The organism is Kitasatospora sp. NPDC097605, from assembly GCF_040302725.1.
Lineage (GTDB): Bacteria > Actinomycetota > Actinomycetes > Streptomycetales > Streptomycetaceae > Kitasatospora.
The window spans coordinates 1-55,903 of sequence record NZ_JBEOSF010000040.1 but is presented as its reverse complement, the minus strand read 5'-3'; the positions used below and the strand labels follow the sequence as shown (position 1 = coordinate 55,903).

General features: G+C 72.2%; 53 protein-coding genes and 1 tRNA gene (1 of these 54 cut by a window edge). 10 read left to right on the top strand and 44 right to left on the bottom strand.

Translation table 11 applies throughout. The annotated features are described in order from the left end of the window. Positions 1 to 679 carry the 5' portion of a sensor histidine kinase gene (locus ABTX81_RS32245; protein ID WP_350553063.1) on the bottom strand. Its footprint begins 533 nt before the window's first position, so the window shows 679 of its 1,212 coding nt (coding positions 1-679); it begins with the start codon at positions 677 to 679; its stop codon lies beyond the left edge, outside the window. Positions 680 to 833: 154 nt separating this feature from the next. Between ABTX81_RS32245 and ABTX81_RS32240 the strand changes: the two genes are divergently transcribed. Then, positions 834 to 1,424, top strand: a complete 591-nt coding sequence (locus ABTX81_RS32240; protein ID WP_350553061.1) for a hypothetical protein — start codon at positions 834 to 836, stop codon at positions 1,422 to 1,424. On the opposite strand, the gene ABTX81_RS32235 is transcribed toward ABTX81_RS32240, so the two are convergent. The 26 genes from ABTX81_RS32235 to ABTX81_RS32110 form a co-directional block, all read right to left on the bottom strand. Then, positions 1,421 to 1,993 carry a cob(I)yrinic acid a,c-diamide adenosyltransferase gene (locus ABTX81_RS32235; protein ID WP_350553057.1) on the bottom strand — a complete coding sequence of 191 codons (573 nt, stop codon included), beginning with the start codon at positions 1,991 to 1,993 and terminating at the stop codon, positions 1,421 to 1,423. The two genes, ABTX81_RS32240 and ABTX81_RS32235, sit on opposite strands and share 4 nt — an antisense overlap. Before the next feature lie 22 nt (positions 1,994 to 2,015). Then, complete coding sequence (locus tag ABTX81_RS32230) at positions 2,016 to 2,516, bottom strand: DUF2550 domain-containing protein (RefSeq protein WP_344324216.1); 501 nt, start codon at positions 2,514 to 2,516, stop codon at positions 2,016 to 2,018. A gap of 148 nt (positions 2,517 to 2,664) precedes the next feature. After that, positions 2,665 to 3,048 (bottom strand): F0F1 ATP synthase subunit epsilon, encoded by a 384-nt coding sequence (locus ABTX81_RS32225; RefSeq protein WP_350553055.1) that lies wholly within the window; start codon positions 3,046 to 3,048, stop codon positions 2,665 to 2,667. A 186-nt stretch (positions 3,049 to 3,234) separates the two neighbouring features. Next, the gene (gene atpD / locus ABTX81_RS32220) at positions 3,235 to 4,680 is read right to left on the bottom strand and encodes a F0F1 ATP synthase subunit beta (RefSeq protein WP_350553053.1); all 1,446 of its coding nucleotides are present in this window, start codon (positions 4,678 to 4,680) and stop codon (positions 3,235 to 3,237) included. A 2-nt stretch (positions 4,681 to 4,682) separates the two neighbouring features. Next, entirely contained in the window at positions 4,683 to 5,597 is a 915-nt protein-coding gene (locus ABTX81_RS32215) for a F0F1 ATP synthase subunit gamma (RefSeq protein ID WP_350553051.1), read from the bottom strand. 32 nt (positions 5,598 to 5,629) lie between these two features. After that, positions 5,630 to 7,204, bottom strand: a complete 1,575-nt coding sequence (atpA, locus tag ABTX81_RS32210) for a F0F1 ATP synthase subunit alpha (protein ID WP_350553049.1) — start codon at positions 7,202 to 7,204, stop codon at positions 5,630 to 5,632. 155 nt (positions 7,205 to 7,359) lie between these two features. Beyond that, positions 7,360 to 8,175, bottom strand: a complete 816-nt coding sequence (locus tag ABTX81_RS32205) for a F0F1 ATP synthase subunit delta (protein WP_350553047.1) — start codon at positions 8,173 to 8,175, stop codon at positions 7,360 to 7,362. Beyond that, the gene (locus ABTX81_RS32200; protein ID WP_350553045.1) at positions 8,172 to 8,732 is read right to left on the bottom strand and encodes a F0F1 ATP synthase subunit B; all 561 of its coding nucleotides are present in this window, start codon (positions 8,730 to 8,732) and stop codon (positions 8,172 to 8,174) included. The genes ABTX81_RS32205 and ABTX81_RS32200 overlap by 4 nt, the downstream gene beginning before the upstream one ends. Before the next feature lie 33 nt (positions 8,733 to 8,765). After that, positions 8,766 to 9,008, bottom strand: coding sequence for an ATP synthase F0 subunit C (atpE, locus tag ABTX81_RS32195; RefSeq protein WP_350553043.1), 243 nt, complete (start codon positions 9,006 to 9,008; stop codon positions 8,766 to 8,768). A gap of 92 nt (positions 9,009 to 9,100) precedes the next feature. Further along, complete coding sequence (gene atpB, locus ABTX81_RS32190; RefSeq protein WP_350553041.1) at positions 9,101 to 9,913, bottom strand: F0F1 ATP synthase subunit A; 813 nt, start codon at positions 9,911 to 9,913, stop codon at positions 9,101 to 9,103. 285 nt (positions 9,914 to 10,198) lie between these two features. After that, positions 10,199 to 10,642: a Cg1360 family ATP-synthase-associated protein gene (locus ABTX81_RS32185; protein WP_350553039.1), complete on the bottom strand. Its 444-nt coding sequence runs from the start codon at positions 10,640 to 10,642 to the stop codon at positions 10,199 to 10,201. Positions 10,643 to 10,936: 294 nt separating this feature from the next. Then, a complete protein-coding gene (locus tag ABTX81_RS32180) occupies positions 10,937 to 12,289 on the bottom strand; it encodes an MraY family glycosyltransferase (RefSeq protein ID WP_350553037.1) in 1,353 nt (450 codons plus the stop codon). Positions 12,290 to 12,449: 160 nt separating this feature from the next. Continuing rightward, a complete protein-coding gene (glyA, locus tag ABTX81_RS32175; RefSeq protein WP_350553035.1) occupies positions 12,450 to 13,724 on the bottom strand; it encodes a serine hydroxymethyltransferase in 1,275 nt (424 codons plus the stop codon). A 216-nt stretch (positions 13,725 to 13,940) separates the two neighbouring features. Continuing rightward, the gene (locus ABTX81_RS32170) at positions 13,941 to 14,579 is read right to left on the bottom strand and encodes an arsenate reductase/protein-tyrosine-phosphatase family protein (protein ID WP_350553114.1); all 639 of its coding nucleotides are present in this window, start codon (positions 14,577 to 14,579) and stop codon (positions 13,941 to 13,943) included. Positions 14,580 to 14,608: 29 nt separating this feature from the next. After that, positions 14,609 to 15,256, bottom strand: a complete 648-nt coding sequence (locus ABTX81_RS32165) for an L-threonylcarbamoyladenylate synthase (protein WP_350553033.1) — start codon at positions 15,254 to 15,256, stop codon at positions 14,609 to 14,611. A 37-nt stretch (positions 15,257 to 15,293) separates the two neighbouring features. Continuing rightward, the gene (gene prmC, locus ABTX81_RS32160; RefSeq protein WP_350553031.1) at positions 15,294 to 16,160 is read right to left on the bottom strand and encodes a peptide chain release factor N(5)-glutamine methyltransferase; all 867 of its coding nucleotides are present in this window, start codon (positions 16,158 to 16,160) and stop codon (positions 15,294 to 15,296) included. Between the two features lie 58 nt (positions 16,161 to 16,218). Continuing rightward, positions 16,219 to 17,295, bottom strand: coding sequence for a peptide chain release factor 1 (gene prfA, locus ABTX81_RS32155; protein WP_350553029.1), 1,077 nt, complete (start codon positions 17,293 to 17,295; stop codon positions 16,219 to 16,221). A 131-nt stretch (positions 17,296 to 17,426) separates the two neighbouring features. Next, positions 17,427 to 17,648, bottom strand: a complete 222-nt coding sequence (rpmE, locus tag ABTX81_RS32150) for a 50S ribosomal protein L31 (RefSeq protein WP_030057539.1) — start codon at positions 17,646 to 17,648, stop codon at positions 17,427 to 17,429. A 180-nt stretch (positions 17,649 to 17,828) separates the two neighbouring features. Continuing rightward, the gene (locus tag ABTX81_RS32145; protein WP_350553027.1) at positions 17,829 to 18,932 is read right to left on the bottom strand and encodes an LCP family protein; all 1,104 of its coding nucleotides are present in this window, start codon (positions 18,930 to 18,932) and stop codon (positions 17,829 to 17,831) included. A gap of 140 nt (positions 18,933 to 19,072) precedes the next feature. After that, complete coding sequence (gene rho / locus ABTX81_RS32140) at positions 19,073 to 21,175, bottom strand: transcription termination factor Rho (RefSeq protein WP_350553025.1); 2,103 nt, start codon at positions 21,173 to 21,175, stop codon at positions 19,073 to 19,075. A 581-nt stretch (positions 21,176 to 21,756) separates the two neighbouring features. After that, positions 21,757 to 22,692, bottom strand: coding sequence for a homoserine kinase (gene thrB / locus ABTX81_RS32135; RefSeq protein ID WP_350553023.1), 936 nt, complete (start codon positions 22,690 to 22,692; stop codon positions 21,757 to 21,759). A 357-nt stretch (positions 22,693 to 23,049) separates the two neighbouring features. Beyond that, positions 23,050 to 24,153 (bottom strand): threonine synthase, encoded by a 1,104-nt coding sequence (gene thrC, locus ABTX81_RS32130; RefSeq protein ID WP_350553021.1) that lies wholly within the window; start codon positions 24,151 to 24,153, stop codon positions 23,050 to 23,052. A gap of 9 nt (positions 24,154 to 24,162) precedes the next feature. Continuing rightward, positions 24,163 to 25,455, bottom strand: coding sequence for a homoserine dehydrogenase (locus tag ABTX81_RS32125; RefSeq protein ID WP_350553019.1), 1,293 nt, complete (start codon positions 25,453 to 25,455; stop codon positions 24,163 to 24,165). 136 nt (positions 25,456 to 25,591) lie between these two features. Further along, positions 25,592 to 26,986: a diaminopimelate decarboxylase gene (gene lysA, locus ABTX81_RS32120; RefSeq protein WP_350553017.1), complete on the bottom strand. Its 1,395-nt coding sequence runs from the start codon at positions 26,984 to 26,986 to the stop codon at positions 25,592 to 25,594. Positions 26,987 to 27,073: 87 nt separating this feature from the next. Continuing rightward, positions 27,074 to 28,729 (bottom strand): arginine--tRNA ligase, encoded by a 1,656-nt coding sequence (gene argS / locus ABTX81_RS32115; protein ID WP_350553015.1) that lies wholly within the window; start codon positions 28,727 to 28,729, stop codon positions 27,074 to 27,076. Positions 28,730 to 28,802: 73 nt separating this feature from the next. Then, the gene (locus tag ABTX81_RS32110) at positions 28,803 to 29,231 is read right to left on the bottom strand and encodes a response regulator (RefSeq protein WP_502892901.1); all 429 of its coding nucleotides are present in this window, start codon (positions 29,229 to 29,231) and stop codon (positions 28,803 to 28,805) included. Positions 29,232 to 29,397: 166 nt separating this feature from the next. On the opposite strand from ABTX81_RS32110, the gene ABTX81_RS32105 reads away from it, so the two are divergent. After that, positions 29,398 to 29,469, top strand: a tRNA-Arg gene (locus tag ABTX81_RS32105). A 126-nt stretch (positions 29,470 to 29,595) separates the two neighbouring features. Here ABTX81_RS32105 and ABTX81_RS32100 read toward each other — a convergent pair. The 5 genes from ABTX81_RS32100 to ABTX81_RS32080 form a co-directional block, all read right to left on the bottom strand. Beyond that, on the bottom strand, positions 29,596 to 30,513 hold the full coding sequence (locus tag ABTX81_RS32100) for a trypsin-like serine peptidase (protein WP_350553011.1): 918 nt from the start codon (positions 30,511 to 30,513) through the stop codon (positions 29,596 to 29,598). Between the two features lie 119 nt (positions 30,514 to 30,632). Next, positions 30,633 to 31,532, bottom strand: a complete 900-nt coding sequence (locus tag ABTX81_RS32095) for a carbohydrate kinase family protein (RefSeq protein ID WP_350553009.1) — start codon at positions 31,530 to 31,532, stop codon at positions 30,633 to 30,635. Between the two features lie 80 nt (positions 31,533 to 31,612). Beyond that, complete coding sequence (locus ABTX81_RS32090) at positions 31,613 to 33,184, bottom strand: MFS transporter (protein ID WP_350553007.1); 1,572 nt, start codon at positions 33,182 to 33,184, stop codon at positions 31,613 to 31,615. A 212-nt stretch (positions 33,185 to 33,396) separates the two neighbouring features. After that, a complete protein-coding gene (locus tag ABTX81_RS32085) occupies positions 33,397 to 35,121 on the bottom strand; it encodes a DUF885 domain-containing protein (RefSeq protein ID WP_350553005.1) in 1,725 nt (574 codons plus the stop codon). An 84-nt stretch (positions 35,122 to 35,205) separates the two neighbouring features. Then, the gene (locus tag ABTX81_RS32080) at positions 35,206 to 35,922 is read right to left on the bottom strand and encodes a rhomboid-like protein (protein WP_350553003.1); all 717 of its coding nucleotides are present in this window, start codon (positions 35,920 to 35,922) and stop codon (positions 35,206 to 35,208) included. A gap of 232 nt (positions 35,923 to 36,154) precedes the next feature. Here ABTX81_RS32080 and ABTX81_RS32075 point away from each other — a divergent pair, with 232 nt between their 5' ends. Then, on the top strand, positions 36,155 to 36,904 hold the full coding sequence (locus ABTX81_RS32075; protein ID WP_350553001.1) for a TetR/AcrR family transcriptional regulator: 750 nt from the start codon (positions 36,155 to 36,157) through the stop codon (positions 36,902 to 36,904). A gap of 7 nt (positions 36,905 to 36,911) precedes the next feature. Here the strand turns inward: ABTX81_RS32075 and ABTX81_RS32070 are convergent, their stop codons facing one another. The 7 genes from ABTX81_RS32070 to ABTX81_RS32040 all read right to left on the bottom strand — a co-directional run bounded on the left by ABTX81_RS32070 (position 36,912) and on the right by ABTX81_RS32040 (position 43,769). Beyond that, positions 36,912 to 38,108: a serine/threonine-protein kinase gene (locus tag ABTX81_RS32070; protein WP_350552999.1), complete on the bottom strand. Its 1,197-nt coding sequence runs from the start codon at positions 38,106 to 38,108 to the stop codon at positions 36,912 to 36,914. Positions 38,109 to 38,237: 129 nt separating this feature from the next. After that, a complete protein-coding gene (locus ABTX81_RS32065; protein ID WP_350552997.1) occupies positions 38,238 to 39,218 on the bottom strand; it encodes an ABC transporter substrate-binding protein in 981 nt (326 codons plus the stop codon). A gap of 36 nt (positions 39,219 to 39,254) precedes the next feature. Then, complete coding sequence (locus ABTX81_RS32060) at positions 39,255 to 40,007, bottom strand: amino acid ABC transporter ATP-binding protein (protein ID WP_350553112.1); 753 nt, start codon at positions 40,005 to 40,007, stop codon at positions 39,255 to 39,257. A 56-nt stretch (positions 40,008 to 40,063) separates the two neighbouring features. Continuing rightward, entirely contained in the window at positions 40,064 to 41,065 is a 1,002-nt protein-coding gene (locus ABTX81_RS32055) for an amino acid ABC transporter permease (protein ID WP_350552995.1), read from the bottom strand. 52 nt (positions 41,066 to 41,117) lie between these two features. Then, complete coding sequence (locus ABTX81_RS32050; RefSeq protein ID WP_350552993.1) at positions 41,118 to 42,068, bottom strand: ABC transporter substrate-binding protein; 951 nt, start codon at positions 42,066 to 42,068, stop codon at positions 41,118 to 41,120. Between the two features lie 34 nt (positions 42,069 to 42,102). Then, a complete protein-coding gene (locus ABTX81_RS32045) occupies positions 42,103 to 42,606 on the bottom strand; it encodes a GNAT family N-acetyltransferase (RefSeq protein ID WP_502892900.1) in 504 nt (167 codons plus the stop codon). Further along, positions 42,603 to 43,769 carry an LLM class flavin-dependent oxidoreductase gene (locus tag ABTX81_RS32040; RefSeq protein WP_350552991.1) on the bottom strand — a complete coding sequence of 389 codons (1,167 nt, stop codon included), beginning with the start codon at positions 43,767 to 43,769 and terminating at the stop codon, positions 42,603 to 42,605. Before ABTX81_RS32040 ends, ABTX81_RS32045 begins: the two co-directional genes overlap by 4 nt. 645 nt (positions 43,770 to 44,414) lie before the next feature. Between ABTX81_RS32040 and ABTX81_RS32035 the strand changes: the two genes are divergently transcribed. Then, entirely contained in the window at positions 44,415 to 45,425 is a 1,011-nt protein-coding gene (locus tag ABTX81_RS32035; protein ID WP_350552989.1) for an amino acid ABC transporter permease, read from the top strand. Further along, the gene (locus ABTX81_RS32030; protein ID WP_350552987.1) at positions 45,422 to 47,347 is read left to right on the top strand and encodes an FAD/NAD(P)-binding protein; all 1,926 of its coding nucleotides are present in this window, start codon (positions 45,422 to 45,424) and stop codon (positions 47,345 to 47,347) included. The genes ABTX81_RS32035 and ABTX81_RS32030 overlap by 4 nt, the downstream gene beginning before the upstream one ends. Before the next feature lie 152 nt (positions 47,348 to 47,499). Here the strand turns inward: ABTX81_RS32030 and ABTX81_RS32025 are convergent, their stop codons facing one another. Further along, positions 47,500 to 49,221, bottom strand: coding sequence for a serine/threonine-protein kinase (locus ABTX81_RS32025; protein ID WP_350552985.1), 1,722 nt, complete (start codon positions 49,219 to 49,221; stop codon positions 47,500 to 47,502). 178 nt (positions 49,222 to 49,399) lie between these two features. Between ABTX81_RS32025 and ABTX81_RS32020 the strand changes: the two genes are divergently transcribed. Both ABTX81_RS32020 and ABTX81_RS32015 read left to right on the top strand, forming a co-directional pair. After that, complete coding sequence (locus ABTX81_RS32020; RefSeq protein WP_350552983.1) at positions 49,400 to 51,679, top strand: FdhF/YdeP family oxidoreductase; 2,280 nt, start codon at positions 49,400 to 49,402, stop codon at positions 51,677 to 51,679. A 25-nt stretch (positions 51,680 to 51,704) separates the two neighbouring features. Then, positions 51,705 to 52,313, top strand: a complete 609-nt coding sequence (locus ABTX81_RS32015; RefSeq protein WP_350552981.1) for a CatB-related O-acetyltransferase — start codon at positions 51,705 to 51,707, stop codon at positions 52,311 to 52,313. A 351-nt stretch (positions 52,314 to 52,664) separates the two neighbouring features. Here the strand turns inward: ABTX81_RS32015 and ABTX81_RS32010 are convergent, their stop codons facing one another. The 4 genes from ABTX81_RS32010 to ABTX81_RS31995 all read right to left on the bottom strand — a co-directional run bounded on the left by ABTX81_RS32010 (position 52,665) and on the right by ABTX81_RS31995 (position 54,582). Further along, positions 52,665 to 53,213, bottom strand: a complete 549-nt coding sequence (locus tag ABTX81_RS32010; protein ID WP_350552979.1) for a DUF6879 family protein — start codon at positions 53,211 to 53,213, stop codon at positions 52,665 to 52,667. After that, positions 53,197 to 53,388, bottom strand: coding sequence for a hypothetical protein (locus ABTX81_RS32005; RefSeq protein WP_350552977.1), 192 nt, complete (start codon positions 53,386 to 53,388; stop codon positions 53,197 to 53,199). Before ABTX81_RS32005 ends, ABTX81_RS32010 begins: the two co-directional genes overlap by 17 nt. 146 nt (positions 53,389 to 53,534) lie before the next feature. Then, complete coding sequence (locus tag ABTX81_RS32000) at positions 53,535 to 53,726, bottom strand: DUF397 domain-containing protein (RefSeq protein ID WP_350552975.1); 192 nt, start codon at positions 53,724 to 53,726, stop codon at positions 53,535 to 53,537. Then, the gene (locus tag ABTX81_RS31995) at positions 53,719 to 54,582 is read right to left on the bottom strand and encodes a helix-turn-helix domain-containing protein (RefSeq protein WP_350552973.1); all 864 of its coding nucleotides are present in this window, start codon (positions 54,580 to 54,582) and stop codon (positions 53,719 to 53,721) included. Before ABTX81_RS31995 ends, ABTX81_RS32000 begins: the two co-directional genes overlap by 8 nt. 295 nt (positions 54,583 to 54,877) lie before the next feature. On the opposite strand from ABTX81_RS31995, the gene ABTX81_RS31990 reads away from it, so the two are divergent. The 3 genes from ABTX81_RS31990 to ABTX81_RS31980 are packed head-to-tail and all read left to right on the top strand — an operon-like array spanning position 54,878 to position 55,694. Then, positions 54,878 to 55,243 carry an ATP-binding protein gene (locus ABTX81_RS31990; RefSeq protein WP_350552971.1) on the top strand — a complete coding sequence of 122 codons (366 nt, stop codon included), beginning with the start codon at positions 54,878 to 54,880 and terminating at the stop codon, positions 55,241 to 55,243. After that, positions 55,240 to 55,455 (top strand): hypothetical protein, encoded by a 216-nt coding sequence (locus ABTX81_RS31985; RefSeq protein ID WP_350552969.1) that lies wholly within the window; start codon positions 55,240 to 55,242, stop codon positions 55,453 to 55,455. The genes ABTX81_RS31990 and ABTX81_RS31985 overlap by 4 nt, the downstream gene beginning before the upstream one ends. Continuing rightward, entirely contained in the window at positions 55,452 to 55,694 is a 243-nt protein-coding gene (locus ABTX81_RS31980; RefSeq protein WP_350552967.1) for a hypothetical protein, read from the top strand. Before ABTX81_RS31985 ends, ABTX81_RS31980 begins: the two co-directional genes overlap by 4 nt. Positions 55,695 to 55,903 lie beyond the last annotated feature (209 nt).

Here is a 55,903-nt window from a genome sequence, read left to right as displayed (position 1 = left end):
CCAGCACCGGATCGTCCGCCGCCCGGTGCTGACGGCGCGCCACCGACTGCGCGCCGGTGGCGTGGATCGCGATCGCCGACAGGTGGTTGGCCACCACGTCGTGCAACTCGCGGGCCATCCGGGAGCGTTCGGCGACGATCGCCTCGCGCCGGTCCATCTCCGAGAGCAGCGCGGTCTGCTCCGCCCGCAGCCGCTGGGCCTCCGCCTCCTGCCGGTGCTTGCGCACGATGTCGGCGGTCCACAGCGGGCCCAGGAAGATCAGCGTGGTGATCACCACCACCGCGACCGCCGTCGCCGAGTCGCTGTAGACGAAGGTCAGGGTGGTCAGCACCAGCACCGAGGCGGTGCCGGTCACGTGCAGCACCGGCGACATCCGGCGCGGGCCGTACACCACCGCCGCGTAGAGCAGGTCGGTGTACATCATGGTGGTCGCCAGCAGCGCGCCGGTGAAGATGCTCCCGGCGAAGACCAGCCCGCCGAGCGTCGCGATCAGGATCGGCCTGGTCCGCCGGAACAGCTCCAGGGCCGCCATCGCCAGCAGCGCCGGCAGCACCTGCCAGCGCGGCACGGCCGAGGAGTGGTCGTACACCTTGAAGGCGATCAGCAGCAGTCCGCCGAGCACTCCGAAGAGCGCGATGGACCCGTCGATCTGCCGCGGGCTGAAGGTGGGTCTGCGCACGCCCCCATCAGATCATCCCCGGCGGGGCGACGGCTCCGGTGCCGGGAGGAGCGGCCGTACATCGAAAGGTGCAGCCCGGGGCCGTCCCCGGCGACGACGCGCGCGCGGGAGCGCTCCGGGAGCCTGGAAACGTCACCGAGTCCCGGAGGAGACCATGATCGTCACCCTCGTCCTCGCCGCCGAGGTCGCCTTCTGGGTGGTCCTCGCCCTGGGCCTCGCCAGTCGCTACCTGCTGCGGTGGCGCACGGTGAGCACCGTCCTGCTGGTCGGGCTGCCCGTGATCGACCTGGCGCTCTTCCTGCTCACCTTCCTCGACCTGCGTGGCGGCGCCACCGCCTCCTGGACGCACGCGCTGGCCGCGAGCTACCTCGGTTTCTCGGTCGGCTACGGTCCGTCGGTGGTCCGCTGGGCCGACGCCCGGTTCCTGCACCGCTTCGCGGGCGGGCCGAAGCCGCTGACCGCGCCCAAGTACGGCAGCGCGCGCAGCCGCTACGAGTGGGTGGTCTGCCGGCGCACGCTGATCTCGGTGGCGATCACCGTCACCCTGATCTCCGCGCTGAAGCTGTTCACCGACGCCCCCGGCGCCGAGGTCTTCGACCAGTGGTACTGGAAGCTCGGCATCGCCGCGGCGGTGAACACCGCGATCGCCGCGAGCTACACGCTCTGGCCGAAGGAACCGCCGGCCGGCGCGATCGTCGAGGACGGCCGGATCGTCGGCTGGCAGCTCCCCCAGCAGCAGCGCTAGCGGTTCTCGCCCGGCACCCAGAGCACGTCGCCGCGCTCCTTGTTGGCCGACCGGGCCAGGATGAACAGCAGGTCCGAGAGCCGGTTGAGGTACTTGGCGGTCAGCGGGTTGACGGTGTCCCCGTGCGTGTCGATCGCCGCCCAGGTGGCCCGCTCGGCCCGGCGCACCACGGTGCAGGCCAGGTGGAGGTGGGCGGCGCCCGGGGTGCCTCCCGGCAGGATGAAGCTGCGGAGCTTCTCCAGCGACTCCAGGTAGTGGTCGCAGTCCGCTTCCAGCTTGTCGATGTAGGACTGCTGGACCCGCAGCGGCGGGTACTTGGGGTCCTCCACCACCGGGGTGGCCAGGTCGGCGCCGACGTCGAAGAGGTCGTTCTGCACCCGGGTCAGCACCGCGGCCACGTCCTCGGGCAGCGCGCCGACGGCGATCGCCACGCCGATCGCGGCGTTGGCCTCGTTGGTGTCCGCGTACGCGACCAGCCGCGGATCGGTCTTGGTCGTGCGGCTCATGTCGCCCAGCGCGGTGGTGCCGTCGTCGCCGGTGCGGGTGTAGATGCGCGTCAGATTGACCATGCGGCCAGCCTAGCCGGGCACATCAGGCGACGTTGACCCGCTGGCCGGGCGGGGCCGCCTCCAGCCAGGCCAGGAAGCCGGTGAGCGCGTCCTCGCTCATCGCCAGCTCCAGCGGGGCCCCGTTGTGCAGACAGCGCAGCACCACCGAGCCGGAGAGCAGGGCCAGCTCCTCCTGCCCCTCCGGGTAGCGCCGGCCGAGCACCTCGATCTCCCGGCGCGGCAGCACCTTGCGCGGGCGCGGGGCGTAGGAGAAGACCCGGAACCACTCAATCGAATCGCCGCTGTACCGGCCGATACCAAAAACCCACCCCTTGCCGTCGGTCTGCGGGACCGGGGCCGGGGTGGGTTGGCCGTTCTCGTCGAGGTCGGGCTGCGTCGAGGCGTCGGCCGGCATTTTGAGCCGGTAGCTGCAGTCGAACGTGCCACCGACCCGCTGGATCACACGGCGGCGTACCGCGAACGCGACCAGCCCGATCACACCGAGCGCCACGACCGCCGCACACACCACAAGGGCGAGGACCATGCTCACCTACCTCCTCGCTACCCGCGTTCCCCGTGTCGGTCGTACCAGGCGACCGCGTTGACCTACCAACTGAGACGACAGTCCCGGGGTCACGCTCACGCGTCCCCGGGACCGTCGGTCGACCCCGCTCAGGCGGGGTCCGGCGCACTCAGGCGCGGGCCTTGAGGCCACGCGCCGCGAACAGCCGGACCTCGGCGCGCCGCTCGGCGTGCTCGTCCAGGTCGGACTTGGCCTTCTCCAGTGCGCGCTCGGCGCGCGCGACGTCGATCTCGTCCGCCAGTTCGGCGATCTCCGCGAGCAGAGACAGCTTGTTGTCGGCGAAGGAGATGAAGCCGCCGTGCACCGCGGCGATCACGGTGCCGCCGTCCGTGGTGCGGATGGTGACCGGACCGGTCTCCAGCACGCTCAGCACCGGGGTGTGACCCGGCATGATGCCGGTGTCACCGGAGGCCGTACGGGCGACGACGATGGTGGCCGCACCGGACCACACCTTGCGGTCGGCTGCGACCAGCTCGACGTGCAGCTCAGCCAACGTGGGCTCCTAGGCTCATGCAACGCCCGATTACTCGGGAGTTTCGGTAAGAATAACGGGCCCGCGCCCCCGGCATGAAACCGGCGGCACGGATTTGACCGGAATCACAGCCGATGCGACGCGAGGGGTGGGTCCCAGGGTTGGGGCCCACCCCTCGCGATCACGCTCGGCTGCTACCGGCCGCGATTACTTCTTCGCCAGCTCGGCGGCGTTCTTCTCGAGGTCCTCGATGCCACCGCACATGAAGAAGGCCTGCTCCGGGACGGAGTCGTACTTGCCGTCCGCGATCGCGTTGAAGGCCTCGATGGTCTCCGACAGCGGGACGGTCGAGCCCTCGACGCCGGTGAACTGCTTCGCCACGTAGGTGTTCTGCGAGAGGAAGCGCTCGATGCGGCGGGCACGGTGGACCGTGACCTTGTCCTCCTCGGACAGCTCGTCGATACCGAGGATCGCGATGATGTCCTGGAGGTCCTTGTACTTCTGCAGGATCCCCTTGATACGGACGGCCGTGTCGTAGTGGGTCTGCGCGATGTACCGCGGGTCGAGGATGCGGGACGTGGAGTCCAGCGGGTCGACGGCCGGGTAGATGCCCTTCTCCGAGATCGGACGCGACAGAACGGTGGTCGCGTCCAGGTGGGCGAAGGTGGTGGCCGGCGCCGGGTCGGTCAGGTCGTCCGCGGGGACGTAGATCGCCTGCATCGAGGTGATCGAGTGACCGCGGGTCGAGGTGATGCGCTCCTGCAGGAGGCCCATCTCGTCGGCCAGGTTCGGCTGGTAGCCCACCGCGGAGGGCATGCGGCCGAGCAGGGTCGACACCTCGGAACCGGCCTGGGTGAACCGGAAGATGTTGTCGATGAAGAGGAGCACGTCCTGCTTCTCGACGTCACGGAAGTACTCCGCCATGGTCAGCGCGGAGAGCGCGACGCGCAGACGGGTGCCCGGCGGCTCGTCCATCTGGCCGAAGACCAGCGCGGTCTTGTCCAGAACGCCCGAGTCGACCATCTCGTCGATGAGGTCGTTGCCCTCACGGGTGCGCTCGCCGACGCCGGCGAACACCGACACACCACCGAAGTTCTCGGCGACGCGGTAGATCATCTCCTGGATCAGAACGGTCTTGCCGACACCGGCACCACCGAACAGACCGATCTTGCCACCCTGCACGTACGGGGTGAGGAGGTCGATGACCTTGATGCCGGTCTCGAACATCTCGGTCTTGGACTCGAGGTCCTTGAACTCCGGGGCCTTGCGGTGGATCGGCCAGCGGACCTCGACCTGCTTGTCGAACTCCGCCTGGTCGACGTTCAGCACGTCACCGAGGGCGTTGAAGACCTTGCCCTTGGTGATCTGGCCGACCGGCACCGAGATGGCGGCACCGGTGTCGGTGACCTGCGAGCCACGGACCAGGCCGTCGGTCGGCTGCATCGAGATGCCGCGGACCATGCCGTCGCCGAGGTGCTGGGCGACCTCGAGGGTCAGGGTCTTCTTGCCCGTGCCGTCGGGGTTGTCCACCTCGACGTGCAGGGCGTTGAACATGTCCGGGATCGCGTCGACGGGGAACTCCACGTCGACGACCGGGCCGATGACCCGCGCGACGCGGCCCGTCGCCGTGGTCGGCTCAACAGTGGTGGTCATACTCATTCGCTCCCCGCGCTAGCGTCGGCCAGGGCGTTCGCGCCACCGACGATCTCGCTGATTTCCTGGGTGATCTCGGCCTGACGGGCCGAGTTGGCAAGCCGCGTGAGCGACTTGATGAGCTCGCCGGCGTTGTCCGTCGCGCTCTTCATGGCGCGGCGGCGGGCGGCGTGCTCGGAAGCGGCCGACTGCAGCAGCGCGTTGTAGATCCGGCTCTCGACGTACCGCGGCAGCAGCGCGTCCAGGACGCCCTCCGCCGACGGCTCGAAGTCGTACAGCGGGAAGATCTCCGCCTTGGCCGGCTTCTGGTCGCTGAGCTGGACCTCGTCCAGCTTCAGCGGCAGCAGCCGGGCCTCGACCGCGTTCTGCGTCAGCATGGACACGAACTCGGTCGAGATCAGGTGCAGCTCGTCCACGCCGCCGGTCTCCGCCGTGAAGGCCTCGATCAGCTCGGACGCCACCGTCTTCGCGTCGCCGTAGGTCGGCTTGTCGGAGAAGCCCGTCCACGAGCCCGCGACCTGGAGGTTGCGGAAGCCGTAGTACGAGACGCCCTTGCGGCCGACGATGTACGTCACCACGTCCTTGCCCTCGGCGCGCAGGCGCTCGGAGAGCGTCAGCGCGGCCTTGATGGCGTTGGTCGAGTAGCCGCCCGCCAGACCGCGGTCCGCCGTGATCAGCAGCACCGCGGCGCGCGAGGCGCTCGGGTTCTCGGTGGTGAGCGGGTGCTTGGCGTTGGACCGGGTGGCCACCGCCGTCACCGCCCGGGTGAGCTCATCGGCGTACGGAGTGGAGGCGGCCACCGCGCGCTGCGCCTTGACGATGCGCGACGCGGAGATCATCTCCATCGCCTTGGTGATCTTCTTCGTCGCGGTGACAGAGCGGATCCGGCGCTTGTAGACCCGAAGCTGTGCTCCCATGGGTCGTTACGTCCTTTCCCTCGCTACCGGACTCAGGCCTGCTCGGAGAGCAGCTTGCCGTCGGCGGTCTGGTAGCCCGCCTTGAAGGACTCGATGGCCTTCGTCAGCGCGTCGACGGTGCCGTCGGCCAGCAGACCGGTCTCGACGATGCCGGCCAGCAGGTCCTTGTGCTGCAGGCGGACGTAGTCCAGGAACTCGCGCTCGAAGCGGCGGATCTCGGCGACCGGGACGTCGTCCAGCTTGCCGTTGGTGCCGGCCCAGATGGAGACGACCTGCTCCTCGACCGGGAACGGCTGGTACTGGCCCTGCTTCAGCAGCTCGACCATGCGCGCACCGCGCTCCAGCTGGGCCTTGGAGGCCGCGTCCAGGTCGGAACCGAAGGCGGCGAACGCCTCCAGCTCACGGTACTGGGCGAGGTCCAGGCGCAGACGGCCGGCGACCGAGCGCATGGCCTTGATCTGGGCGGAGCCACCGACGCGGGAGACCGAGATACCGACGTTCACGGCCGGGCGGATGCCGGCGTTGAACAGGTCGGACTCCAGGAAGCACTGGCCGTCGGTGATGGAGATGACGTTGGTCGGGATGTACGCCGAGACGTCGTTGGCCTTGGTCTCGATGATCGGCAGACCGGTCATCGAGCCGCCGCCCAGGGCGTCGTTCAGCTTGGCGCAGCGCTCCAGCAGGCGGGAGTGCAGGTAGAAGACGTCACCCGGGTAGGCCTCGCGGCCCGGCGGGCGGCGCAGCAGCAGGGAGACGGAGCGGTAAGCCTCGGCCTGCTTCGACAGGTCGTCGAAGATGATCAGGACGTGCTTGCCGTCGTACATCCACTCCTGGCCGATGGCCGAGCCGGTGTACGGGGCGAGGTACTTGAAGCCGGCCGGGTCGGAGGCGGGAGCGGCCACGATGGTGGTGTACTCCAGCGCGCCGGCCTCCTCCAGGGCGCCGCGGACGGACGCGATGGTGGAGCCCTTCTGGCCCACGGCGACGTAGATGCAGCGGACCTGCTTCTCCGGGTCGCCCGAGCGCCAGTTGTCGCGCTGGTTGATGATCGTGTCGACGGCCACCGCGGTCTTGCCGGTCTGGCGGTCACCGATGATCAGCTGGCGCTGGCCGCGGCCGATCGGGGTCATCGCGTCGATGGCCTTGATGCCGGTCTGCAGCGGCTGCTTGACCGACTTGCGGGCCATGACGCCCGGAGCCTGCAGCTCCAGGGCGCGGCGACCGGTCGAGGCGATGTCGCCCAGGCCGTCGATCGGGTTGCCCAGCGGGTCCACGACGCGGCCGAGGTAGCCGTCGCCGACCGGGACGGAGAGGACCTCTCCGGTGCGGCGCACCGTCTGGCCCTCCTCGATGCCGCCGAACTCACCGAGGACGACGACACCGATCTCGCGGGTGTCGAGGTTCAGCGCGAGGCCGAGCGTGCCGTCCTCGAACTTCAGCAGCTCGTTCGCCATGACCGAGGGCAGACCCTCGACATGCGCGATGCCGTCCGCCGCGTCAGTGACCGTGCCGACCTCTTCCACAGAGGCGGCGTCCGGCTGGTACGACTGGACAAAGTCGGCCAGCGCGTCCCGGATCTCCTCCGGACGGATCGTAAGCTCCGCCATCAGGCTTCCCTGCTCTCCTAGTTTGCGATCCTCGGCCCGCCATTGAGGGCCGCAAGTACTCGACTCTCGGCCGGGTCGTATGAACCGGCCGTACGTTTTCCCGACTCCGGTGGAGCCGGTTTCCCGACCGAGGGTCGGATGTGCTGCTTCGGTGCTCAGCCTTCGAGCGACTGGCGAGCGCCATCGAGGCGGCTCGACACCGTGCCGTCGATGATCTCGTCACCGATCTGCACCCGGACACCGCCGACGACCTCGGGGTCGATGTCGATGTTCAGGTGGACCTGGCGGCCGTACAGCCGGCCGAGAGCACCCGACAGGCGCTCCTTCTGGCCGTCCGACAGCGGGGCCGCGGTGGTGACCTGGGCCACCACACGGTCGCGCCGGGCGGCGGCGAGCTTGGAGTAGGACTCCAGCCCCTGCTCCAGGCTACGGCCACGCGGGTTGTTGACCAGGGTGGTGACCAGCCGCACGGTGCCCGCGTTGGCGCGGCCGCCGAGCAGCTTCTTGATCAGGGCCGCCTTGGCGACGGCACCGGCCTTGGGCTCGGTCAGCGCGGCGCGCAGCTCGTGCGAGCCGCTCACCACCCGGCCGAACCGGAAGAGCTCGTCCTCGACGTCGTCCAGAGCACCGGCCTTGTCGGCGGCGATGACCTCGGCGTACGCGGCCAGCTGCTCCGTGGCGTCGACCAGGTCGCGGGCGCCCGACCAGCGGGACCGGACCAGGCCGGACAGCAGGTCGGCCGTCTCGCCGGACACCTGGCCGTTCAGCAGCGAGGAGACCAGCTGCGCCTTGTCCTGGCCCGACCGGGACGGGTCGGTCAGGACACGGCGGAGCGACACCTCACGGTCCAGCAGGGTCGTGACGGCGGTGAGCTCCTCGGCGAGCTTGGCCGCGTCCACCGAGGTGGAGTCGGTCAGGCTCTCCAGGTTCTGCCGCCCGGCGGCCAGAGCCTCACGGCTGGCGCCGATCACTTGGCCGCACCCTGAGCAACGGCGGCCTTGGCCTCCAGCTCGGCCAGGAAGCGGTCGACGACACCGCTCTGCCGCGTGTGGTCCTCAAGGGACTCACCCACGATGCGGGACGCCAGCTGGGTGGCCAGCGAGCCCACGTCCTGGCGCAGGGCGGCGGTCGCCTGCTTCTTGTCGGCCTCGATCTGGGCGTGGCCGGCGGCGACGATGGCCTCGCGCTGGCGCTGGCCCTCCTCGCGCATCTCGGCGAGCTGGGCGGCACCCTGCTCGCGAGCCTGCTCGATGATGCGAGCAGCCTCGTGACGCGCCTCGGCGAGCTCGGCACGGTACTGCTCAAGCGTGGCCTGGGCCTCGGCCTGAGCGGCCTCGGCGCGCTCCATGCCGCCCTCGATCGCGTCCCGGCGCTCCGACAGCACCTTCTCGATGCTGGGGAGGAGCTTCTTGCCGAGGATCCCGAAGACGATGAAGAAGCAGAGCAGGCCGATGATGATCTCGGGCCATGCGGGCAGAAGGGGGTTCATGATCTCCCCCTCCTCCGCGAGGTGAGCCGCGATGCTCATATCTGGACCTTCCTCGAAGGGTCTACGCCGGGATTACTTGGGGCCCTGGCCGAAGACGAACGGCATGACGATGCCGATGAGGGCGAGCGCCTCAGTCAGCGCGAAGCCGATGAACATGTTGGCGCGGATCAGGCCCGCGGCCTCGGGCTGACGGGCCATGGCCTGGACACCGTTACCGAAGATGAGACCGACACCGATGCCGGGGCCGATCGCGGCGAGGCCGTAGCCGATGGAAGCGACGGAACCGTAGACGCCGACCTCAGCGAGCATGCTCATTGCAATGTGTCCTTTGCGGGGATGGTGAACCGGTGGTGATTGGCCACCGGGCGTTCCGGGGGTGGTTCAGGAGGGCCGAGGCGGCCCCTGGCTCAGTGCGCCTCTTCCAGGGCACCGGCGATGTAGCTGCTGGCCAGCATCACGAAGATGTAGGCCTGCAGGAACTGGACCAGCAGCTCGAAGGCGGTCAGGCCGACGGCGACGATGAACGAGGCCGAGCCGTACAGCGCGCCCAGGGTCGGGCTGAGCAGGTACCAGGAAGCGATGGAGAACATCACGATCAGCAGGTGGCCGGCGAACATGTTCGCGAAGGCTCGGACCGCGAGCGTGAAGGGGCGCACGAAGATGTTCGAGAAGAACTCGATCGGCACCAGGATGAACATGACCCAGCCGGGGATGCCCGAGGGCCAGCAGAGGTTCTTCAGACCGCCGACGAACCCGTGCTGCTTGAAGGTCAGCGTCATGTAGGTGATCCACACGATCGCGGCCAGGCCGGCCGGGAACGCGATCGCCGCCGTCACCGGGAACTGGGCGAAGGGGATGACCGACATGATGTTCAGCAGCCACACGAAGAAGAACATCGAGACCAGCATCGGGACGTACTTCTCGCCCTTTTTGCCGATCGTCTCCAGCACGATGGAGCGCTTGACGAAGTCGTAGCCGATCTCACCGACCAGCTGCAGCTTGCCCGGGACCAGCTTCGGCTTGGCGAAAGCGGCCCAGAAGAACACGACGACCAGTGCGGCCACGATGATCGAGAGCAGCATCGGCTTGTTGAACTCGAAGCTGCCGATCGAGAAAATCGGCTCGAACTGGAACTCGTTCAGACCCGGGGCCGGGAAGCCGCAGCCAGCGTCCCCGAAGTGGCAACTGCCTGAGGCGAGGGACGTGAGTTCAGCACTCACCACGGACTCCTTCGTCGTGACGCATGGTTACGGCAACCTCGGTGTGTCGGCGTGGCCTGCGACCACGGAGCGGCACTGGAACTTGATGGATTTCTCGCCGACCCCGCGCGCCAGTGCGCTGCACCGAAGCGGGATCATCGAAGACTGCGCGGATCCGGGGGGCGATCGGTCCGCCGTGCGGACAGACCAGGCCTCTTCCCGTACTCCGTTGTTGCGACGGACGATAGCAGCCCGTCAGCGCGGCATAAACACCGCCCCCCTCGTTGGGGGGACAGTGGGGCGTCCTCACTGTTGACGCCCCTTGTCGGACGGCTTGTCGGCCTTCTTTTCAGAGGCTTCGGGGTCGACGTAGAAGGTCTTGGCCTTCAGTGCGCCGCGCACCTGGAACCCGGTCCAGATCAGCGCGCAGCCCAGCAGCGTGAAGGCGAAGGCCTGCCGGCTGAAGAGATCGGTGTCCTTGAAGACCGCCAGCACGATGCCGACCAGCAGGATCTGGGTGGTGTACACCAGAAGCGCGGCGGCCATCATGATCTGGGGGTTCGACCTGGTCAGCCGGTCGAGGGCGACCTGTCCGGAGGTGAAGAAGGCCATCACCAGCAGGGCGCCGAAGAGCGCTCCGAGCAGGCCCTTGCCCCCGGCGACGGCGAAGGAGATCGCCATCGCGATGACTCCGGCGGCCGCAGTGGGGATCGCGGCGCCTCGGAGGATCCGGGCGTCGTTGGACGGCATGTCGGCAACTCCGGCGGCATGTCGATGTGGCGGGGGGACGGGCAGAGAAAAGCGGTGGGTGACACCGGACCGGGACCGCCGCGGGCCGGCCGCTCGGCGGCGAGCCCGTCGAGGGAGGCCCGCCAGGGACGGAAGTCATCCACCTGTCAGGTCTTTCGGCGTGTTCTCGGTACTCGTGAACGGTATCACAAACTATTTGATGAGAGCTTTACCATGAATGTGTGGTACCTGTCACACCGGCGGCTCAACAGTGCCGCCGTACGGGTGACGGGGATTGACGGTTCATCACCTCCGTCACCGGTTCCGGCCATCGCCGTGGCCACGCCCGGTGGCCGCCGACGAGCCCTTCGGCACCCCGCCGAGCAGCCGCTTGTCCTCCGCCGACAGTTCGGCCATCGGTTCGGAGGCCGCGCTCCCGGCCGATTCGGCGGTGAGCTCCTCACCCTCCGTGACCGGAGCAACGGCGGTCCGGGCCACCGGGCGGCGGCGGTAGCGCGGCGGCACGAAGGCCTGCACCGCGCGCGGGGCCCGCGGCCGGAACTGCGGCGTGAGCAGCACCACCAGGCCGACCAGGCAGAGCCCGGCCAGTGTGAGGACGACGGTACGGCCGGTGTTGGTGACCGAGAAGGCGACGGTCCCGAAGGCGATCAGCGCGGCCCAGAAGTACATGATCAGTACGGCACGGCTGTGCGAGTGGCCGACCTGGAGCAGTCGGTGGTGCAGGTGCCGCTTGTCGGCGGCGAACGGGGACTGGCCCGCCCAGGTGCGGCGGACCACCGCGAGCAGCAGGTCCGCCAGCGGCAGCGCGATGACCGTCAGCGGCAGCAGCAGCGGGATGTAGATCGGCACCAGGGCGTGCACGGTGGCGGTCTGCGAACCCAGCTCGCTGGTGATGAGGTCGGGGTCGACCCGGCCGGTGATGGAGATCGCGGCGACGGCCAGCATCAGGCCGAGCATCATCGACCCGGAGTCGCCCATGAAGATCCGGGCCGGGTGCATGTTGTGCGCCAGGAAGCCCAGGCACATGCCGATCAGCAGCACGCTGAACAGCACGGCGGGGGCGGCGTCGGTGATCGTGTAGCCGTACCAGAGCCGGTAGGAGTACAGGAAGAAGGCCATCGCGGCGATGCAGACCATGCCGCCGGCCAGGCCGTCCAGGCCGTCGATGAAGTTCACCGCGTTGACCATGACGACGACCATGACCACCGAGATGACCATGCCCTGGGTGGGGCTGACCGCGACCGGTCCGACGCCCGGCACCGGCAGGGTGATCACCGTGACGCCCTGCCAGACCATCACACCGGCGGCGATCATCTGGCCGCCGAGCTTCACCAGGGCGTCCACGCCCCACTTGTCGTCCAGCACGCCGAGCAGCCACATGATGCCGGCGCCGGAGAGCAGCGCCCGGATGTCGGTGCCCTGGGAGAACACCTTGCTCAGGTTGTCCAGCTGGGAGGCGACCAGGATGCCCGCGCAGAGGCCGCCGAACATGGCGATGCCGCCGAGCCGCGGCGTGGGCTCGCGGTGCACGTCACGGGCGCGGAGCGGGGGCATCGCCCCCGCCGCGATGGCGAACTTCCGGACCGGGCCGGTCAGCAGGTAGGTGACGGCCGCGGTGCAGAACAGCACCAGCAGATACTCACGCACCACTGGCCTCCTGCAGCACTGTCCGACGGGTGGGTACCGAAGGTACTCCCGTGCCTGTCCGGGGTTCGAGGTGCGTCGCCACGGCACACACCTTATTGACTCCGACGCCGGGGGCGCGCATCGCGGTTCGCCCCGCCGGGTAGGAGATTCGGATAACCGTTCAACGGCGCCCGGCGAACGCCCGCGCCAGTTCCCGGACCCGCTCCGCGACCCGGACGTCCGTCCCGCCGGCGAGCAGCCGTCCGATCAGCCCGGCGATCTCCGCCAGCTCCGGCTCGCCCATGCCCTGCGAGGTCACCGTGCCGGTGCCGAGCCGGATTCCGGAGGCCTCCGACGGCGGCGCCTCGTCGTAGGGCAGCGCGCACTTGCCGAGCAGCAGTCCGGCGGCCGCGCAGCGGCGCTCCGCCTCGGCGCCGGTGACCCCGAGGGCGCCGACGTCGGCGGTCACCAGGTGGGTGTCGGTCCCGCCGGTCAGCGGGCGCGCCCCGGCCTGCGCGAGCCCCTCCGCGAGCACCCGCGCGCCGGCCACCGCGCGCTGCGCGTAGCCGCGGTAGGCGGGCGTCGCGGCCTCGGCCAGCGCGACGGCCTTGCCGGCCACCTCGTTCATCGCGGCGCCGCCCTGGCTGAACGGGAAGACCGCCCGGTCGACCCGCTCCGCCAGCTCCGCGGTGCACAGCAGCAGGCCCCCGCGCGGGCCGCGCAGCAGCTTGTGGGTGGCCGCCACGGTGACGTCCGCGTACGGCACCGGGGACGGCGCCACCCCGGCCGCGATCAGGCCGGTGGTCTGCGCGGCGGCGGCCACCAGGTAGGCGTCCGTCTCGTCGGCGATCTCCCGGAAGGCGGCCCAGTCCGGGTGACGCGGGTAGGAGATGGAACCGGCCACGATCGCCTTCGGGCGGTACCGCAGGGCCAGCTCGCGCACCTGGTCGAGGTCGATCAGCCCGTCCTCGCGGCGCACGCCGTAGCCGACGAAGTCGAACCAGCGGCCGGAGAAGTTGGCCCGCGAGCCGCAGCTGAGGTGGCCGCCGTGCTCCAGCGACATCGCGAGCACCACGTCCCCGGGGCGCAGCAGCGCGGCGTAGGCGGCCAGCATCGCCGAGGTGCCGGAGCGCGGCTGCACATTGGCGTGCGGGGCGGCGAACAGGGCCCGGGCCCGGTCGACCGCCAGCAGCTCGGCGGCGTCGGCGAGCGCGCACCCGGTGTGGTGGCGGCGGCCGGGGTAGCCCTCGGCGTACTTGTCGATCAGCGGGCCGGTGAGGGCCGCCAGCACGGCCGGGCTGGTGAGGTTCTCCCCCGCCAGCAGCTGGACCGTCTCGGCCCGCCGCTCGGCCTCGGCGGCCAGCAGGTCGGCCAGCTGCGGATCGGCCCGGTACAGGGCCGCGGAGCGCGCTTCGGAGGTGTCGACGGGGCCGGTCGCGGCATCGGTGACGGTCATGGCGGGGCTCCCGGGCGCGTCGGGTCGGATTTCTCCAGCGTAGGACCGCCCCCGCGCCCCGGCACGGCGGCGCGTGCCAGTACGCCCGGGTGGGCGCGCCGTTGCCGAAAGGGAGAAGCGAGGGAGCGACGCAGGAGCGAGGGAGCGCCGACCGTCGGCGACGGGTCAGGAGCGCCTACCCGGGCCGGGTCAGCAGCGCCCGGGTGGGCGCGGGGCTCAGTGCCCGGGCATGCCGGTGAGGGCGGTGACGACCGGGTCGACGGCGTGGAATATCTCCTCGCCGCAGTTGCGGAACATGCCGATCGGCGCGCCGTAGGGGTCGTGCAGTTCGTCCGCCTCGGGGTCGGCGGCCAGCAGCCAGCCGCGCAGCGCGGCGGCGGCGCGGACCAGCGCGCGGGCGCGCTCGGTGACGTCCGCGCCGCGCCGGGGGTCGGGCAGGGTGCCCGGGTCGATCGTGCGGACCAGCCGGGTGAACTCCTTCAGCGTGAAGGTGCGCAGCCCCGCCTCGTGGCCCATCGAGATGACCTGGGCCCGGTGGTCCAGGGTCGCGGTGAGCACCAGGTCGGCCTCGACCACGTGCTCGTCCAGCAGTTCGCGGCCGGTGAAGCCGCCGCTGTCGGCGCCGTACTCGTCCAGCACCGTGGCGGCGTGCTCCTCCATCGGCGCGCCCACATGGCCCCAGGTGCCGGCCGACTCCACCAGGATGCGCCCGGCCACCCGGGGGTTGAGCCGGGTGTCCAGCTCACGCCGGGTGAGCCGCTCGGCGATCGGCGAGCGGCAGATGTTGCCGGTGCAGACGTACAGGATCCGGAAGTGGTCCAGCGGCCTGGGGCCCACGCTCAGGTACGGCGATATGCCGGGCCCGGCATGGAGGGAGGCGGCCGTCAACTGCCGGCCTCCAGGTCGGGGACGACCTCCCTCAGCTGCTCGGCGGAGATCGCGCCGGCCCGCAGCAGCACCGGCACCTTGCCCGTGACGTCGACGATCGACGAGGCCTGGGCGTGGTCGGCGACGCCGCCGTCCAGGTAGACCGAGATGGCGTCGCCGAGCTGCTGCTGGGCCTCGTCGCAGGTGGCCGGGGACGGGCCGCCGGTGCGGTTGGCACTGGAGACGGCCATCGGCCCGGTGGTGTTCAGCAGCTCGATGGCGACCGGGTGCAGCGGCATCCGGACGGCGACGGTGCCCCGGGTGTCGCCGAGGTCCCAGCGCAGCGAGGGCTGGTGCTTGGCGACCAGGGTGAGCCCGCCCGGCCAGAAGGCGTCGACGAGCTCCCAGGCCTGCTCGGAGAAGTCGGTGACCAGGCCGTGCAGGGTGGTCGGCGAGCCGACCAGGACCGGCGAGGGCATGTTGCGGCCGCGGCCCTTGGCGGCGAGCAGGGCGCCCACGGCCTCCGGCGAGAAGGCGTCCGCGCCGACCCCGTACAGGGTGTCGGTGGGCAGCACGACGAGTTCGCCCCGGCGGATGGCCGAGGCGGCCTCGCGCAGACCGGTGGCGCGGTCTCCGGCGTCGGCACAGTCGTAGCGGCGGCTCATCGGTGCGGTCCCCTTCCGGACGGGCTCATGGCGTGGTTCACAGCGACGCCTTGCGCGCCGTGGTGAAGCGGGGGCGGTTGTTCAGGTCGCGGTGGTCGGCGGCGTCGGTCCAGCCGCCTTCCTCGTTGAAGATCCACGGGACCTGCCCGCCCTGGGTGTCGGCGTGCTCGATCACCACGGCGCCGCCCGGGCGCAGCAGGCGGGCGGCGACCCGCTCGATGCCGCGGATGGTGTCGAGGCCGTCCTCACCGGAGAACAGCGACATCTGCGGGTCGTGGTCGCGGGCCTCGGGCGCGACGTACTCCCACTCGGTGAGCGGGATGTACGGCGGGTTGGAGATGACCAGGTCGAAGCGGCCGTCCCAGGCGCGGTCGTCCTCGAAGGCCCGGGTGGCGTCGCCCTCGTGCAGGGTGACCCGGGCGCGGTCGGGCGAGGCCTCGATGTTGCGCCGGGTGTACGGCAGCGCGCCCTCGTCGAGCTCGAAGGCGTGCACGGTGGAGCGCGGCAGCTCCTGGGCGAGGGCGAGCGCGATGGCGCCGGAGCCGGAGCACAGGTCGACCACCAGCGGCTCCGCGACGTCCATCTCGCGGACCGCGTCTATGGCCCACTCGACGACCGTCTCGGTCTCCGGACGGGGCACGAAGACGCCCGGCCCGACCGCCAGTTCGAGGTAGCGGAAGAAGGCCCGGCCGGTGATGTGCTGGAGCGGCTCGCGGGCCTCGCGGCGGGCGACGGCCTCCCAGTACCGGGCGTCGAAGTCACCGTCCTGGACGGTGTGCAGCTGGCTGCGCTTGACGTTGTGGACGTGGGCGGCGAGCTCCTCCGCGTCGAAGCGCGGCGACGGCACGCCGGCCGCGGCCAACCGCTGGGTGGCCTGGGCCACCTCCGCGAGTAGCAGGTTCATCCGTACGACCTCTTGCTTCCGCTCTCCGGCCTCGACGTCGGTCTCGCTGCCGCCGGTGTCAGTTCTGTTGGGCCGCGGCGAGCTTGGCCGCGGCGTCCGCGTCGACGCAGGACTGGATGACCGCGGTCAGCTCGCCGTCCAGCACCTGGTCCAGGTTGTACGACTTGAAGCCCGTGCGGTGGTCCGAGATCCGGTTCTCCGGGTAGTTGTACGTCCGGATCCGCTCGGAACGGTCCACCGTGCGGACCTGGCTGCGGCGCGCGTCCGAGGCCTCCCGCTCGGCCTCCTCCTGCGCGGCGGCCAGCAGCCGCGAACGCAGGATGCGCATCGCCTGCTCCTTGTTCTGCAGCTGGCTCTTCTCGTTCTGGCAGGACGCCACGATACCGGTCGGCAGGTGGGTGATCCGGACCGCGGAGTCGGTGGTGTTGACCGACTGGCCGCCGGGGCCGGAGGAGCGGTACACGTCGATCCGCAGGTCGTTGGCGAGGATCTCGACCTCGACCTCCTCGGCCTCGGGGGTGACCAGCACGCCCGCCGCGGAGGTGTGGATGCGGCCCTGCGACTCGGTGGCCGGGACGCGCTGCACCCGGTGCACGCCGCCCTCGTACTTCAGCCGGGCCCAGACGCCCTGGCCGGGCTCGGCGTTGCCCTTGGTCTTCACGGCGACCGAGACGTCCTTGTAGCCGCCGAGGTCGGACTCGTTGGAGTCGATGATCTCGGTCTTCCAGCCGGTCCGCTCGGCGAAGCGCAGGTACATCCGGAGCAGGTCGCCGGCGAACAGCGCGGACTCCTCGCCGCCCTCGCCCGCCTTGATCTCCAGGATGACGTCCTTGTCGTCGCTCGGGTCGCGCGGGACGAGCAGCAGCCGCAGCTCCTCGGTCAGCTCCTCGCGGCGCGCCTCGCCGTCCTTCACCTCGGAGAGGAACTCCGGGTCCTCGGCGGCGAGTTCGCGGGCGGCGTCGATGTCGTCGCCGGCCTGCTTCCACTGCCGGTAGACCCGGGTGATCGGGGTGAGCTCGGCGTACCGCTTGGCCAGCTTGCGGGCGTTGGCCTGGTCGGCGTGGACGGACGGGTCGGCCAGCCTCGTCTCGAGGTCGGCGTGCTCGACGAGGAGCTCTTCGACTGCCTCGAACATGGGGTGGCCTTCTTCCCGGGGATCGTCGTGCGGGGTGGGTTCGCGGAGGTGCGGGGGGACGCGAACGGCGCCGGTCCCCAGCGCCCCCGGAAACGAGTTCGGGGGCACCGGAAACCGGCGCCGAGGGAGCGCTAGGCCTTCGCGCTGTGCTGCTTGCCGAAGCGGGCCTCGAAGCGGGCCACGCGGCCACCGGTGTCGAGGATCTTCTGCTTGCCGGTGTAGAACGGGTGGCACTGCGAGCAGACCTCGGCGCGGATCTCGCCACTGGTCTCGGTCGAGCGGGTGGTGAACTCGGCACCGCAGGTGCAGGTCACGCGGGTGACCACGTACTCGGGGTGAACGTTGGGCTTCAAGGGGTTCTCCTAGTGTTCGGGAGGGCACCGGGTCGGCGGCTGGAATGCCGCTCGTGAACCGGGACCGACGGTCCAGTCTGCCAGGACCGGCCGCCTCTTCCCAAACCGGGGGGCGCCACCGGATATTCCGGGCCCCTCCCCGGCCCCTTCCGGACCCCTCGCGAGCCGCGCGCGGAGCCCTCAGGGGCGCTTGGCGGGCGCCTTCGCCGGGGCCGTGGCGGGCGCGGTGGGGGTGGCCTGGGCGGGGTTGTCCGGCTGGGCGGCGACCACCTCCGCCGGCACCGGCCGGTCGGCCTTGAGGGCCGCCCAGAGCTGGTCCGCCTGCGGCTGCCGCTGGACCACCCGGTCCGGGTCGCTCGGGGCGGCGACCACCGGCAGGGTGACCATGGCGAGCTGGTCCGGGCCGATGCCCTTGAGCTCCTCCGCCAGTCCGACCAGCGAGTTCACCGAGGCGAGCGCGGAGTCGGTGGTGATCGAGCGGGTCAGGGTGTCGCCGACGGACCAGAGCTTGACCGGGTTGGTCAGCAGTCCGATCCCGCCGGCCTGCTGGAGCAGCGAGCGGACCATCTGCTTCTGGAGTTCGATCCGGCCGAGGTCGCTGCCGTCGCCGACGCCGTGCCGGGTGCGGACGAAGGCGAGCGCCTGCTGCCCGTCCAGGTGGTGCTCGCCGGCCGGGAGGTCCAGGCCGCTGTCCTTGTCGTGGATGGCCACCGTGGTGGTCACGGTGACCCCGCCTATCGCGTCCACCAGCCGGGCGAAGCCGTTGAAGTCCACCTCGACGTAGTGGTCCATCCGCAGCCCGCTGAGCTGTTCCGCGGTCTTGACCGCGCAGGCCGCGCCGCCGGTCTCGTAGGCGCTGTTGAACATCGCGCGCTTGGCGGCGGGCACCGCCCTGCCCTTCGCGTCGGTGCACTCGGGGCGCGGGACGAGGGTGTCGCGCGGGATGGACACCACGTCGGCGCGCGAGTGGTCCTGGTTGACGTGCAGCACCATCGCGGTGTCCGAGCGGGCGGTGCCGCCGGTGTCGCCGCCGGCGAGGCCGGCGTTGCCGCCGGAGCGCGAGTCGGAGCCGAGCACCAGCACGTTGAAGGAGCCGTCGGTGGCGGCCGGCGGGCGGGCGGTGCCGAGCCGGGCGTCGATGTCGACGCTCTTGAGGTTGCCGTCCATCCGCAGGTAGGCGTACCCCGCCGCACCGGCCCCGAGGACGGCGAGCGCGGCGACGGCGCACGCGACCGCGCGCAGGAGCTTGCGACGGCGGCTCGGGACCCTCTTGTGTTCGGCCATACGGTCCACAATAAATCGGACAAGACGACAAAAAGGCCCCAAGCTGTCCCGAGTCTGGAACAAACCGGCCCGGGAACGGCAGCGGGCCCCGGACCGCTCGCGCGGTCCGGGGCCCGGGTGCTACGACGCGTCCCGCGGCGTCAGTCGCCCGACCCGGGGGTCGTCTTGGCGATCTGCATCAGGAACTCGGCGTTGCTCTTGGTCTGCTTCATCTTGTCCAGCAGCAGCTCGATCGCCTGCTGCGAGTCGAGCGCGTGCAGCACCCGGCGCAGCTTCCAGACGATGGCGAGCTCCTCGCCGCCGAGCAGGATCTCCTCCTTGCGGGTGCTGGAGGCGTCCACGTCGACGGCCGGGAAGATGCGCTTGTCCGAGAGCTTCCGGTCGAGCTTGAGCTCCATGTTGCCGGTGCCCTTGAACTCCTCGAAGATCACCTCGTCCATCCGCGAGCCGGTCTCGACCAGCGCGGTGGCCAGGATGGTCAGCGAGCCGCCGTTCTCGATGTTGCGCGCGGCACCGAAGAACTTCTTCGGCGGGTACAGCGCGGTCGAGTCGACACCACCGGACAGGATGCGGCCGGAGGCCGGCGCCGCCAGGTTGTAGGCGCGGCCCAGACGGGTGATCGAGTCCAGCAGGATCACCACGTCGTGGCCCAGCTCCACCAGGCGCTTGGCGCGCTCGATGGCCAGCTCGGCGACGGTGGTGTGGTCCTCCGCCGGGCGGTCGAAGGTCGAGGAGATGACCTCGCCCTTCACCGACCGCTGCATGTCGGTGACCTCTTCCGGACGCTCGTCGACCAGGACGACCATCAGGTGGCACTCGGGGTTGTTGTGGGTGATCGCGTTGGCGACCGCCTGCAGCACCATGGTCTTGCCGGTCTTCGGCGGCGCGACGATCAGACCGCGCTGGCCCTTGCCGATCGGCGACACCAGGTCGATGATCCGGGTGGTCAGCACGCCCGGGTCGGTCTCCAGGCGCAGCCGCTCCTGCGGGTAGAGCGGGGTCAGCTTGTTGAACTCGGGGCGGCCGCGGCCGCTCTCCGGGTCCATGCCGTTGACCGAGTCCAGCCGCACCATGGCGTTGAACTTCTCGCGGCGCTCGCCCTCGCGCGGCTGGCGCACCGCACCGGTGATGGCGTCACCCTTGCGCAGGCCGTTCTTGCGGACCTGGGCGAGCGAGACGTAGACGTCGTTCTGGCCCGGCAGGTAGCCGGAGGTGCGCACGAACGCGTAGTTGTCGAGGATGTCGAGGATGCCCGCGACCGGGATCAGGACGTCGTCCTCGCCGATCTGCGGCTCGGTGCCACCGGTCTCGAAGCCCTCGCGGCGGCCCCGGCCCCGGCGGTCGCGGTAACGGCCGCGGCGGCCGCGGCGGCCGTCGCCGTACTCGTCGTCCTCGAAGCCGCCCTGCTGCTGCGCCTGCGGCTGGGCCTGCTGACCGCCCTGGCGGCCCTGCGGGGCCTCGCCCTGGGCGCCCTGCTGCTGGGGCTGGCGCTCGGTGCGCTCGGTGCGGTCGGCGCGGTCACGGCGGTTGCGGCGGTCGCGGCGCGACTCGCGCCCCTCGCCGTCCTGGCCGGCCTGGGCCTCGGCGGCCTCCTGGCGGCCCTCACGCTCGCCGCCGTCGCGGCGCTCGCGGCGCTCCCGGCGGTCGCGGCGGGTCTCGCGACCCTCCTCGCGGCCCTCGAAGGCGCGGGCGCCCTCGGTACGGGTCTCGGCCGGCTTGGCCTCGGTCGCCACGGCGGCGGGCGCCTCGGCGGCCGTCTCGGCGGTCGGGGCGCCGGCGGCCGAGGTGGCCCGGCGGCGGGTGCGCTCGGTACGGGCGGGCGCGGCGGTCTCGGCGGCGGCCTGGACCGGGATCTCGATCTGGGCCTGCGCCTCGGCGGCGGGGGCCGCGGCGGCCTCGGCGCGGGCGGCGGCGGCCTTGCTGGTCCGGCGGGCCGGCTTCTCGGCCGGCTCGGCGGTCTCGGCCTTCGCGGCGCGCTTGGCGGCCGGAGCGGCGGTGGCGCCGGCGAGCAGCGGGTCGCCGCCGCTCTTCTCCTTGATGGTCTCGATCAGCTGGCTCTTGCGCATGCGTCCGGTACCGGTGATGCCCAGGTCCGCGGCGAGCTTCTGCAGCTCGGCCAGGACCATGCCGTCCAGGCCCGCGGCGGCGGTACGGCGGCGCCGCGCCGGGGCCGCGGGGGCGGCGGCTGCGTCCGACGCGTCGGCGTCCGGGCGCGCGCCCATCAGATCGGTGGTGTCGCTCACTAAGGGTCCTTCCCTGGAGCGGACGTCGGCCTGTCTGGCTCGGCGACCGGTTGTGCTGTCCTGACCAACGCTCGACTGCGTCGGTCCGAGGCGGTGATCCCCCGAATGGCGCTGGGTGCCAGTCGGGAGAGAGCTGCGAGGTGCGGTGCTTGAAGCACGGTGGTGCTGAGTGGCGTGGCGGGACGGTCGTGTCACGACCCTCCCCCGGCCGCCGGCCGGGAGCTGCCCCCACGCTGCCTGCGAATCCCGGGCCCCCGTCGCGTGACGGTGGCCCGCGCTCCGCCCGTCCTGGCCTCGAGGTGGGAGGCCGCGGGTGGGAGTCAGGTGCCGTCACGGCTTCGGGATGCGGCCGCAAGTCGCGCAGGCAGGCTGCGTACGCGCTGCGGTGGGCTCCCGGAGAATCGTCGCCCCGTACATCGCCGGGACTCCGCTGGCGCGGAGTGCTGGGATCGGGACGCGGCGCACCGAGCCCCGGAGGGCACCTGGTGCAGCAATGAGGTTAACACTACCGACCCCCTCAGACATTCCCCAGCCTTGCGCTTGCCAATCGTGTCCGGACGGTCCGGCCCGGACGGGCGTGCTCAGACGTCGAGCGGGAGCACCGCGGCGCCGGTCCGGTCGAGTTCGAGCCGGTGCGCGGTGAACACCGGGCCGCCGGAGCCGTGGTCGCCGGCGAAGCCCAGGACCTTCTGCACGCCGGCCTCGTCGGTGAGCGCGAGCACGGTCGGGCCGGCGCCGGAGATCACCGCGGGCACGCCCTCGGCGCGCAGCGCGGCCACCAGCGCGGCGCTGTCCGGCATCGCGGAGGCCCGGTAGTCCTGGTGGATCCGGTCCTCGGTGGCGGTCAGCAGCAGCTCCGGCCGCCGGGTCAGCGCCTCGACCAGCAGCGCGGACCGGCCGGCGTTGGCGGCGGCGTCGGCCAGCGGGACGGTCCTGGGCAGCAGGCCGCGGGCGGTCTCGGTGAGCACCTCGGTGGCCGGTACGAACACCACCGGGACGACCTCGGCGGACGGCTCCAGGGCGATCGCCCGGGCGGTGTCCTCCTCGGTCCACGCCACGGTGAAGTTGCCGCGCAGGCAGGCCGCCACGTTGTCCGGGTGGCCCTCCAGCTCGGAGGCGAGGGCCAGCAGGGCGTCGTCGTCCAGGGCGGACGGGCCGCCGATGGTGACGGCGCGGGCGGCCACGATGCCGGCGCAGATCGCGGCGGACGAGGAGCCCAGGCCACGGCCGTGCGGTATCCGGTTGGCGCAGACCACTTCGAGGCCGCGCGGCTGGCCGCCGAGGCGGTCGAAGGCCGCGCGCATCGAGCGGACCAGCAGGTGGCGCTCGTCACGGGGGAGCGTGTCGGCGCCCTCGCCGGCGATGTCGACGGAGAGCCCGGAGTCGGCGACCCGGACGACCACGTCGTCGTACAGACCCAGCGCGAGTCCGAAGGCGTCGAAACCCGGGCCGAGGTTGGCACTGGTCGCGGGAACCCGGACCCGGACGGCGGCGGCACGGAACGCAGGACCGGCCATGCGGTGGACTCTCCTGGGGAAATCGGGCGGCGCGAAGCGCGTCGGTGCGAGGGTGGGGAGCGGGCCTCGGGCCCCGGCCGGGGCGAACGGTCACGATCGGTGGTGCGGCCCGCGATGGGGCCGGACCCGGGGGCATGTGCCACACGGCCGGACCCAGAGTATCGAAGAGAGGTTCCACAGCGGTACACCCCGTGGGCCTTCGATCTGGTGTGTTGCCGGTTCTGGCCGGATTGCATGCGGGAATCGGATCGGAAAGCGCCGCTGGATTGACACAAAAGTGGCAGTCGAGAACGTAAACCGGGCCGACCCCCGAAAGGGTCGGCCCGGTGGGGGGACGGGCCCCCGGAGCGCCGTGCGCTAGTCCAGCAGGCCCAGCCGCTGGGCGGCGGCCTCGGGGTCGACCGGGACGATCTGCGGCTGCGGCGCGCCGGCCACCGCCCAGTCCGGGTCCTTGAGGCCGTTGCCGGTCACGGTGCAGACGATCCGCTGGCCCGGGTCGACCAGGCCGGCCTCCGCCTTGGCCAGCAGACCGGCCACCGAGGCGGCCGAGGCGGGCTCCACGAAGACGCCCTCCTGGGAGGCCAACAGGCGGTACGCGGAGAGGATCTGACGGTCGGTCACCTTGTCGATCAGACCGCCCGACTCGTTGCGCGCGGCGAGCGCGTAGTCCCAGGAGGCCGGGTTGCCGATCCGGATCGCGGTGGCGATGGTCTGCGGCTTGAGCACCGGGGCGCCGTCGACGATCGGGGCCGAGCCGGAGGCCTGGAAACCCCACATCCGCGGGGTGCGGGTGGCCAGGCCGTCCGCGGCGTACTCGCGGTAGCCCTTCCAGTACGCGGTGATGTTGCCCGCGTTGCCGACCGGCAGCACGTGGATGTCCGGCGCGTCGCCGAGCATGTCGACGATCTCGAAGGCGGCGGTCTTCTGGCCCTCGATCCGGACCGGGTTCACCGAGTTGACCAGCGCCACCGGGTACTTCTCGGACAGTTCACGCGCAAGGGTGAGGCAGTCGTCGAAGTTCCCGTCCACCTGGAGGATCTTCGCGCCGTGCACCAGCGCCTGGCCCATCTTGCCCAGGGCGATCTTGCCCTGCGGGACGAGCACCGCCGACACCATCTGCGCCCGCACCGCGTAGGCGGCGGCGGAGGCCGAGGTGTTGCCGGTGGAGGCGCAGATGACGGCCTGGGCGCCGTCCTCCTTCGCCTTGGAGATGGCCATCGTCATGCCGCGGTCCTTGAAGGACCCGGTCGGGTTGGCGCCCTCGACCTTGAGGTACACCTCGCAGCCGGTGCGCTCGGAGAGCACCTGGGCGGGAACCAGCGGGGTGCCGCCCTCCAGCAGGGTGACCACCGGGGTCGCCGCGGTGACCGGCAGCCGGTCGCGGTACTCCTCGATCAGGCCACGCCACTGGTGGGTGTGGGTGGTGCCACGGGCGGCGGCGTTCTCGGCAACGCTGCTCATCATCTGTTCCTATTCCCCTTCGACCCGCATGATGCTGGCCACGTCGCGCACGCTGTCGAGTGCGCGGAGCTTGTCCACGGTCGCCGACAGCGCGGCGTCGGTGGCGCGGTGGGTGACCACGACGAGCGAGGCGTCGCCGTCGCGGCCCTGCTGGCGCACGGTGTCGATGGAGACGCCGTGCTCGGCGAAGACGGAGGCGACCTGGGCGAGCACGCCCGCGCGGTCGTCGACGTCCAGGCTGACGTGGTAGCGGGTGACGACCTCGTCCATCGGCTTGGCCGGCAGTCGCGTGTACACCGAGTCGCCGGGGCCGGTGGAGCCGGCGAGCTTGTTGCGGCACACCGCGACGAGGTCGCCGAGGACCGCGGAGGCGGTCGGCGCGCCGCCCGCGCCCGGGCCGTAGAACATCAGCCGGCCGGCCGCCTCGGCCTCCACGAACACCGCGTTGTACGCCTCGCGGACCGAGGCCAGCGGGTGCGACAGCGGGATCATCGCCGGGTGGACGCGCGCGGTGACCGACTCGCCGTCGGCGGCCCGCTCGCAGATCGCCAGCAGCTTGACCACGCAGCCCATCGCCTTGGCGGAGGCGATGTCGGCGGCGGTCACCTCGGTGAGGCCCTCACGGTAGACGTCGGCCGCGGTCACCTTGGTGTGGAAGGCGATGCCGGCCAGGATCGCCGCCTTGGCGGCGGCGTCGAAGCCCTCCACGTCGGCGGTCGGGTCGGCCTCGGCGTAACCGAGCGCGGTGGCCTCCTCCAGCGCCTCCGAGTACCCGGCGCCGGTGGTGTCCATCTTGTCGAGGATGAAGTTGGTGGTGCCGTTGACGATGCCCAGCACCCGGTTGACCCGGTCGCCGGCCAGCGACTCGCGCAGCGGGCGCAGCAGCGGGATCGCGCCGGCCACCGCGGCCTCGTAGTAGAGGTCCACGCCGGCCTCGGCGGCCGCCGCGTGCAGCTCGGTGCCGTCCTTGGCCAGCAGTGCCTTGTTGGCGCTGACCACCGAGGCGCCCTGCTTGAACGCCGACAGGATGAGGTGTTTGGACGGCTCGATGCCGCCCACGACCTCGATCACCACGTCGATGTCGCCCCGGTTGACCAGTGCCTCGGCATCGGTGGTGAGCAGGTGCTCGGGCACCCCCGGGCGGGGGCGCCCCGCCCGGCGCACCGCGATGCCGGCGAGCTCGACCGGCGCGCCGATGCGCGCGGCGAGGTCGGCGGCGTCTGTCGTCATGATGCGCGCCACCTCGGAGCCCACCACACCACAGCCCAGCAACGCCACCTTCAGCGGCCGCGTACGCATCATCCGACTCCGCTCTGCATTCATGCTTCGGTCGTTCCGGCGGGGGTTTTCGGGGCCCGCCGGACTTTCGGTCTCTACCAGTCTCCGGGACTTTCCGTACAGATCTACGGTCGTTCCATGATCTGAGACAAGGATTTCGTCATCCGATATCCAGACGCAGGAGATCCTCCTCCGTCTCGCGCCGGACGATCACCCGGGCCGCGCCGTCCTTGACGGCGAGCACGGGAGGCTTGAGGGCGTGGTTGTAGTTGCTCGCCATGGAGCGGCAGTAGGCGCCGGTGGCGGGCACCGCGATGAGGTCGCCCGGGGCCAGGTCGGCCGGCAGGAAGGCGTCCCGGACGACGATGTCGCCGGACTCGCAGTGCTTGCCGACCACCCGGACCAGCATCGGCTCGGCCCCGCTGGTGCGCGACACCAGGGCCACCGAGTACTCGGCGTCGTACAGCGCGGTGCGGATGTTGTCGGACATCCCGCCGTCCACGCTGACGTAGGTGCGCAGCCCCTCCAGCGGCTTGACGGTGCCGACCTCGTACAGGGTGAACGCGGTCGGGCCGACGATCGCCCGGCCCGGCTCCACGCTCAGCCGGGGGGCGGTGAGGTTCGCGGCGGCGCACTCGCGGCGCACGATGTCGGCCAGCGCGGCGGCGATCTCGGCCGGCTCGCGCGGGTCGTCCTCGCTGGTGTAGGCGATGCCGAGGCCGCCGCCGAGGTCGATCTCGGGCAGCTCGACGCCGTGCTCGTCGCGGATCGACGCCAGCAGGCCGACCACCCGGCGGGCGGCCACCTCGAAACCGGCGGTGTCGAAGATCTGCGAGCCGATGTGCGAGTGGATGCCGCGCAGTTCCAGGCTCTCGCCGTGCGCCAGCACCCGGCGGACCGCCTCGGCGGCCGCTCCCCCGGTCAGCGAGAGGCCGAACTTCTGGTCCTCGTGGGCGGTGGCGATGAACTCGTGGGTGTGCGCCTCGACGCCGACGGTGATCCGGATCAGCACCGGCTGGCGCACGCCCTGCCGGCCGGCGATCGCCGCGAGCCGCTCGATCTCCTCGTAGGAGTCGAGCACGATGTGCCCGACCCCGGTCTTCACCGCGTGCTCGAGCTCGTCCACCGACTTGTTGTTGCCGTGCAGCGCGATCCGCTCCGGCGGCATCCCGGCGGCCAGCGCCACGGCCAGCTCGCCCGGGCTGCACACGTCGAGGTTGAGGCCCTCCTCGTGCAGCCAGCGCACGACGGCCTTGGAGAGGAAGGCCTTCCCCGCGTAGAAGACGTCGGCGTCCGTGCCGAAGGCCTCGCGCCAGGCGCGCGCCCGGGCGCGGAAGTCGGCCTCGTCCATGACGTACGCCGGGGTGCCGTACTCGGCGGCCAGCCGCTTCACGTCGACGCCGCCGACGGTGACCACGCCCTCGGTGTCACGGGCGACGGTCCGGGACCAGACCTTGGGGTCGAGCGCGTTCAGGTCGCTCGGGGGCGCCTGGTAGTGGCCCTCGGGCAGCACGTCGCCGTGCCGGGGGCCTGCGGGGTGTGCGGAGCGAGACATGTCGTTGGTTTCCTCGACCTATGGCGAGGGGCGGCGACGGTCCCCGTTGACCGTCCGCCGCCCCCGCTGTGCACATGGGGGTGGTTCCTACATCCGCTCGGGCGCCGAGACGCCCAGCAGCGTCAGGCCGTTCGCGATGACCGTGCGTGTCGCGTCGGCCAGCCAGAGCCGGGCGTGCGTGAGGTCGGTGGCCTCGTCGTCGCCCTTCGGCAGGATCTGGCAGTTGTCGTAGAAGCGGTGGTACTTGCCCGCCAGCTCCTCCAGGTAGCGCGCGACCCGGTGCGGCTCGCGCAGCTCGCCGGCGGTCGCCAGGACGCGCGGGAACTCGCCGAGCTGGCCGAGCAGGTCGGACTCCCACTCGGTGGCGAGCAGCTCGGGTTTGAAGTCGGCGGACCGGGTGATGCCCAGCTCGCCGGCCTTGCGCTGGACCGAGCACATCCGGGCGTGCGCGTACTGGACGTAGAAGACCGGGTTCTCGTTGGTCTGGCTGGTCAGCACGTTGATGTCGAGGGTGATGGTGGAGTCGGTGGAGGACCGCGCCAGGGTGTAGCGGGCCGCGTCCACGCCGATCCACTCGACGACGTCGTCGATCGTGATGATGTTGCCGGCCCGCTTGGACATGCGGACCTCCTCGCCGTCGCGCAGCATCTTCACGAACTGGCCGATCCGGACCTCGATGTTGCGGTCCATGTCGTCGCCCGCGCAGGCGGCGATGGCCTTGAGGCGGTTGACGTAGCCGTGGTGGTCCGCGCCCAGCATGTAGACCGAGACCTCGGCGCCCCGGTCGCGCTTGGAGAGGTAGTAGGCGGCGTCGGCGGCGAAGTAGGTGGTGTCGCCGTCCGCCTTGACCAGGACGCGGTCCTTGTCGTCGCCGAAGTCGGTGGTGCGCAGCCAGATGGCGCCGTCCTGCTCGAAGACGTGGCCCTGCTCGCGCAGCCGCTCGATGGACTCGCCGACGGCGCCGGAGTCGTGCAGCGACTTCTCCGAGAACCACACGTCGAAGTGGGTGCCGAACTCGTCCATCGAGCGCTTGATCTCGGCGACCATGAGCTTGAGGCCCTCGGTGCGGAAGACCTGCAGCTGCTCGTCCTCGGACTTCTCCAGCAGGCCCGGGACGGCCTCGGTGATCGCCTTGGCGATGTCGGCGATGTACTCGCCGACGTAGCCGCCCTCCGGCACCTCGCGGCCGTTCGCGGCGGCCTGCAGCGAGGCGGCGAACTTGGTGATCTGCACGCCGGCGTCGTTGAGGTAGTACTCGGTGGTGACGTCGGCGCCGGAGGCGCGCAGCACGCGGGCCAGCGAGTCGCCGACGGCGGCCCAGCGGACGCCGCCGATGTGGATCGGGCCGGTCGGGTTGGCGGAGACGAACTCCAGGTTGATCGCCAGGCCCTTGAGCGCCTCGTTGCGGCCGTACCCGGCGCCCGCCTCGACGATGGTGCGGGCCAGCTCGCCCTGGGTGGCGGTGTCCAGGGTGATGTTCAGGAAGCCCGGGCCGGCGATGTCGACCTTGGCGACGCCGGTGATCCCTCGCAGGCGGTCGGCCAGTACCTCGGCAACGGCTCGCGGCGGCTGGCCGGCCGCCTTGGCGAGCTGGAGGGCCACGTTGGTCGCGTAGTCGCCGTGGTCCCTGTTCTTGGGCCGCTCGACCGTCACGTGCTCGGGCACGGCGACGGCCAGCTCGCCCGCCTCGACGGCGGCGCTCACTGCGGCCTGGACTGCCTGGGAAAGCTCTGCGGGGGTCACGACGCCAAGCGTAGGCGAGAGAGGGAGGGCGCCCGCCACCCGGTTTGCCGGTTGGGACGTCCGACGCCGTCGCTCAGCCCCGATCGCTCCGATCTGTTCGCTGAGGGCGAAACGCGTCGGCGGCGTCGTGGTCCCGGCCGAGCTCCACCAGCCGCCGCACCAGCGCCACCAGGTCCGCCGGATCGAAGGGCTTGCCCAGGTAGCCGTCCACCCCGACCGACTCCCCCAGGTCCAGATCGGCCGGCGTGCAGGCGCTCACGATCGCGATCGGCAGCAGTCGCGTCCCCGGCGCCGCCCGCAGCCGGGCCGCCGTCCGCAGGCCGTCCAGCCGCGGCATCATCACGTCCAGCGTCACCACGTCGGGCTTCACCCGGCGGACCACCTCCAGGCACTCGGCACCGTCGGCGGCGGTCACCACCTCGAAGCCCTCGAGCTCCAGGTTGACCCTGATCAGCTGGCGGATCACCTCGCTGTCGTCCACCACGAGGACCCGCCCGGACACTCCCGACACCTCACCGAGGGTATCGGCGGCCCCGCCGCCCCGTCCGGCCTTTCCGCACTTCCACCGGCCCGCCCGCCCGCCCCCCGCCGAAACCCGTGCACGGAGCACGCCCCGGGCCTGGTAGTGTTCTCCACGTCGAAGCGAACGCGACGACAACACCGAGCAAGCCCCCGTAGCTCAGGGGATAGAGCACCGCCCTCCGGAGGCGGGTGCGTAGGTTCGAATCCTACCGGGGGCACTTCGCGAGAAGTGCCGAAGAGGCCCAGGCCAGTGGCGAGTTGCCACCGGACTGGGCCTTCGTCATGCTCCGGCCCGTCCGTTCCGGCCCGCCGCTCGCCGCCGCGACGGCCCGGCGGAACGGGCGTCAGGAGGCGGCGGCGGTGACGGCCTCGGCGTAGAGGGCCGCGATGGTGTGGTCGAAGGCGGCGCTGTAGGAGGTGTCGGGGGTGTCGCCGCCCTCCTGGTGGCCGCCGATGGTGCCGATGACGTGGCCGGTGGCGGTGGAGATCCAGGGGCCGCCGCTGGTGCCGCCCGGGTAGGCGGGGCAGTCGACGACGCGTTGGAAGCCGCTCTGGCGGCCGGTGGTGTTGGTGCACAGCAGGGGGCGTTCGCCGCCGGCCGGGTAGCCGTAGAGGCGGACGTCGGTGTCGAACGGCTCGTCGGTGCCGAGGGTGTTGCCGCCGACGACGTCCTCGATCCGGCGGCCGGCGGCGTCGGGGGCGGTCTCCAGGACGGCGAAGTCCTCGTCCTGGTCGCCGCCCCGGGACCAGGCGGCGGTGGTGTGCACGGCGGTGACCCGCCAGGTGCCGTACGGGGCGCGGCCGTCGCGGTAGCCGGGGGCGAAGGTGACGCCGCTCGGGTCGTCGAGGCAGTGCGCGGCGGTGAGCAGCAGGTTGCCGGTGGGGCTGTGCAGCACGCTGGCGGTGCAGAAGTGGTTGCCGGCGTGGACGGTGCCGCTGAACAGGGCGCCGACGGTGGCCGCCTCGGGGGTGGCCGGGGCGGTGGCGGTGGTGCCCGGCGGATCGCTCGGGGTGGGGACCGGGGTGGGCGTCGGGGTGGCGGCCCGGGCGGGAGTCGGGGTGAGCGTCGGAACGGGCGTGGCGGCCGGGGACAGCGGGGCCGTGGCCGCCGTGGTCTCCGGGGAGGCCACGGCGGTGGCCCGGGGGGTCACGCTGTGGGTGCCGACGACCACGGCCGCCACGGTGAGCGCGGAGAGGGTCGTGGTGACCAGGGTCGGGGCCAGGAAGCGGCGTCGGCCGGTGCGGCGGCGGTGCTGGCCCATGCCTGGTCGGCTCCTGTCCTGGTCGGCGGCGGTACGGGAACCGACTATGGCGTCCGGAGCTGGGAGGGCTGTGATGCGGCGCTGGGAACGCGATGAGAATTCAGCCGGTCACCGCACTGCTACAGCGCTTCGGCGAGCGCGTCGGCGGTGATGAAGGCGGTGTGGGTGCCCGCGGTGGTGCAGGCGAAGGCGCCGGCCACCGAGCCGGCGCGGGCGCAGTCGAGCGGCGGGCGGCCCCGGAACCAGGCGGAGAGGAAGCCGGCGACGAAGGCGTCCCCGGCGCCGTTGCTGTCCACCACCGGCGCGCCCGGGTCGACGGCCGGGAGGTGGTGCGGGGCCGCGTCGTCCCGGGTGAGCAGGTGGCAGCCGGCGGCGCCGGCCGTCGCGACCACGACGGAGGCCCGGCCCTCGGCGAGGATCGAGCGCATCAGCTCCGGACAGCGGTCCGGGGCGCCGGCCGTGGAGAGGAAGACCAGGTCGGAGTTGACCGCGTAGTGCCGGTGGTGCGGGTTCTCGCCGTCCCAGTCGTGCAGGTCGGTGGAGCTGGTGCGGCCGAGCCGGCGCAGGTCCGGGTAGAGGTCGCGGTTGTGGCCGGTGATGGAGAGGTGGACGTGCCGGCTGCGCTCCAGGTACGGCAGGTAGAACGAGCGCGGCAGCCGCAGCGAGGCGGGGTGGCGGCCGTCGTGGAAGGAGAACCGGCGGCCGTCCGCGTCGACCAGGTTGACCGAGCGCGGGGTGCCGTGCGGCGAGACCAGCCGGGCGAAGGGCAGGCCCTCGCGGGCATAGGCGGCCAGGATCAGCTCGGCCTGCGGATCGTCGCCGAGGTAGTCGATGAAGGCGGTGCGCACGCCGAGCCGGTGGGCGCCGAGAGCGACGCCGTTGCCGGTGTGGGCGACGTAGTCGTGGATCGGCGGTACGTGGTGGGAGTCCCCGGCGGGCACTTCGAGCCGGTCGACCCGGACGACGGTGTCGACGCCGGCCCCGCCCACCACCAGCAGTTCGAAGTCGGACTCGGTCACGGCGGCGCCTCCTTGCTCCGGGATGGTGACGAGGAGTCAAGCAGGCGCCGCGGGCGGGCTGCAAGAGCTTGCAGCAAATTTCATCGGGCTCGCTGTCGCTGGTGGGCCGGGGTCTGCGCCTGGGTCTGCGGCGCCTGCGCGCCGGCCCCGGCCTCCGCCTCCGCCGCGCCCCCGGCGGTCCCGGCGGCCTCCCCCGGCGCCGGCCGGTGGTCGATCATCACGAAGGCGATCAGCGCGGCCAGCAGCAGGATGCCCATCGCCACCCAGGTGGCGACCACATAGCCGTGCACCGCGCCCTGGGCCTGGACGGCGGGGTCCCCGGCGCCGGCGGCGCGGGCGGCCAGCCAGGTCGCGGTGGCGCTGGCCGCGATGGTGTTCAGCAGCGCCGTGCCGAAGGAGCCGCCGACCTGCTGGGCCGAGTTGATGGTGGCCGAGGCCGCGCCCGCCTCGTTCGGGGCGACGCCGAGGGTGGCGAGGCTCATCGACGGCATGAAGATCAGGCCCATGCCGAAGCCGAGCAGCAGTTCGGCGGGCAGCACCATGCCGGCCCAGGGGCTGTCCACGTGCATCCGGGTCAGCCAGGCCATGCCGGCGGCGGCCAGCAGCAGTCCGGGACCGATCAGGTTGCGGGACGGCACCCTGGTCATCAGCCGGGCCGCGAAGCCGGTCGAGCTGATGACGATGGCGGCGGTCATCGGCAGGAAGGAGACGCCGGACATGATCGGCGAGAAGTGCTTGATCACCTGCAGGTAGTAGGTCAGGAACAGGAACAGGCCGAACATGCCGATCATCGCCAGGCCGACCGAGAGGGCGCCGCCTCCCCGGTTCCGGTCGGCGATGATGTGCGTCGGCAGCAGCGCGTGCGGCGTCCGCTTCTCGACCAGCACGAACACCGCCAGCAGCAGCACGCCGAACGCCAGCGAGCCGAGCACCAGCGCGTCGCCCCAGCCCCGGGTGACCGCCTCGGACATCCCGAACACGATCGCGAGCAGACCGCCGCAGCCGAGCAGCGCGCCGGGCAGGTCGAGCCTGATCCGGGCACCCTTGCCGATGTGGTCGCGCTCCAGCACGGAGAACGCCGCGAAGGCGGCCGCCACCGCGATCGGGGTGTTGACGAACAGGCACCAGCGCCAGTTGAGGTACTCGGTCAGCACACCGCCGAGCAGCAGGCCGATCGCGGCGCCGCCGCCGGCGATCGCGCCGAAGATCCCGAAGGCGGTGCTCCGCTCCTTGGGATCGGAGAAGGTCGTGGAGAGCAGGCCCAGCGCGGACGGGGCCAGCAGCGCGCCGAAGGCACCCTGCAGGGCCCGGGCCGCGAAGAGCATGGTGGGTCCGTTGGCGCCGCCGCCGATCGCGGAGGCGAGCGCGAAGCCGAGCAGGCCGACGATGAAGACGCGCTTGCGGCCGAAGAGGTCCCCGAGCCGGCCGCCGAGCAGCAGCAGTCCGCCGAAGGCCAGCGTGTAGGCGGTGATCACCCACTGCCGGTCGGCGTCCGAGATGCCGAGGTCCTTCTGGGCCGACGGGAGGGCGATGTTCACGATGGTGATGTCGAGGACGATCATCAGCTGGGCGATGGCGATGACCGCCAGGGCCCACCAGCGGCGGGACTCCGCCGCCGCATGACCGGTGGGGGCTTGGGCTTGGGCAGACACTGGGAGAGCCTTTCCGGAGGGGGTCGGAGAGGTCACGCAGTCGCCTTCCAGCCAAACGCTCGGGGCGGCGATTGGCAAGGAAAAATCTGCACAAATCGGTGGAACAGGACCAGAGAACCAGCGGGTACGGGACCACGGCAGGACCACCGTGGGACCACGGCAGGAGGCCCCCGGGACCGTCCCCGGGGGCCTCGCGCCGTGCTCGTCCGCGGCTACAGCGCCGACAGCTCCGCGACCAGGTCGTCCAGGCCCAGCGAGCCCTGCGACAGCGCCGCCATGTGCCAGGCCTTGAGGTCGAAGACCTCGCCGCGCGCCTCGTGCGCCGCCCGGGCCGCCGCGCGCCCGCGCAGCCAGGCCCGCTCACCCAGCTTGTAGCCGATCGCCTGCCCGGGCAGACCCAGGTAGCGGACCAGCTCGCTGTCCAGGAAGTCGGCGGACAGCCCGCAGTACAGGCCGAAGAACTCCCGCGCGGCCTCCGGCGAGACCGGCTCCCCCGCGCGGTACGGCGAGTCCGCCGGGAACTCCAGGCCGACGTGCATGCCGATGTCGACGATCACCCGCAGCGCCCGCATCATCTGGGCGTTGAGGTAGCCGAGCCGGTGGCCGGGGTCGGTGAGGTAGCCGAGCTCGTCCATCAGGCGCTCGGCGTACAGCGCCCAGCCCTCCTGGTTGGCGCTCACCCCGCCGAGGCTCACCTGGTAGGTGGAGAGCCGGTCGGCGACGTAGTTCCACTGCGCGAGTTGCAGGTGGTGGCCCGGGACGCCCTCGTGGTACCAGGTCGAGACGAGGTCCCACTCCGGGAACCGCTCACGGCCCAGCAGCGGCAGCCAGGTCCGGCCGGGGCGGCTGAAGTCCAGCGACGGGGCGGTGTAGTACGGCGCGGCGGCGCTGCCGGCCGGGGCGATCCGCGACTCGACCCGGGTGATCGGCTCGGCCAGGTCGAAGTGGGTGCCCTGGAGGTCGGCGATCGCGGAGTCCATCAGGCCCTGGAGGAACTCACGGGCGGCCTCGGCGCCGACCCGCGCGGGGCCGTCGCTCTCCAGCCACTTCATCGCCTCCATCGGCTCCGCGCCCGGCCGCACCTTCTCCGCCTCGACCCGCATCTGGGCGAGCAGGTCGTGGAACTCCTGCCAGGCCCAGGCGTAGGCCTCGTCGAGGTCGAGGTCGGCGCCGGTCCAGTAGCGCACCCAGCGGCCGTAGCGCTCGCGGCCCACGGTGTCGGGCGCGTCGGCGGCGGCCGGCCCGTAGACGTCGCGCAGCCAGTCGCGCAGGGCGGCCAGCGCCTCGGCGGCGGCCAGCGCGTGGCCGGCCAGCTCCTCGCGCAGCGCCTCGGGGGCCGTCCGGACCAGGTCGCCGAACCAGCCGGCCGGGGACTCGCCGGTCAGCCACTCGCCGAGCTGGCCGGTCACCGTGGTGACCTGGCGGGGGCCGGACAGCAGACCGCGCTCGACGCCCTCGGCGAGGGTGGCGCGGTAGCCGGTGAGCGCCTCGGGAACCCGGGCCAGGCGGCGGCCGAGGATCCGCCACTGCTCCTCGGTGTCGGTGGGCATCAGGGTGAAGACATCGCGGACCATGTGCACCGGGGAACCCAGGTTGTGGACCGCCCGGTAGCGCTCGCCCGCGTCGTGCACGGCGAGCTCGGCGGTGAGCCGCTCGCGCAGCAGGCGGGCGCAGCGCCGTTCGGCCTCGTCCCGGGGGGCGCCGGCCGCCTCGGCGGCGTCGAGCGCCGCCTCGGCCCCGTCGAGCCGGGCCAGGGTGGCACGGCCGAGTTCCGCGACCGCCTCGGCGCCGGCCGGGGAGAGGTCGGGAAGGCGGTCGTCCTCGGGGTTCAGGCCCAGATAGACCGCGGTCAGCGGGTCGAGCTCGGCGAGGTCCCGTACATAGGCGTCGGCGACACCGCGGGGTGTGGTGCCGTCGGAGCTGATCAGTTCAACCATTCGGACATCATCGCGTGGCCCGGGCCGATTGCAAGCCCCCTCCTGGTGGCATGGACCGGCCAATTCGCCGCCGGACAGCGGGGATCAGCCGTCCGCCCGGCCCGGCCGGCGGCGGCGCAGCGCCCGGCCCGGGTCCCACCGGGGCCGTCCGCGGGCGAAGGGGAAGAAGGCGAGACCGATCAGCGCGGCACTGAAGTGCCCGAGGTCCGTGAAGGTGTGCGAGACCACCAGCGGCACCAGGTAGAAGACCACCACCCCGCCGCCGTACAGCCACCGCCAGCCGCCGGCGAACCGGTGGGCGAGCACCGCCACCACCCCGGCCAGCGCGTAGGAGACGCCGACGTCCACCGTCTCGGCCATGCCGCGCTGCAGGGTGCCCCGGACGATCCCCCAGGCCACCACGCCCTCGCTCACCAGGGTCGCCAGCACGTGCGCGGTCGCGGCCACGACGAACCAGCGCGCGGTGCCCAGCCAGCGCTCGGCGTTGGCGTGGAACAGGGTGAACAGCACGGCGTAGAGCGGCCAGCTCGACGTCTCGGTCCACAGCGCGCTGGCCACCAGGGCGTGCACCGGGCGGGAGCGCAGGTGCTCCAGGTTGGTCGAGCGGGCGGCCAGGAACCAGTCCAGGGTGTGCGGGTCCATCCGCGCCACGGCGAAGCTGGTGACCGCCAGCACCAGCAGCCACAGGTAGGTGCCGGGCGCCGAGCGGACCCACGCCAGGAGCGCGCCGGTCGCCCCGCGCAGCCGGCCCGCCCGGGACCGCCGGGGTGGCCCGGGCGGCCGTTCCAGCGTCTGCGCCATCCGGCGGGCCTCCTCGGTGCGGCGGCGTGCTGCGTCCCATCCTCGGGCGGGGCCCGCCGGGCCGCCTCCCGGGACCGGCCGTCCCGGGCGTCCGGGACGGGCCCGGGGCAGGTGTACGGGACGGGCATCCCGGAACGGCCTCCGGGCGGCCTCCGGAAGGGCGCAAACGCCCGTTCGGAAGATCGGTGCAGACCGGCCTCCGATCCGGCCGGGGACGGTTACGCTGACCGCCATGGAAGCCAGCTCAGTGCCCGTTCCATCCGCCCCCGAACCGGCCGGCCGGCCGCGGCGCGCCGGGTACCGGCGGCTGCCCGTGCAGCAACGGCGCGAGCAGCTGATCGCCGTGGCGCTGGAACTGTTCGCACACCGACCGCCCGAGGAGGTCGGCCTCGACGACGTCGCAGAGGCCGCCGGGGCGTCCCGGCCGCTGGTCTACCGGTACTTCGCGGGCGGCAAGCAGCAGCTCTACGAGGCGGCGCTGCGCAGCGCCGCCGAGGAGCTGACCGGCCGCTTCACGGTGCCGCCCGCCGGCACCCCGACCCAGCAGCTGTCCGCCGTGCTGGAGCACTACTTCTCCTTCGTCGCCGAGCACGACGCCGGCTACTCGGCGCTGCTGCGCGGCGGCTCGGTGGTGGAGACGGCCCGCACCTCGGCGATCGTGGACGACGTCCGGCGGGCGGCGCTGCGGCGGACGCTGCGCCACCTCGGGGTGCGGCAGGCCGGGCCGCGGCTGACGCTGCTGGTCCGCTCGTGGATCGCGGTGGTCGAGGGCGCCTCGCTGACCTGGCTCGACGAGGGCCGGGCGCTGCCGGTGGACGGGCTGCGCGAGTGGCTGGTGGACCAGTTCGTGGCGATGGCGGCGGCGACGGCCCTGCACGACCCGCAGACCGCCGAGGTGCTGGCGGTGCTCCTGGCGCTGGAGGGCCCGGACTCGCCGCGCACCGCCCGCCTGCGGGCGGTGCTGGAGCCGGCGGAGGGCTAGGCGCGGTTCAGCCGCTCTGCGCGGTGCCGCCGAGCAGTTCGGCGAGCACCGGCGGCCGGTCCTGCTCGGCGTCGGCGTCGGCGCTCTCCCGCTCCCAGCGCTCCAGGTCGCGCCCGACGTCCTCACGGGCCCGCGGGTGGCCGTCCAGAACCGGCAGCAGCTCGCGCAGCAGGGCGACGGCCGCCCGCGGCCGGCCCGAGCGGGCCAGCCAGAGCGCCAGGTCGTGGCAGGTCCGCAGGGTCCGCGGGTCGGCCGGCCCGAAGGCCCGGGAGAACTGCGGGATCAGCGCGACCAGTTGCTCGACGGCCCGCTCGGGCGAGCCGGCCGCGCCGCGCCGCCAGGCGTCATCGGCCTTCTGCCGCAGCGCCTCCGGGTCGGTGCCGACCTTGGCCTCGCGCAGCCGGCGGCGGACCTCGGCGGCGTCGGCCGGCCGGTCCTCCGGCTTCTTGGCGAGCATCTGGAGGACCAGCCGGTCCAGCGCGGGGTCGGGCGTGCCGGGGGCCGGGGGCTCCTCGTGGAGGTGCTTGAACATCATGCTGACCGGCGTGTCGGCGCTGAACGGGCGGCGGCCGGCGCACAGCTGGTAGAGGATCACGCCGAGCGCGTACAGGTCGGCCCGGCCGTCGATCGTCTCGCCGGACCAGCACTCCGGCGCCAGGTAGGCCGGGGTGCCGATGACCACGCCGGTGGAGGTGAGCCCGCCGCCCTGCTGGGTGAGCAGCCGGGCGATGCCGAAGTCCAGCACCTTGGCCTCACCGGTGTCGGTGATCATGATGTTCTCGGGCTTGATGTCCCGGTGCACCACGCCGCTGCGGTGCGCGGAGTCCAGCGCCTTGCAGACCTGCCGCGCCCAGCGCAGGGCGACCGACAGCTCCGGGCGGGCCCCGTCGCGCAGCAGCGCGGAGAGCGGCCGGCCCCGGACCAGCTCCATCACCAGGTAGTGGGTCGAGCGCGCACCGTCCTGCACCCGCCCGTAGTCGAACAGGGTGACGATGTGCGGGTGGGACAGTCCGCCGACGGTCTTGGCCTCGCGGATGAACCGGCCGACCGCCTCCTCGTCGCCCGCCTTCTCGTCGGAGAGCACCTTGAGCGCGACCGCGCGCCCGATGGTCTCGTCGTGGGCGGCCCAGACCACGCCGAACCCGCCCTGGCCGAGCTCCCGGTCCAGCCGGTAGCGGCCGCCCACGACATCGCCCGCCTTCATGCCTTCCCCCACAAGTCCGCCGGATCCGACCGCCGTTCATCCTGCCCGGGTCAGGGTAGCGGCGGGCAGCGGTGTTCGGGTGAACTACCCCGGGCCCGGGGCGGGACCGGGGTCTGCGGCGGGCACGCGTCACGTCTTCGGCAGGCCGACCGGGTTGATCTCGGAGGTCTGCACGGCCTCGGCGTCCAGTCCCCAGCGCTTCAGCACCTGGGCGTAGGTGCCGTTCCCGATCACCTCGTTGATCGCCCCGTTCAACGCCTTGACCAGGCCGTTGTCCTTCCTGGTGGTGGCGCCGATCTTGCCGAGCACCGCGGCGCCGGCGCCCGAGTAGGTGCCGATCACCTCGGTCTCACCGGTCTGCACGGCGTGGAAGGCGGTCACCGGGTTGGGGCCGACGTAGATGTCGATCCGGCCGGAGGAGAGCGCCAGGTAGTAGTCCGAGGAGCTCTGGAAGTACTTGATGTCGGCCGGCTTGAGGCCGTTGCGCACGTTCTCCTCGTTCCAGGAGACGAGCAGCTTCTCCTGGTTGGTGCCGGAGCTGACGGCGACGGTCCGCCCGGCGATGTCCTTGGGGCCGGTGATCTTCCAGCCGCTGCCCTTCTTCGCCTCGAAGCCGAGGATGTCCAGGCGGTAGGTGGCGAAGTCGTACTTCTCCTTGCGGGCCTCGGTGACGGTGATGTTGGAGAGGCCGACGTCGTACTTGCCGCTGTCCAGGCCGACGAAGATGTTCTCCCAGGAGACCGGGTTGAACTCGATGTCGAGGCCGAGCACATTGCCGATCAGCGAGGCGATGTCCGGCTCCACGCCGATGATCGTCTTGTCGTCGTTGGCGTAGAAGTCCAGCGGCGGCGTGGTGCCGAGCGAGTCGACCACGGTCAGCTTGCCGCGCTTTCTGATCTCCTCCGGCACCAGCGCCGCGAGGGCGTCCACCTTGGGCGTGGTCACCCGGTTCTGCTGGGGCGTCAGGTTCACCGTGGCGCCGTTCGGCGCGGTGCTGCCCTTCGCGGGGGCGAGGTCCGCCGCGGCGTCCGAGGAGCTGCCGCAGGCGGCCAGGGTGAGGGCGGCGACGAGCGCGGCGGCGGTCACGAGGGCGCGACGGGGTAGGGACATGGCGGGACTCCTGCCGGTGAGAGGGGGGGTGGTGAGTCAGAGGACCTTGGCCAGGAAGGCCTTGGTCCGCTCGTGCCGCGGCTCGTCGAGGACCTCGCGCGGCGGGCCCTGCTCGACCACCACGCCGCCGTCCATGAAGACCACGGTGTCGGCGACCTCGCGGGCGAAGCCGATCTCATGGGTGACCACGATCATCGTGGTGCCGCTCCGGGCGAGGTCCTTGACGACGTCCAGCACCTCGCCGACCAGCTCCGGGTCGAGCGCCGAGGTCGGCTCGTCGAACAGCAGCACCTTCGGGTCCAGCGCCAGCGCCCGGGCGATCGCCACCCGCTGCTGCTGGCCGCCGGAGAGCTGGCGGGGGTAGGCGTCCGCCTTCTCGGCCAGGCCCACCCGTTCGAGCAGTTCCAGGGCGCGGGCCCGGGCCTCGGCCTTCGGCCGGCGCAGCGCGCCGACCGGGGCCTCGACGAGGTTCTCCAGCACGGTGAGGTGCGGGAAGAGGTTGAAGTTCTGGAAGACGAAGCCGATGCTGGTCCGCTGCCGGAGCACCTCGCGCTCCTTGAGCTCGTGCAGCCGGTCCCCGGAGCGGCGGTAGCCGATCAGCTCGCCGTCGATCGCGACGAAGCCGCGGTCCACCTTCTCCAGGTGGTTGATCGAGCGCAGCAGGGTGGACTTGCCGGAGCCGGACGGCCCGAGCACCACGGTCACCGAGCCGGCCGGCACGTCGAGGTCGACGCCCCGCAGCACGGCGTTCGGGCCGAAGTTCTTCCACAGGCCGCGCACCTGGACCATGGGCGGCCGCTCCGGCTCGGCGGTCCGCTCGGCGGCGGGTTCCTCGGCGAGGGTGGTCACGAGCGTCCTCCGGTGGCGGCGGCGGTGGCGGTGCGGGCGCGCAGGCCCCGGACGAGCGCCCGGGCCCGCTGGAGCGGGGTGGGCGGCGGCGTGCGGTCGGCGCCCCGGGCGAAGTAGCGCTCGACGTAGTACTGGCCGATCGACAGCACGGTGGTGAGCAGCACGTACCAGACGGTGGCGACCATCAGCATCGGCACCACCCGGCCGGTGCGGCCGTAGACCACCTGCACCTGGTAGAAGAGCTCGCCGATGGCCATCACGTAGACCACCGAGGTGCCCTTGAACAGCGAGATCACCTCGTTGGCGGCGGCCGGCAGGATGCCGCGCATGGCCTGCGGCAGGACGATCCGCCGGGCCTGCCGCCAGCGCGGTACGCCGAGCGCGGCGGCGGCCTCGCGCTGGCCGGGGTCGACGGCGATCACACCGCCGCGGATGATCTCGGCGGCGAACGCGGCCTGGTGCAGCCCGAGGCCGAGCACCGCGGCGCCGAGCGCGCCCAGCACGCCGACCGTCTCGAAGTCCCCGAAGGTCGGACCGAACGGGATGCCGAAGCCGAACCGCTTGTAGAGGTAGGAGAGGTTGAACCAGAAGACCAGCTGGACGATCAGCGGGATCGAGCGGAACACCCAGACGTACGCCCAGGCGACGGACTGCAGGATCGCGCTGCGGGAGAGCCGCATCGCGGCCACCACGGCGCCCAGCAGGAAGCCCAGCACGGTGCCGTAGACGGTGAGTTCGACGGTCCGGCCGACCGCGCGCAGGATGGTGTCGGCGGAGAAGAACAGCCGGAAGGTCGCCCAGTCCCAGCCGGGGTTGGTGGCCAGGCCGTGGGCGAACTGGGCCAGCACGACGAGGGTGGCGAGGCCGGCCGCCCAGCGCCAGGGGTACCGGGCGCGGACGGTGCGCAGGCCGGCCAGCTCGCCGAGGTCGAGCGGGGCGGCCGGGGCGGCGGCTGAGGGTCTGCCGCCGGGTTTCACGAGTGCGGTGGTGGTGCTCATGGGGGACTCCTCCCAACGGGCCCTGGACAGGGGGTCGCGTGTGCTCGGGCGGTCACTTGTGCTCGGGCGGGCTGATCAGGGACTCCTTGACGGCCGAGTCCGTCACCCCCCACTTGCGGAGGATCCGCTCGTACGTCCCGTCCTTGATCAGCTCGTTGACGGCCGCCTGGAACGCGGGGGCGAGCGGGGAGCCCTTCTTGAAGGCGAAGCCGACGTCGAGGCGGTGGAACTCGCCGAGGAACTGGGTGCCCGAGGCCTCCTGGGACGCCTGGTAGCGCAGGCCGTTGATGGTGGACATGAGGATGTCCACCCGGCCCTGCTGGAGGCTGGTCAGCGTGGCGCCGTTGTCGCTGAACGCCTTGACCTCGTAGGGCTTCCTGCCGGCGTCGGTGCAGACGTTCTTCTTCGCGTTGAGCGTCGTCTCGAAGGTGGTGCCGGCCCCGGTGCCGATGGTCAGCCCGCAGAGCTGGACCAGGTCGGTGACCGGCTGGACGGACGTGTTGTCCTTCTTGACCGCGAAGCCCTGGCCGTCGTCGATGTAGGTGACGAAGTCGATCGTCTTCAGCCGGGCCTCGGTGACCCCGAAGTTGCCGGTGCCGACGTCGTACTTGCCGCTGCCGAGCGCGGGCAGGATGGTCTCGAACGCCGCCTCCTCGCGCTGCACGGTCAGGCCGAGCACCTTGGCCACCGCGTCGGCGAAGTCGATGTCCAGGCCGGCCGCCTTCTTGGTGGCCTGGTCGGCGTAGAAGGCGGAGGGCGGGGTGCCGATCGAGGAGCCGAACTTGACCGTCCCGGCGGACCGGACGTCGGCGGGCAGCAGCGCGGCGGCGGTGTCCGACTTCTTGAGGCCGGAGACGACGTCCTCGGCGGCGGCGGAGACAGCCTGCCGCCCGGGGCCCGCCGCGGCCGCGGGCTTCGGGTCCGAGCCGCACGCGGCCAGCGCCAGGACCGGCAGCAGGGCGGTGGCCGCGAGCAGGCGACGGCGGACGGTGGTGGTTCTCACGGGAACGGGTGCCTTTCGGACGGTGCGGGGCGGATCAGCGGAGGTGCTTCTCGAACGGCAGCGGGCCGATCGTCAGGGGGTCGGCGGCGACGTCGAACAGCGGGGTGTAGCCATTGGCCAGGTAGAGGTTCCTGGCCTCGGGCTGGCGCGGACCGGTGGTGAGGAAGATCCGGTGGTAGCCGGCCGCGGCGGCGGTCCGCTCCAGCTCGGCCAGCACCCGGGTGGCCAGGCCCCGGCGGCGGTGCGCCGAGTGCGTCCACATCCGCTTCAGCTCGGCCGTCCGGTCGTCGAGGCGCTTGTACGCGCCGCCGGCCACCGGCTCGCCGTCCTCCAGCAGGAGCAGCAGGACGCCGCCGTGCGACTCGGCCCAGCTGTCCGCCGGGTAGCGGGTCATCTCCTCGTGCGCCCCGGGGCCGTAGCGGCGGACGTACTCCTCGGTCAGCTCGCGCACCAGCGGCTCGGCGAGCGGGTCGTCGATGCGCACCCGGCGGACCTCGACGGCCGGGGCCGGCGCCGGCGCCCCGGTCGGGCCCGTCACGCCTGGACCGCGATCAGCTGGTGCCGGTCGCGCTCGGCCTGCTCGGTCCTGTCGGCCTCGGCGGCGGCCTTGGCGGCGTCCCGCTTGGCGACCTCCTCGCGGACGATCGGGATCACGTACCGGCCGAAGTCGATCGCGTCGTCCACCAGGTGGTAGCCGCGGGCGGAGAGGATGTCCACGCCCAGGTCGTAGTAGTCGAGCAGCGCCTGGGCGACCGTCTCCGGGGTGCCGACCAGCGCGTTGGAGTTGCCCGCCCCGCCGGTGGCGGCGGCGGTCGGCGTCCACAGCGCCCGGTCGTACCGCTCGCCCGCCTCGGCGATCTCCAGCAGCCGCTGCGAACCGGCGTTCTCCGGAGCCGTACCGGCCGGACGGCCCCGGCGGATCAGCTCGCCGCCCTCCCGGCGGGCCCGGATCGCGTCCACCGTCCGGTGCGCCTTCTCCCAGGCCAGCTCCTCGGTCGGCGCGATGATCGGCCGGAACGCCACCTGGATCCGCGGCACGTCCTCGCGCCCGGCGGCCCGCGCCGCCTCCTTCACCCGCTCGATCTGCTCGGCGGTGCGGGCCAGCGGCTCGCCCCAGAGGCAGTAGACGTCCGCCTCGGCACCGCCGGCCGCGTACGCCGCCGCCGAGGAACCGCCGAAGGAGACGCCCGGGCGCGGCTGCTGCACGGGGAAGACGTCGGAGACGAAGTCGTTGAAGCGGTAGTGCGCGCCCTCGTGGTCGAAGGGCTCCCGGCTGGTCCAGGCCTTCTTGACGATCCCGATGTACTCCCTGGTCCGGGCGTACCGCTCGTCCTTGGTGAGGAAGTCGCCCTCGCGCTGCTGCTCGTGGTCGCTGCCGCCGGTGATGAAGTGGACGGTGAGCCGGCCCCGGCTGATCCGGTCCAGGGTGGCGAAGGTCTTGGCGGCGAAGGTCGGGTACGAGACGTTCGGGCGGTGGGCGAGCAGGATCTGCAGGGTGTCGAGGTGCGAGGCCAGGAACGCGGCGGCGGGCGCCGGGTCGGGGGCGCCGGAGCCGTAGGCGAACAGCACGCGGTCCCAGCCGTGGTCCTCGTGGGCGCGGGCCAGCCGCAGGGTGTAGTCGCGGTCGAACGCGGCGGTGGTGCGCGCGGTGGTCTCGGAACCGTCGGCGGTGGCGGCGATGCCGAGGAATTCGACGGGCATGGCGGAACCTTTCGGGTCGTACGCGGTCCGGTGGGCTGCGGGTGGGCAGACCGGAGAGAGCCCTGTGCGGAGCGGGCGGTGGGGCCGGTGAGGGCGGCGGCGGGCACGTGACGGCCCGCGGGCGGACGGGGAATGCCGGAGCGCAACGCGGTGAGGAGGGGAAGGGGGCGGCAGCGCGCGGATGACGAGCCGTCAGGAGGTGACGGCTCTCCCGGCCCGGGACGGGGCACCGAGGGAGGTCCCCGCGAGGGAGGACGGGGCCGGACGGACGGCCCGCTGCCGGGTCAGCCGCGACACGCCGCGGACCACACCCGACCGAAGTCGATGTGGTCGCGGGTGACCAGGGGCTGCTCGGCGTACATGGCCTCAAGTTGAGCAGCGAACCGCGCACGGCGTCAACCACCCTCCATTGCCGCCGTGTTGCGATCTCCTGTCGCCCCGCGAAGCGTCCCGGGACCCCGCCCGGACCGGGCCTCCCGCCCTTGACACCCGCCGATCGCTCACGCGTACGATCGAAAGCGGAGTGCAGTGCACCGCCGGCCGCGTTGAGGGACGCGGGCCGGCCGCAACGGCCGTACGTGACCACGCCGTACCCACGCCCCGTGCGCCCGCGCGCATCTCCGCCCTCCCGCCTGGAGCCTCCGCATGGCCACCCCGCCGGACGTCCTGCCCGCCCCCGCCCGCCCCCTCGCCGGAACCGCCACCCCGCCGCCCTCGGCCGTCCCCGACGCCGCGGCCGCCACCGCCCGGATCGTCCCCCGACGCCGCCCCGGCCAGTGGGTCTCCGCCGCCGTCGCCCTGCTGCTCTTCGCGATGGTGGCCAACTCGCTGGCCCGCAACAAGGCGTTCCAGTGGGACGTGGTCGCCGACTGGTTCACCGCCGCCTCCGTCCTGAACGGCCTGACCCTGACCCTCTGGCTGACCGCCGTCACCCTCGGCCTCGGCTTCCTGCTCGGCACCCTCCTCGCCACCATGCGGCTGTCCGCCAACCCGGTGCTGCGCACGCTCAGCTGGGTCTACATCTGGATCTTCCGCTCCACCCCGGCCCTGGTGCAGCTGCTGCTCTTCTTCAACATCGGCGCCCTCTACCCGACGCTCGGCCTCGGCATCCCGTTCGGCCCGGAGTTCCTCACCGTCCGCACCGTCAACCTGTTCGGCCCGACCCTCACCGCCGTCGTCGGCCTGACCCTGCTGGAGGCCGCGTACGCCGCCGAGGTGGTGCGCGGCGGCATCCTCTCCGTCGACCGCGGCCAGCTGGAGGCCGCCTCCGCGCTCGGTCTCGGCCGGTGGCGGGTGCTGCGCCGGATCGTCGTCCCGCAGGCGATGCGCTCGATCGTGCCGACCGCCGGCAACATGCTGATCAGCGCGCTCAAGGGGACCAGCATCATCAGCGTGCTGGCCGTCTCCGACCTGCTCTACTCGGTCCAGCTGGTCTACCTGCAGTCCTACCAGGTCATCCCGATGCTGATGGTCGCCACCATCTGGTACATCGTGATCACCACGGTGCTGTCGGTCGGGCAGTACTACGTGGAGCGGCACTACGCCAAGGGCGCCACCCGCGAGGGGCTGCCGCCCACCCCGCTGCAGAAGGCCCGCGCCGGGTACCGGCGGCTGCGCGCCGCCGCCGACGCCCCGGCCGAAGGGCCGGCCCGGTGAGCGCCGCCCTCGTCATCGTCGGCGCCGGGCCGCGCGGCACCGGCGTGCTGGAGCGGATCGCCGCCAACGCGCCCGAACTGCTGCCCGCCGACCGGCCGTTGCACATCCACCTGGTCGACCCGCACCCGCCCGGCGGGGGCCGGATCTGGCGCCACGAGCAGTCCCCGCTGCTGCGGATGAACTCGATGGCCGAGGACGTCACCATGTTCACCGACGAGCGCTCCACCATCGACGGACCGGTCCGCCCCGGCCCCTCGCTCGCCGAATGGGCCGCCTCCGTGGAGGAGTTCGCCCCGTACCGGGAGATCACCGACCCGGACGTCAGGGCCGAGCTGCGCACCCTGGCGCCCACCGACTTCCCCACCCGGCGGGCCCAGAGCGCCTACCTGGACTGGGTGTTCCGGCGCGCCGTCGCCGACCTGCCGCCGCACATCACGGTCACCGTCCACCGGGACACCGCGCACCGCGTCGAGGGCCCGGCCGACGGACCGCAGCACGTCCACCTCACCGACCGGATGCTCACCGCCGACCACGTCGTGCTCACCCTGGGCCACCTCGACTCCGCCCCCGACCCCCGCTACGCCGCCGACACCGCCTTCGCCACCCGGCACGGCCGCTTCCACCTGCCGCCCGCCTACTCCGCCGACGCGGCCGCCGACCTCGACCGCATCGCGCCCGGCGAGCACACCGTGCTGCGCGGCTTCGGGCTCGCCTTCGTCGACCTGGTCTCCCTGCTCACCGAGGGCCGCGGCGGCCGCTTCGAGCCGGCCGGCGGCGCGGGCGCCCTGCGCTACCTGCCCTCCGGCCGCGAGCCCGTGCTGCACGTCGGCTCGCGGCGCGGCGTCCCGTACCACTCCAAGACCGACTACCGCCTCCGGGGACCGCGCCCGCCGCTCCCCCGCTTCTTCGACGCCGCCGCCGTCGACGCCCTGCTCGACCGGCCCGGGCCGATCGGACTGCGGCGCGACGCCTGGCCGTTGATGGCCAAGGACATCGGCTTCGGGCACTACCACGAACTGTTCCACGCCCACCCCGAGCGCACCGCCCTGCCCTGGGCGGAGTTCCTGGCCGGCTACGACGCCTCGCCGTGGGCCTCCCCGGAGCTGCGCGCCCTGGTCGCCCGGGCCGTCCCCGACCCGGCCGACCGGCTCGACCTGGAACGCCTCGACTTCCCGCTCGCCGGGCTGGAACTCGGCACCGCCGAGGAGCTCCAGCACCACCTGCGCCGCTACATCGCCGAGGACGCCGACCGCCGCGCCGACCCCGCCCACAGCGCCGACCTCGGCGCCTTCCTCGCCCTGCTCTCGCTCTTCGGCCAGCTGCCCCGGCTGCTCGGCTCCGGCCGGCTCACCGCCCGCTCGGTGGCCGAGGAGGTCGACGAGTGGTTCTTCGGCTACTTCAGCTACCTCGCCTCCGGCCCGCCCGGCTTCCGGCTGCGCCAACTGCTCGCGCTCTCCGAGGCCGGGGTGGTCCGCTTCCTCGGCGCGGGCATCCGGGTCGAGCGCGACGAGGCCACCGGCACCTGGCGGGCCTCCGGCGCCACCGTGCCCGGCCACACCGTCACCGCCACCGCGCTGGTCGAGGCGTACCTGCCCAAGCACGCGCTGGCCCGCACCCGTGACCCGCTGCTGCGCGATCTGCACCGCACCGGGCGGATCACCGAGGAGGTCGTCGCCGACGCCGACCACACCCACCGCTCGGGCCTGCTCACCATCCGCCCCGGCGACAGCCGCGTCCTCGACCCGGCCCTCGACGGCGACGCCCATCCCCGGCGCACCGCCCTCGGCCCGCACACCAGCCTCCGCGCCGCCGCCGCCTTCTCCCGCCCCCGCACCGACTCCCCCGGCTTCCGCCAGAACGACGCCGCCGCCCGCGCCCTCCTCCGCGCCCTCGCCCGCACCGACTCGGCGGTGCCGGCCTGACCACCGCACCCGCACCGCACCCACCCGCGCGGGGACCGGCTCCGCCCACCCGGCCCCGGCGGCCCGGTCCAGCCGCCGCGCCCGTCACCCCCTCACGCTGTGCCGCGGTCCGCCCGCCCGCACGGGGACCGGCTCCCGGCGGGCCCGCCACCTCACGGGCCGTAGATCTCCTCCACCAGGTCCTCGGCCGTGACGTGGTCCGGGGCGGCGAGGATCCAGTCGCCGACCTGCTTGATCCCGGTGCCGCGTTCCAGCGCGGTCAGGCAGGCGTTGGCCTCCTGGTCCGAGGTGAAGTCCCAGGCCAGCAGGCGGCGGATCAGCAGCAGCGCCTCGCCCGGATGCATCCGCGGGCGGCGGCCGGGTCGGGGCCGCCCGGCCGGGGCCGCCGCGAGCCGCCGCTGGTAGCCGGAGAGGTCCTGCCAGGCCTGGAGGGTGGCCGGGTGCTGCTCGCCGAGCGCCCGGGTGAGGTCCGGCAGCAGCGTGCGCAGCTGGAGCACCGCGCCCTCCAGGTCGCCCCGGTTGGCCGTGTACACCGCCAGGTCGTGCCGGGCCTTGAGCACCCGCGGGTCGTGGCCGCCCCAGGTGGCGTGCAGGTCCGGCAGCAGCTGGACGAGCCGCCGCACCGCGCTGACCGTCTCCCCGCTCTCGCCGATGCACCACACCAGGTGGTAGCGGGCGGCGAGGGTGTCCGGGTCGGCCTGGCCGAGGGCGAGCCGCATGTCCTCGGACAGCGTGGAGAGCAGCCGGATCGCGCCGTCGAGGTCGCCGGCCCGGCTCAGGAACCAGGTGAAGTCGCGCCAGGCGTTGAGGGTCTCGCGGTCGGTGGCGCCGAGCGCGACCACGGCCTCCTGGGCCACCGCCTGGAGCTGCCGCGCGGACTCGCCGGCCGTCGCCGCCCGGAAAGCGGCGTTCCGACGCTCGCGCAGGGCGGCCCGGACGGCCTCCTGCGGCGAAAGCGGTGAAGGCGGCGGGGCCGGCGGGGCCGGCGGGGCCGGCGGCGCGGTCACCGGCGGAGTCGTGAGCGGCGGCAGCACCGGCTCGACCGGCCCCGCCGTCCGCCGCTCCTCCAGCTCCGCCAGCCGCCGCTCCACCGTCCGGGCGTCCGCCGGCCGCCGCGCCGGGTCCTTCGCCAGCAGCTCCGCGACCAGCCCCGCCAGCTCCGCCGGCAGCCCGAACGGCGCCGGATCCAGCGCCGGCGGCGGCTCGTTGAGGTGCTGGTACATCAGCACCGGCGTCGAGTCCCCGCCGAACGGCCGCGCCCCGGTGCAGAGTTCCACCAGCACGCAGCCGAACGCGTAGAGGTCGGCCCGGCCGTCCACCCGGCCCCCGGTCCACCGCTCCGGCGCCATGTACGCGGGGCTGCCGACGACCGCGCCGGTGGTGGTCAGCCCGCCCGCCCCGATGTCGAGCTGCGCGATGCCGAAGTCCAGCACCTTCAGCACCCCGGCGTCGGTGACCATGATGTTCTCGGGCTTGATGTCCCGGTGCACCATCCCCGCGTCGTGCGCGGCGGCCAGCGCGGAGCAGATCTGCCGCCCCCAGCGCAGGCTCTGCGCCGGGTCCGCCGGGCCGTCCCGCAGCACGGCGGTCAGGGTGCGGCCGGTGAGCAGCTCCATCACCAGGTACGTCACCCGCCGTCCGGCCAGTTCACCCTCGCCGAGGTCGTGCACGGTGACGATGTGCGGGTGGGAGAGGTTGCCGGCCGCGCAGGCCTCCCGGACGAACCGCAGCGCCGCCTTCTGCTGGTCCTCGCCGTGGTGGTTGATGACCTTGACCGCCACCGGCCGCCGCATCCGGGTGTCGAAGGCCCGCCACACCACGCCGAACCCGCCCTGCCCCAGCCGCTCGACCAGCTGGTACCGCTCATCGAGCACGTCGCCGACCATCACCCGCCCACCCCCGGCCCTGTCGAAGCACCTGCACTCTATCCGCGCCCCCGTTCCGGCCGCCCTCCCCCGGTTTCTCCCCTGCCGCCCCCGGCCTCCCAGGTGCGAGGATGAGATCAGGCGCCGCGACGAGGCGGCGGCCCCCGCACAGCCGAGGAGCGCAGTCATGGCCAAGCAGGCCCCGCAGAGCGACCCGGCGCAGGACGCCCCCCGGGTGTCGGCGCCCCAGCACGCGGCCGCCGGGCTGCCCGCCGTCGGCCACAGCCTGCGGATGGCCACCGAGCAGATGAGCGCCCGCCGCACCCTCAGCACCCTGCTCAAGATCAACCAGCCCGACGGCTTCGACTGCCCCGGCTGCGCCTGGCCGGAGCCCGGGAAGACACACACCGCCGAGTTCTGCGAGAACGGCGCCAAGGCCGTCGCCGAGGAGGCCACCGAGCGCCGGATCCGCGCCGAGTTCTTCGCCGCCCACCCGGTCGCCGAGCTGGCCGAGCGCTCCGGCTACTGGCTCGGCCAGCAGGGCCGGCTCACCCAGCCGATGTTCCTCGACGAGGGCGCCACCCACTACGCCCCCGTCTCCTGGGACGACGCCTTCGCGCTGATCGCCGAGGAGCTGCGCGCCCTGGACACCCCGGACGGCGCCGCCTTCTACACCTCGGGCCGGACCAGCAACGAGGCGGCGTTCGCCTACCAGCTGTTCGCCCGCCGGCTCGGCACCAACAACCTGCCGGACTGCTCCAACATGTGCCACGAGTCCTCCGGCTCGGCGCTCACCGAGACGCTCGGCGTCGGCAAGGGCAGCGTCAGCCTCAAGGACCTCTACCAGGCCGATCTGATCATCGTCGCGGGCCAGAACCCGGGCACCAACCACCCCCGGATGCTCTCCGCCCTGGAGCGGGCCAAGCGCGCCGGGGCGACCATCGTCAGCGTCAACCCGCTGCCCGAGGCCGGCCTGGAGCGGTTCAAGAACCCGCAGCAGGCGCGCGGCCTGGTCGGCCACGGCACCAAGCTGACCGACCTCTTCCTGCAGATCCGGCTCGGCGGCGACCTCGCCCTGTTCCGCGCGCTCAACCAACTGCTGCTGGAGAAGGACGCCGTCGACCACGCCTTCGTCGAGGAGCACTGCCACGGCTTCGAGGAGTTCGCCGCCGAGGCCGCGTCGACCTCCCGCGAGGAGGTGCTCGCCGCCACCGGGCTGCCGTGGTCGCAGATCGAGGAGCTGGGCCGGCTGGTCCTCGCCTCCGAGAAGGTCATCGTCTGCTGGGCGATGGGCCTCACCCAGCACAAGCACGCCGTGCCGACCATCCGCGAGGTGGTCAACTTCCTGCTGCTGCGCGGCAACGTGGGCCGCCCGGGCGCGGGCGTCTGCCCGGTGCGCGGGCACAGCAACGTCCAGGGCGACCGGACGATGGGCATCTTCGAGCGGCCCACCACCGCCTTCCTGGACGCGCTCGGCCGGGAGTTCTCCTTCGAACCGCCGCGCGAGCACGGCCTGGACTCCGTCGACACCATCCGCGCCATGCGGGACGGCCGGATCGGCGTCTTCTTCGCGATGGGCGGCAACTTCGTCGCCGCGACCCCGGACACCGAGGTCACCGAGGCCGCGATGCGCCGCTGCCGGCTCACGGTGCACGTCTCCACCAAGCTCAACCGCTCGCACGTGATCACCGGCGCCCGCGCCCTGATCCTGCCCACCCTGGGCCGCACCGACCGGGACGTCACCGCGCGCGGCGCCCAGTTCGTCACCGTCGAGGACTCGATGGGCCAGGTCCACTCCTCGCGCGGCGGCCTGCGCCCGCCGGCGCCCGGCCTGCTCTCCGAGACCGCCATCGTCTGCCGCCTCGCCCGCGCCGTCCTCGGTCCGCAGGACACCGTGCCGTGGGAGGACTTCGCGGCCGACTACGACACCCTGCGCGACCGGATCGCCCGGGTCGTCCCCGGGTTCGAGCAGTACAACGACAAGGTCCGCCGCCCCGGAGGCTTCACCCTCCCGCACGGCCCCCGCGACTCCCGCACCTTCCCCACGGCGACCGGCAAGGCCAACTTCACGGTCAACCCGCTCACGGCGCCGGAGGTGCCGGAGGGCCGGCTCCTCCTCCAGACGCTGCGCTCGCACGACCAGTACAACACCACCATCTACGGCCTGGACGACCGCTACCGCGGCATCCAGGGCGGCCGCCGCGTCGTCCTGGTCAACCCGGCCGACGCCATCGAACTGGGGCTCTCCGACGGCCAGTACGTCGACCTGGTCAGCGAGTGGAAGGACGGTGTGGAGCGCCGCGCCCCGCACTTCCGCGTCGTCCACTACCCGGTGGCGCGGGGCGGTGCGGCCGCGTACTACCCCGAGACCAACGTCCTGGTCCCGCTGGACTCCACCGCCGACATCAGCAACACGCCCACGTCCAAGGCCGTGGTGATCCGGTTCGAGGCCGACAGTGGCGCCTGAGCCCGACCCGGCGGTCCTCCACCCGATGCCGGAGCAGCCCCGCGTGGTGCTGCTCCGGCCCCTGGTGACGTCCCCGCTCATCGAGGTGGGCGAGTTCACCTACTACGACGACCCGGACGACCCGACCGCGTTCGAGACCCGCAACGTGCTGTACCACTACGGCCCGGAGCGGCTGGTCATCGGCAGGTACTGCGCCCTGGGCACGGGCGTGCGGTTCATCATGAACGGCGCCAACCACCGCGTGGACGGCCCGTCGACCTTCCCCTTCCCCATCATGGGCGGGGACTGGGCCGCCCACTTCGACCTGCTCACCGACCTCCCGAACCGGGGCGACACGGTGGTTGGCAACGACGTCTGGTTCGGCCACGGCGTGACGGTGATGCCGGGCGTCCGCATCGGCCACGGCGCCGTCATCGCCACCGGCTCCGTGGTCACCACCGACGTCCCCGACTACGCCATCGCCGGCGGCAACCCCGCCCGCCTCATCCGCCACCGCTACAGCGAGGAGGAGATCACCCGCCTCCTCGCCGTGTCCTGGTGGGACTGGCCCACTGGCCACATCACCCAGCACGTGCGGACCATCATGTCCGGCACCGTGGAGGACCTGGAAGCCGCCGCCCCTGCCCCGGAGTAGGGGCGGCTAGAAGCAGGAGAGCGCCGAACCGCTGCATCCCTCCAAGACACGGTGGGACTCGTGCCCGATCCACGCCTCCGAGGTGTACGGCGCACCCGGCCGGCCACCACCACCCTCCGCCCCCTGCGCGAGCGCCACACCCCCGCCGAGCCCACACAGCACGATCGCCGCCACGGCGACTGCCCCACGCTTGAACACGATGATCCTCCAACGTCCTTGTGGATCAACGGGAGCCACTGTGGCTCGCGTCGAGCGGCACTTAACGTAGGAGTAGGGAGAGGTCGTTACGAGCCGCTTTCCTGTTCCCTCAAGAAGTCGTCCCGAATGCCTTCGATCAGGCGGCGCATCCCGTCACCTGAGAGGGCGGCGGTCACACGCGCCGTACTGGGCCCACCATTCCGTGAACGGAACGGCGTGCGCCATCGCCGTGTCTCGGTATGCCCTGAACTCGGTGAGTCGGCTGTTGTCGGGGAAGTCGGCACCGAGGTACTTGCCGTGGCCGTCATAGTTCATGGCGGCCACCGTCTCGTCGTCGAACAGCCAGAAGTCCGGAGCCTGCGGGATCGGGTTCGGCCGATCGGTGGTGTCCAGGATGAAGAACTCCTCACCGGCCGCCATGTTGCGGTGGTAGCCCCACTCGAGTTCGAACCGGAGGTAATCGGTGAGCGGCCGCGCGAGGACGTGGACCCGATACATGCGCTTCCCCGCGCCGGTGGCCTCGGCCACCGTCGCCACCCAGCCGGCGGCCTTGTACTCCGCAGGCTGCTCCCCACCGGCGAGGAACGCGTGGTAGGCGTCCACCCCGCCGGACCGGCTGTAGTCGTCGAGGGTCTCCAGCCGGAACGCCGTCCGCTCGAAGGACGAGAAGCACTCCCCGAGGGTCCTAGATGAAATTGTCACGGACAGCCTTTCGGACGAGTTCGACAGGAATTTCGACCAGGGTCTCGTGACCAGGAATCCGCAGGCCGTGCTCGGTGATCGGGGCACCCTGCACGGCGAGGGTGCCCCGATCCGTGAGGTACAGGGTCGGGCAATCGCCGTCGTCACAGGAACCCACAAGCCGCGTCAGCTCCACTGCCGCCTCCTCGATGGCTCGGTGTTCAGGCAATGCTCCCGAGCCCGAAGGGAGGCGGGCAAGGACTTGACGTTTCCAACACTGGAAACCACCCCGAGCCCGAACCAGTGGCCCCTCGCTCGGCTCCGAGCGAGGGGCCACCGAGGTCACGCATAGTGGTCCAGCTCACCGGCCTTGATGGCGTCGATAAGACCAGCGAGAGCGATGAGAGGCGGGCGGACTATGACGCAAGGGTCCTCTGATTCGCGCAGTTCAACCAGTCCAGCTGTTGTGCGGACCTCGACACAGTCGTTGTTGGCCCCTGAGTAGCTGGACTTCTGCCAGGTCGGGCTAGCCACGCCGTCCCGCTTCCTTCTTGATCGACTGAATGAGGTCACGGGACTTCTCCTCGGAGAGGGAGTTCGACTCCATCTGCGCGAGGACGGCCCGGAACTTTGCCACGTGGGCCGGGGCATCGAAGATCTGACAGCCGAGACCTGTGTCGATCTGGACGGTATCCAGCTCAGGGATCGACCCTTCGGCATAGGTGAAGTTCTCGCTGGGGCTTGGTAGGCCGTCCACGGCGAACGGAACGACCCGGACAGAGATTGTCGATCCTTCGGAGACCTCAAGAAGTGCGTCAAGCTGATCAGTGAAGACCTCTGCTCCACTGAACCGCATCCGCAGGGCCGCCTCGTGGATGTACGCGGTGTACGGAACGGCACCGGAGCGGACTACTTGTTGTCGCCGCATGCGAAAGACCGTTCGCAGGTCGACCTCATGGTGCGGCAATGGCGGGATGGAGTTGCCGAACACCGCGGATGCGTAGCCGCTGGTCTGGAGCAGCCCGGGGACGAAGGTCACGGTATAGGTCACGAGCCGGTTCGCGTGGCCTTCGAGTTCGGCGTTCTCGAGGAAGTCCGTCGCCAGGGCGTCTCGATACTCCTCCCACCAACCGGGCTTGCCGCGCTCGGTGATGATCTCCGCGAGGGCATCGATCAACGGCTCATTGACGCACATGCACGTCGCGGCGATCGTGCGCAGGCGCTCGACACTGATGCCGGTCTTGCCGGCTTCCATCTGGGTGATCTGAGCCGGGGTGGCGCCGATGGCGCGGGCGAGTTGACTGCCTCCGAAGCCTGCCTGCTCCCGCATTCTCCGCAACTCGACCCCGAGCCGACGCTGGCGAAGAGTGGGGTTCGATCGAAGGGCCATGACGTCCTCTCTGCGGGCGTGGGGATCAGTCTGCCGCGCGGGTGCCGTGCTGAGCCATTCGGGGCTAGAGCCACGTAAGAGGGAACTTCCAGCAGCTCGCCACAAATTTGTGGCGAGCTGCGCTATGGTCGATCTCACAACGATCCGACGGTTCGTCAGTAATGCCTGTTCCCTGGGGCAGTAGGCGCATGCTGCCCACTTCGCACCGCAGAGCAGCCAGGTCCGGGCTGGCCTAGTTCACGGCGACGCATCCGTCGACACCCCTCCCCCTCGCCTCTCACCACGGAGGTTTCTCGTGCGTGCCCTCAACCCGCCCGACTGCTCCGCCATCCGCGCCGAGCTGCGCTCCATCCTCCACACCGCCGACTGGCCGCCCGAGGCCATCGGCGACGCCGAACTCGCCTTCCAGGAACTCTTCATCAACGCCTGGCAGCACGGCGGCTGCCCCGCCCCGGCCGTCCTCGTCTCCCTGCGGCCCACCGTCCTGCGCGTCGCCGTCTGCGACGACTGCCCCACCCTCCCCGAGCCCCGTCCGAGTGCGGACCCCTACGCGGAGTCCGGGCGCGGACTCCACCTCGTCCACGCCCTCACCCACCGCTCCGGCGCCCATCCCACCAAGACCGGCAAGGTCACCTGGTTCGAGCTGGACGCCGCCGCGTGAACACCCCCATCACCCCCAACGACCCCATCCTGCGCACCTACACCGCCATCGAGGTCACCTACCTCCTGCGCGAACTCCACGACCTCGGCGAGCCGTTCGGCATCCGGTGGGACTCCGCCACCGTCAACGGCACCACCGTCGACTTCGGCGAGACCCCCCTCCCCACCCTCCTCAACCTCCTCGAACTCCTCCGCGAAGCGAGCCGAAAGTGACCGGCTTCCTCATCGGCACCGCCTTCGCCGTCCTCCTCGCCCTCGCCCTCACCACCGTCGTCACCGGCGTCATCACGGCTTTGAAGGTCGGCCCGCCCCCGCCGCCCATCACCCGCCACGGCCGCTGGGAACTCCGCACCACCCCCGACGGCACCCCCGAATACACCTGGATCGCCCGCCAGGCCGGCCACTTCAGCCCCGAAACCAACCCCGACAACCACCACCACACACCCCAGTAGCCACCCCGGAGCAGGAAGTCGACCAGACCGACTTCCTGCTCCGCGCTTTCCCGGTGGCCCAGGAAGTTGACCCCGCCGACTTCCCTACGGCGAACCCCAGCGGTAGCCGGCGGCCCTCGCTCGAACCGAGCGAGGCCGCGGACAGGTCGCTGCGGCTGCGCTTCAGGAGTGCCCGCACTTCCTCGGGGCCGGGCTCGGTGGCCGCGTCC

Excerpts from the sequence above, each read along its gene's own strand:
- ABTX81_RS32240 (WP_350553061.1), top strand. The coding sequence starts at position 834 with ATGATCGTCACCCTCGTCCTCGCCGCCGAGGTCGCCTTCTGGGTGGTC.
- ABTX81_RS32235 (WP_350553057.1), bottom strand. The coding sequence starts at position 1,993 with ATGGTCAATCTGACGCGCATCTACACCCGCACCGGCGACGACGGCACC.
- ABTX81_RS32230 (WP_344324216.1), bottom strand. The coding sequence starts at position 2,516 with ATGGTCCTCGCCCTTGTGGTGTGTGCGGCGGTCGTGGCGCTCGGTGTG.
- atpD (WP_350553053.1), bottom strand. The coding sequence starts at position 4,680 with ATGACCACCACTGTTGAGCCGACCACGGCGACGGGCCGCGTCGCGCGG.
- ABTX81_RS32215 (WP_350553051.1), bottom strand. The coding sequence starts at position 5,597 with ATGGGAGCACAGCTTCGGGTCTACAAGCGCCGGATCCGCTCTGTCACC.
- atpA (WP_350553049.1), bottom strand. The coding sequence starts at position 7,204 with ATGGCGGAGCTTACGATCCGTCCGGAGGAGATCCGGGACGCGCTGGCC.
- ABTX81_RS32200 (WP_350553045.1), bottom strand. The coding sequence starts at position 8,732 with ATGAGCATCGCGGCTCACCTCGCGGAGGAGGGGGAGATCATGAACCCC.
- atpE (WP_350553043.1), bottom strand. The coding sequence starts at position 9,008 with ATGAGCATGCTCGCTGAGGTCGGCGTCTACGGTTCCGTCGCTTCCATC.
- ABTX81_RS32185 (WP_350553039.1), bottom strand. The coding sequence starts at position 10,642 with ATGCCGTCCAACGACGCCCGGATCCTCCGAGGCGCCGCGATCCCCACT.
- glyA (WP_350553035.1), bottom strand. The coding sequence starts at position 13,724 with ATGACCGTCACCGATGCCGCGACCGGCCCCGTCGACACCTCCGAAGCG.
- ABTX81_RS32165 (WP_350553033.1), bottom strand. The coding sequence starts at position 15,256 with ATGAGCCGCCGCTACGACTGTGCCGACGCCGGAGACCGCGCCACCGGT.
- prmC (WP_350553031.1), bottom strand. The coding sequence starts at position 16,160 with ATGAACCTGCTACTCGCGGAGGTGGCCCAGGCCACCCAGCGGTTGGCC.
- prfA (WP_350553029.1), bottom strand. The coding sequence starts at position 17,295 with ATGTTCGAGGCAGTCGAAGAGCTCCTCGTCGAGCACGCCGACCTCGAG.
- ABTX81_RS32145 (WP_350553027.1), bottom strand. The coding sequence starts at position 18,932 with ATGGCCGAACACAAGAGGGTCCCGAGCCGCCGTCGCAAGCTCCTGCGC.
- thrB (WP_350553023.1), bottom strand. The coding sequence starts at position 22,692 with ATGGCCGGTCCTGCGTTCCGTGCCGCCGCCGTCCGGGTCCGGGTTCCC.
- thrC (WP_350553021.1), bottom strand. The coding sequence starts at position 24,153 with ATGAGCAGCGTTGCCGAGAACGCCGCCGCCCGTGGCACCACCCACACC.
- ABTX81_RS32125 (WP_350553019.1), bottom strand. The coding sequence starts at position 25,455 with ATGATGCGTACGCGGCCGCTGAAGGTGGCGTTGCTGGGCTGTGGTGTG.
- lysA (WP_350553017.1), bottom strand. The coding sequence starts at position 26,986 with ATGTCTCGCTCCGCACACCCCGCAGGCCCCCGGCACGGCGACGTGCTG.
- ABTX81_RS32100 (WP_350553011.1), bottom strand. The coding sequence starts at position 30,513 with ATGGGCCAGCACCGCCGCCGCACCGGCCGACGCCGCTTCCTGGCCCCG.
- ABTX81_RS32085 (WP_350553005.1), bottom strand. The coding sequence starts at position 35,121 with ATGGTTGAACTGATCAGCTCCGACGGCACCACACCCCGCGGTGTCGCC.
- ABTX81_RS32080 (WP_350553003.1), bottom strand. The coding sequence starts at position 35,922 with ATGGCGCAGACGCTGGAACGGCCGCCCGGGCCACCCCGGCGGTCCCGG.
- ABTX81_RS32075 (WP_350553001.1), top strand. The coding sequence starts at position 36,155 with ATGGAAGCCAGCTCAGTGCCCGTTCCATCCGCCCCCGAACCGGCCGGC.
- ABTX81_RS32070 (WP_350552999.1), bottom strand. The coding sequence starts at position 38,108 with ATGAAGGCGGGCGATGTCGTGGGCGGCCGCTACCGGCTGGACCGGGAG.
- ABTX81_RS32065 (WP_350552997.1), bottom strand. The coding sequence starts at position 39,218 with ATGTCCCTACCCCGTCGCGCCCTCGTGACCGCCGCCGCGCTCGTCGCC.
- ABTX81_RS32060 (WP_350553112.1), bottom strand. The coding sequence starts at position 40,007 with ATGGTCCAGGTGCGCGGCCTGTGGAAGAACTTCGGCCCGAACGCCGTG.
- ABTX81_RS32055 (WP_350552995.1), bottom strand. The coding sequence starts at position 41,065 with ATGAGCACCACCACCGCACTCGTGAAACCCGGCGGCAGACCCTCAGCC.
- ABTX81_RS32040 (WP_350552991.1), bottom strand. The coding sequence starts at position 43,769 with ATGCCCGTCGAATTCCTCGGCATCGCCGCCACCGCCGACGGTTCCGAG.
- ABTX81_RS32035 (WP_350552989.1), top strand. The coding sequence starts at position 44,415 with ATGGCCACCCCGCCGGACGTCCTGCCCGCCCCCGCCCGCCCCCTCGCC.
- ABTX81_RS32020 (WP_350552983.1), top strand. The coding sequence starts at position 49,400 with ATGGCCAAGCAGGCCCCGCAGAGCGACCCGGCGCAGGACGCCCCCCGG.
- ABTX81_RS32015 (WP_350552981.1), top strand. The coding sequence starts at position 51,705 with ATGCCGGAGCAGCCCCGCGTGGTGCTGCTCCGGCCCCTGGTGACGTCC.
- ABTX81_RS31995 (WP_350552973.1), bottom strand. The coding sequence starts at position 54,582 with ATGGCCCTTCGATCGAACCCCACTCTTCGCCAGCGTCGGCTCGGGGTC.